57 protein-coding genes and 3 pseudogenes (1 of these 60 only partly in view) are annotated in these 54690 nt (G+C 69.6%); 31 read left to right on the forward strand and 29 right to left on the reverse strand.

Annotated elements, in window-relative coordinates; all coding sequences use genetic code 11:
• Window positions 1-827: 827 nt before the first annotated feature.
• The 4 genes and pseudogenes from ACTWQA_RS47005 to ACTWQA_RS47020 all read right to left on the reverse strand — a co-directional run.
• The gene (locus ACTWQA_RS47005) at window positions 828-953 is read right to left on the reverse strand and encodes a hypothetical protein (RefSeq protein WP_443165351.1); all 126 of its coding nucleotides are present in this window, start codon (window positions 951-953) and stop codon (window positions 828-830) included.
• A 338-nt stretch (window positions 954-1291) separates the two neighbouring features.
• The gene (locus ACTWQA_RS47010; protein ID WP_443165352.1) at window positions 1292-2725 is read right to left on the reverse strand and encodes an MATE family efflux transporter; all 1434 of its coding nucleotides are present in this window, start codon (window positions 2723-2725) and stop codon (window positions 1292-1294) included.
• 83 nt (window positions 2726-2808) lie between these two features.
• Window positions 2809-3042, reverse strand: coding sequence for a tyrosine-type recombinase/integrase (locus ACTWQA_RS47015; protein WP_443165353.1), 234 nt, complete (start codon window positions 3040-3042; stop codon window positions 2809-2811).
• Window positions 3043-3082: 40 nt separating this feature from the next.
• Window positions 3083-3433, reverse strand: a pseudogene (locus ACTWQA_RS47020) (DUF4158 domain-containing protein); the annotation flags it as partial.
• A 326-nt stretch (window positions 3434-3759) separates the two neighbouring features.
• On the opposite strand from ACTWQA_RS47020, the gene ACTWQA_RS47025 reads away from it, so the two are divergent.
• Both ACTWQA_RS47025 and ACTWQA_RS47030 read left to right on the forward strand, forming a co-directional pair.
• Complete coding sequence (locus ACTWQA_RS47025) at window positions 3760-3888, forward strand: hypothetical protein (protein ID WP_443165354.1); 129 nt, start codon at window positions 3760-3762, stop codon at window positions 3886-3888.
• Window positions 3889-4052: 164 nt separating this feature from the next.
• On the forward strand, window positions 4053-4307 hold the full coding sequence (locus tag ACTWQA_RS47030) for a hypothetical protein (RefSeq protein ID WP_443165355.1): 255 nt from the start codon (window positions 4053-4055) through the stop codon (window positions 4305-4307).
• Between the two features lie 104 nt (window positions 4308-4411).
• Here the strand turns inward: ACTWQA_RS47030 and ACTWQA_RS47035 are convergent, their stop codons facing one another.
• Entirely contained in the window at window positions 4412-4576 is a 165-nt protein-coding gene (locus ACTWQA_RS47035; protein ID WP_443165356.1) for a LysR family transcriptional regulator, read from the reverse strand.
• Between the two features lie 169 nt (window positions 4577-4745).
• The gene (locus tag ACTWQA_RS47040; RefSeq protein WP_443165357.1) at window positions 4746-5828 is read right to left on the reverse strand and encodes a hypothetical protein; all 1083 of its coding nucleotides are present in this window, start codon (window positions 5826-5828) and stop codon (window positions 4746-4748) included.
• 130 nt (window positions 5829-5958) lie between these two features.
• Here ACTWQA_RS47040 and ACTWQA_RS47045 point away from each other — a divergent pair, with 130 nt between their 5' ends.
• The 6 genes and pseudogenes from ACTWQA_RS47045 (at window position 5959) to ACTWQA_RS47070 (ending at window position 9761) form a co-directional block, all read left to right on the forward strand.
• Entirely contained in the window at window positions 5959-7056 is a 1098-nt protein-coding gene (locus ACTWQA_RS47045; RefSeq protein WP_443165407.1) for a sensor histidine kinase, read from the forward strand.
• The gene (locus tag ACTWQA_RS47050; protein ID WP_443165358.1) at window positions 6996-7625 is read left to right on the forward strand and encodes a response regulator; all 630 of its coding nucleotides are present in this window, start codon (window positions 6996-6998) and stop codon (window positions 7623-7625) included. The genes ACTWQA_RS47045 and ACTWQA_RS47050 overlap by 61 nt, the downstream gene beginning before the upstream one ends.
• 312 nt (window positions 7626-7937) lie before the next feature.
• Window positions 7938-8147 (forward strand): annotated as a pseudogene (locus ACTWQA_RS47055) (helix-turn-helix transcriptional regulator); the annotation flags it as partial.
• Window positions 8148-8325: 178 nt separating this feature from the next.
• Window positions 8326-8508 carry a hypothetical protein gene (locus tag ACTWQA_RS47060; protein WP_443165359.1) on the forward strand — a complete coding sequence of 61 codons (183 nt, stop codon included), beginning with the start codon at window positions 8326-8328 and terminating at the stop codon, window positions 8506-8508.
• A 573-nt stretch (window positions 8509-9081) separates the two neighbouring features.
• Complete coding sequence (locus tag ACTWQA_RS47065) at window positions 9082-9366, forward strand: hypothetical protein (protein ID WP_443165360.1); 285 nt, start codon at window positions 9082-9084, stop codon at window positions 9364-9366.
• The gene (locus ACTWQA_RS47070; protein ID WP_443165361.1) at window positions 9348-9761 is read left to right on the forward strand and encodes a DNA-binding protein; all 414 of its coding nucleotides are present in this window, start codon (window positions 9348-9350) and stop codon (window positions 9759-9761) included. The genes ACTWQA_RS47065 and ACTWQA_RS47070 overlap by 19 nt, the downstream gene beginning before the upstream one ends.
• A gap of 175 nt (window positions 9762-9936) precedes the next feature.
• On the opposite strand, the gene ACTWQA_RS47075 is transcribed toward ACTWQA_RS47070, so the two are convergent.
• From ACTWQA_RS47075 to ACTWQA_RS47095, 5 genes and pseudogenes are all read right to left on the reverse strand, one after another.
• Window positions 9937-10647: a pentapeptide repeat-containing protein gene (locus ACTWQA_RS47075; RefSeq protein ID WP_443165362.1), complete on the reverse strand. Its 711-nt coding sequence runs from the start codon at window positions 10645-10647 to the stop codon at window positions 9937-9939.
• 457 nt (window positions 10648-11104) lie between these two features.
• Window positions 11105-11329: pseudogene (locus ACTWQA_RS47080) on the reverse strand (IS5/IS1182 family transposase); the annotation flags it as partial.
• A 62-nt stretch (window positions 11330-11391) separates the two neighbouring features.
• Window positions 11392-11889 carry a hypothetical protein gene (locus tag ACTWQA_RS47085; RefSeq protein ID WP_443165363.1) on the reverse strand — a complete coding sequence of 166 codons (498 nt, stop codon included), beginning with the start codon at window positions 11887-11889 and terminating at the stop codon, window positions 11392-11394.
• 96 nt (window positions 11890-11985) lie between these two features.
• Complete coding sequence (locus ACTWQA_RS47090) at window positions 11986-12387, reverse strand: DUF6640 family protein (protein WP_443165364.1); 402 nt, start codon at window positions 12385-12387, stop codon at window positions 11986-11988.
• Between the two features lie 20 nt (window positions 12388-12407).
• Window positions 12408-13331 (reverse strand): NADP-dependent oxidoreductase, encoded by a 924-nt coding sequence (locus tag ACTWQA_RS47095; protein WP_443165365.1) that lies wholly within the window; start codon window positions 13329-13331, stop codon window positions 12408-12410.
• Between the two features lie 238 nt (window positions 13332-13569).
• Here ACTWQA_RS47095 and ACTWQA_RS47100 point away from each other — a divergent pair, with 238 nt between their 5' ends.
• Window positions 13570-13791, forward strand: a complete 222-nt coding sequence (locus tag ACTWQA_RS47100; protein WP_443165366.1) for a response regulator transcription factor — start codon at window positions 13570-13572, stop codon at window positions 13789-13791.
• 94 nt (window positions 13792-13885) lie between these two features.
• Here ACTWQA_RS47100 and ACTWQA_RS47105 read toward each other — a convergent pair whose 3' ends face one another.
• Entirely contained in the window at window positions 13886-16456 is a 2571-nt protein-coding gene (locus ACTWQA_RS47105; protein WP_443165367.1) for a DUF7737 domain-containing protein, read from the reverse strand.
• 5 nt (window positions 16457-16461) lie between these two features.
• Window positions 16462-16884 carry a hypothetical protein gene (locus tag ACTWQA_RS47110; RefSeq protein ID WP_443165368.1) on the reverse strand — a complete coding sequence of 141 codons (423 nt, stop codon included), beginning with the start codon at window positions 16882-16884 and terminating at the stop codon, window positions 16462-16464.
• Between the two features lie 500 nt (window positions 16885-17384).
• Here ACTWQA_RS47110 and ACTWQA_RS47115 point away from each other — a divergent pair, with 500 nt between their 5' ends.
• Together ACTWQA_RS47115 and ACTWQA_RS47120 are read left to right on the forward strand one after the other, a co-directional pair.
• Entirely contained in the window at window positions 17385-17978 is a 594-nt protein-coding gene (locus tag ACTWQA_RS47115) for a TetR/AcrR family transcriptional regulator (RefSeq protein ID WP_443165369.1), read from the forward strand.
• 36 nt (window positions 17979-18014) lie between these two features.
• Window positions 18015-19229 (forward strand): MFS transporter, encoded by a 1215-nt coding sequence (locus tag ACTWQA_RS47120; protein WP_443165370.1) that lies wholly within the window; start codon window positions 18015-18017, stop codon window positions 19227-19229.
• Between the two features lie 197 nt (window positions 19230-19426).
• On the opposite strand, the gene ACTWQA_RS47125 is transcribed toward ACTWQA_RS47120, so the two are convergent.
• The 4 genes from ACTWQA_RS47125 to ACTWQA_RS47140 all read right to left on the reverse strand — a co-directional run bounded on the left by ACTWQA_RS47125 (window position 19427) and on the right by ACTWQA_RS47140 (window position 22770).
• Window positions 19427-19810 (reverse strand): VOC family protein, encoded by a 384-nt coding sequence (locus tag ACTWQA_RS47125; RefSeq protein ID WP_349454802.1) that lies wholly within the window; start codon window positions 19808-19810, stop codon window positions 19427-19429.
• A complete protein-coding gene (locus ACTWQA_RS47130) occupies window positions 19807-20169 on the reverse strand; it encodes an ArsR/SmtB family transcription factor (protein WP_443165371.1) in 363 nt (120 codons plus the stop codon). The genes ACTWQA_RS47125 and ACTWQA_RS47130 overlap by 4 nt, the downstream gene beginning before the upstream one ends.
• Complete coding sequence (locus tag ACTWQA_RS47135; protein WP_443165372.1) at window positions 20156-20569, reverse strand: SRPBCC domain-containing protein; 414 nt, start codon at window positions 20567-20569, stop codon at window positions 20156-20158. Before ACTWQA_RS47135 ends, ACTWQA_RS47130 begins: the two co-directional genes overlap by 14 nt.
• Window positions 20570-21384: 815 nt before the next feature.
• Window positions 21385-22770, reverse strand: a complete 1386-nt coding sequence (locus ACTWQA_RS47140) for a trypsin-like serine protease (RefSeq protein WP_443165373.1) — start codon at window positions 22768-22770, stop codon at window positions 21385-21387.
• A 159-nt stretch (window positions 22771-22929) separates the two neighbouring features.
• Between ACTWQA_RS47140 and ACTWQA_RS47145 the strand changes: the two genes are divergently transcribed.
• Window positions 22930-23226 (forward strand): hypothetical protein, encoded by a 297-nt coding sequence (locus ACTWQA_RS47145; protein WP_443165374.1) that lies wholly within the window; start codon window positions 22930-22932, stop codon window positions 23224-23226.
• 37 nt (window positions 23227-23263) lie between these two features.
• On the opposite strand, the gene ACTWQA_RS47150 is transcribed toward ACTWQA_RS47145, so the two are convergent.
• Window positions 23264-23449 carry a hypothetical protein gene (locus tag ACTWQA_RS47150; RefSeq protein WP_443165375.1) on the reverse strand — a complete coding sequence of 62 codons (186 nt, stop codon included), beginning with the start codon at window positions 23447-23449 and terminating at the stop codon, window positions 23264-23266.
• A gap of 66 nt (window positions 23450-23515) precedes the next feature.
• Window positions 23516-24043, reverse strand: coding sequence for a DinB family protein (locus ACTWQA_RS47155; RefSeq protein WP_443165376.1), 528 nt, complete (start codon window positions 24041-24043; stop codon window positions 23516-23518).
• A 672-nt stretch (window positions 24044-24715) separates the two neighbouring features.
• Here ACTWQA_RS47155 and ACTWQA_RS47160 point away from each other — a divergent pair.
• Complete coding sequence (locus ACTWQA_RS47160; RefSeq protein ID WP_443165377.1) at window positions 24716-25234, forward strand: hypothetical protein; 519 nt, start codon at window positions 24716-24718, stop codon at window positions 25232-25234.
• A 322-nt stretch (window positions 25235-25556) separates the two neighbouring features.
• On the opposite strand, the gene ACTWQA_RS47165 is transcribed toward ACTWQA_RS47160, so the two are convergent.
• Window positions 25557-25979 carry a MarR family winged helix-turn-helix transcriptional regulator gene (locus ACTWQA_RS47165; RefSeq protein WP_327586410.1) on the reverse strand — a complete coding sequence of 141 codons (423 nt, stop codon included), beginning with the start codon at window positions 25977-25979 and terminating at the stop codon, window positions 25557-25559.
• 87 nt (window positions 25980-26066) lie between these two features.
• On the opposite strand from ACTWQA_RS47165, the gene ACTWQA_RS47170 reads away from it, so the two are divergent.
• From ACTWQA_RS47170 to ACTWQA_RS47190, 5 genes are all read left to right on the forward strand, one after another.
• A complete protein-coding gene (locus ACTWQA_RS47170; protein WP_443165378.1) occupies window positions 26067-27065 on the forward strand; it encodes a quinone oxidoreductase family protein in 999 nt (332 codons plus the stop codon).
• 136 nt (window positions 27066-27201) lie between these two features.
• On the forward strand, window positions 27202-27708 hold the full coding sequence (locus tag ACTWQA_RS47175; protein WP_443165379.1) for a transposase: 507 nt from the start codon (window positions 27202-27204) through the stop codon (window positions 27706-27708).
• Window positions 27709-27928: 220 nt separating this feature from the next.
• Window positions 27929-28486, forward strand: coding sequence for a dihydrofolate reductase family protein (locus ACTWQA_RS47180; protein WP_443165380.1), 558 nt, complete (start codon window positions 27929-27931; stop codon window positions 28484-28486).
• Between the two features lie 641 nt (window positions 28487-29127).
• Window positions 29128-29502, forward strand: coding sequence for a VOC family protein (locus ACTWQA_RS47185; RefSeq protein ID WP_443165381.1), 375 nt, complete (start codon window positions 29128-29130; stop codon window positions 29500-29502).
• 173 nt (window positions 29503-29675) lie between these two features.
• The gene (locus ACTWQA_RS47190; RefSeq protein ID WP_443165382.1) at window positions 29676-30203 is read left to right on the forward strand and encodes a DUF1062 domain-containing protein; all 528 of its coding nucleotides are present in this window, start codon (window positions 29676-29678) and stop codon (window positions 30201-30203) included.
• A 451-nt stretch (window positions 30204-30654) separates the two neighbouring features.
• On the opposite strand, the gene ACTWQA_RS47195 is transcribed toward ACTWQA_RS47190, so the two are convergent.
• Both ACTWQA_RS47195 and ACTWQA_RS47200 read right to left on the reverse strand, forming a co-directional pair.
• Window positions 30655-30969 (reverse strand): DMT family transporter, encoded by a 315-nt coding sequence (locus ACTWQA_RS47195; RefSeq protein WP_443165383.1) that lies wholly within the window; start codon window positions 30967-30969, stop codon window positions 30655-30657.
• Complete coding sequence (locus ACTWQA_RS47200) at window positions 30966-31592, reverse strand: FMN-dependent NADH-azoreductase (protein WP_443165384.1); 627 nt, start codon at window positions 31590-31592, stop codon at window positions 30966-30968. The genes ACTWQA_RS47195 and ACTWQA_RS47200 overlap by 4 nt, the downstream gene beginning before the upstream one ends.
• 73 nt (window positions 31593-31665) lie before the next feature.
• On the opposite strand from ACTWQA_RS47200, the gene ACTWQA_RS47205 reads away from it, so the two are divergent.
• Together ACTWQA_RS47205 and ACTWQA_RS47210 are read left to right on the forward strand one after the other, a co-directional pair.
• Entirely contained in the window at window positions 31666-32223 is a 558-nt protein-coding gene (locus tag ACTWQA_RS47205) for a TetR/AcrR family transcriptional regulator (RefSeq protein WP_443165385.1), read from the forward strand.
• Between the two features lie 244 nt (window positions 32224-32467).
• A complete protein-coding gene (locus tag ACTWQA_RS47210; protein ID WP_443165386.1) occupies window positions 32468-32611 on the forward strand; it encodes a LuxR C-terminal-related transcriptional regulator in 144 nt (47 codons plus the stop codon).
• Between the two features lie 47 nt (window positions 32612-32658).
• On the opposite strand, the gene ACTWQA_RS47215 is transcribed toward ACTWQA_RS47210, so the two are convergent.
• The 4 genes from ACTWQA_RS47215 to ACTWQA_RS47230 all read right to left on the reverse strand — a co-directional run bounded on the left by ACTWQA_RS47215 (window position 32659) and on the right by ACTWQA_RS47230 (window position 36011).
• Entirely contained in the window at window positions 32659-33474 is an 816-nt protein-coding gene (locus ACTWQA_RS47215) for an amidohydrolase family protein (RefSeq protein WP_443165387.1), read from the reverse strand.
• A 15-nt stretch (window positions 33475-33489) separates the two neighbouring features.
• A complete protein-coding gene (locus ACTWQA_RS47220) occupies window positions 33490-34272 on the reverse strand; it encodes an enoyl-CoA hydratase/isomerase family protein (RefSeq protein WP_443165388.1) in 783 nt (260 codons plus the stop codon).
• 133 nt (window positions 34273-34405) lie between these two features.
• Window positions 34406-34567: a hypothetical protein gene (locus ACTWQA_RS47225; protein WP_443165389.1), complete on the reverse strand. Its 162-nt coding sequence runs from the start codon at window positions 34565-34567 to the stop codon at window positions 34406-34408.
• Window positions 34568-34790: 223 nt separating this feature from the next.
• Window positions 34791-36011 (reverse strand): riboflavin synthase, encoded by a 1221-nt coding sequence (locus tag ACTWQA_RS47230; protein WP_443165390.1) that lies wholly within the window; start codon window positions 36009-36011, stop codon window positions 34791-34793.
• A 343-nt stretch (window positions 36012-36354) separates the two neighbouring features.
• Between ACTWQA_RS47230 and ACTWQA_RS47235 the strand changes: the two genes are divergently transcribed.
• Window positions 36355-38601, forward strand: coding sequence for a WD40 repeat domain-containing serine/threonine protein kinase (locus tag ACTWQA_RS47235; protein WP_443165391.1), 2247 nt, complete (start codon window positions 36355-36357; stop codon window positions 38599-38601).
• A gap of 69 nt (window positions 38602-38670) precedes the next feature.
• Here the strand turns inward: ACTWQA_RS47235 and ACTWQA_RS47240 are convergent, their stop codons facing one another.
• A complete protein-coding gene (locus ACTWQA_RS47240) occupies window positions 38671-41040 on the reverse strand; it encodes a hypothetical protein (RefSeq protein ID WP_443165392.1) in 2370 nt (789 codons plus the stop codon).
• Between the two features lie 373 nt (window positions 41041-41413).
• Here ACTWQA_RS47240 and ACTWQA_RS47245 point away from each other — a divergent pair, with 373 nt between their 5' ends.
• The 8 genes from ACTWQA_RS47245 (at window position 41414) to ACTWQA_RS47280 (ending at window position 51815) form a co-directional block, all read left to right on the forward strand.
• The gene (locus ACTWQA_RS47245; protein WP_443165393.1) at window positions 41414-42313 is read left to right on the forward strand and encodes a glycoside hydrolase family 16 protein; all 900 of its coding nucleotides are present in this window, start codon (window positions 41414-41416) and stop codon (window positions 42311-42313) included.
• 159 nt (window positions 42314-42472) lie between these two features.
• Window positions 42473-42937: a hypothetical protein gene (locus tag ACTWQA_RS47250; RefSeq protein ID WP_443165394.1), complete on the forward strand. Its 465-nt coding sequence runs from the start codon at window positions 42473-42475 to the stop codon at window positions 42935-42937.
• A gap of 4 nt (window positions 42938-42941) precedes the next feature.
• Window positions 42942-44069 carry a glycosyltransferase gene (locus tag ACTWQA_RS47255; RefSeq protein WP_443165395.1) on the forward strand — a complete coding sequence of 376 codons (1128 nt, stop codon included), beginning with the start codon at window positions 42942-42944 and terminating at the stop codon, window positions 44067-44069.
• Window positions 44066-45220 (forward strand): glycosyltransferase, encoded by a 1155-nt coding sequence (locus tag ACTWQA_RS47260; RefSeq protein WP_443165396.1) that lies wholly within the window; start codon window positions 44066-44068, stop codon window positions 45218-45220. Before ACTWQA_RS47255 ends, ACTWQA_RS47260 begins: the two co-directional genes overlap by 4 nt.
• Window positions 45210-46262, forward strand: a complete 1053-nt coding sequence (locus ACTWQA_RS47265) for a glycosyltransferase family 2 protein (RefSeq protein WP_443165397.1) — start codon at window positions 45210-45212, stop codon at window positions 46260-46262. Before ACTWQA_RS47260 ends, ACTWQA_RS47265 begins: the two co-directional genes overlap by 11 nt.
• The gene (locus ACTWQA_RS47270; RefSeq protein WP_443165398.1) at window positions 46259-48535 is read left to right on the forward strand and encodes a hypothetical protein; all 2277 of its coding nucleotides are present in this window, start codon (window positions 46259-46261) and stop codon (window positions 48533-48535) included. The genes ACTWQA_RS47265 and ACTWQA_RS47270 overlap by 4 nt, the downstream gene beginning before the upstream one ends.
• Window positions 48532-49425, forward strand: a complete 894-nt coding sequence (locus ACTWQA_RS47275; protein WP_443165399.1) for a glycosyltransferase family 2 protein — start codon at window positions 48532-48534, stop codon at window positions 49423-49425. The genes ACTWQA_RS47270 and ACTWQA_RS47275 overlap by 4 nt, the downstream gene beginning before the upstream one ends.
• Entirely contained in the window at window positions 49422-51815 is a 2394-nt protein-coding gene (locus ACTWQA_RS47280; protein WP_443165400.1) for a glycosyltransferase, read from the forward strand. The genes ACTWQA_RS47275 and ACTWQA_RS47280 overlap by 4 nt, the downstream gene beginning before the upstream one ends.
• On the opposite strand, the gene ACTWQA_RS47285 is transcribed toward ACTWQA_RS47280, so the two are convergent.
• Both ACTWQA_RS47285 and ACTWQA_RS47290 read right to left on the reverse strand, forming a co-directional pair.
• A complete protein-coding gene (locus ACTWQA_RS47285) occupies window positions 51796-52671 on the reverse strand; it encodes a glycoside hydrolase family 16 protein (RefSeq protein WP_443165401.1) in 876 nt (291 codons plus the stop codon). The genes ACTWQA_RS47280 and ACTWQA_RS47285 overlap by 20 nt on opposite strands.
• A 291-nt stretch (window positions 52672-52962) precedes the next feature.
• Window positions 52963-53487, reverse strand: a complete 525-nt coding sequence (locus ACTWQA_RS47290) for a MarR family winged helix-turn-helix transcriptional regulator (RefSeq protein ID WP_443165402.1) — start codon at window positions 53485-53487, stop codon at window positions 52963-52965.
• A 40-nt stretch (window positions 53488-53527) separates the two neighbouring features.
• Here ACTWQA_RS47290 and ACTWQA_RS47295 point away from each other — a divergent pair, with 40 nt between their 5' ends.
• A complete protein-coding gene (locus ACTWQA_RS47295) occupies window positions 53528-54460 on the forward strand; it encodes an EamA family transporter (protein ID WP_443165403.1) in 933 nt (310 codons plus the stop codon).
• Between the two features lie 171 nt (window positions 54461-54631).
• Window positions 54632-54690, forward strand: the beginning of a protein-coding gene (locus ACTWQA_RS47300; RefSeq protein WP_443165404.1) for a GNAT family N-acetyltransferase. 448 nt of this gene lie beyond the right edge of the window; the window shows 59 of its 507 coding nt (coding positions 1-59); the start codon lies at window positions 54632-54634; the stop codon falls past the right edge of the window.

The raw sequence follows: 54690 nt of genomic DNA on the forward strand, positions 1-54690 counted from the left end.
GGGGACTGCTTGGGGTCCTGCTGTGGTCCTGCCACCTGCTCCAACCTCTTCCAACGGGTGATCAAACTACCCGCGGCTGATAGGTGTTTCGGACCGGGACTGGTTCATTAGCTCTGACGCGGATGGCGCCCGCAGCGCTTGTCGGAACTGGCCAGCAACACCACCGCATCCCTGCGCAGCCCCCCGCAGGGCCGGACGCTCCTGGGGCCCTCCACGTGCCCGGCAGTACCCGGAGCGACGTGGGCCGCGCATCGATGAGGCGCACCACTACGACCTGGAGGTGGACAACGGACAGGTGAGCGTCATCGCCAGGATCGGGCCGCTGCGCCACCGGGTGGCGGCTCACGCGGTGCCTGGCCGGGCCGCTCACGCTGACGATCGACGTACCTGCCGGATGCGAGGTGCCTCCGCTGCTGACCGACGCGGAGCAGCTCGCCGGCGAGCCGCTCGGCGTGCCCGCCGCGGGACCGGACACCGTCGCCTTCCTCGTGCAGGCGGGGGACGCGCCGCCCGTGCCGTCGGCATCCGTAACTTCTTCTTCCCCGCGTTCACCTCGTGGAAGGGATAGGCGAACGACCTTGGGGCGAACCCCAGCGCCTCCAGCCCCGCCCGGTCGCCGCACACCTCCCTGCGCTGCTCGTCGGGGTGTAACTCGGGCAGGCGGGTGGCATCCAACTGCGTCACCGTCGCCACCAGTGTGGCCAGCCGTCGGCTGTCGCGGTGCCGCTTGAGCTGGGCCACATCGGCGCCCATCCCGTACCGGACCGACTCTGCCAGCCGCCGAGGCGTCACCGTGACATCCCGCTGCACCCGTGCTGGTGGCTGGGCTACTCGAAGACGCGGTCGACGACGGCGGCTTGCTCGGCGGTGCCTGCTCGGAAGGACCAGGCTGACGTGTCGAGGGAGGCGTGGCCGAGGAGGGCCTGACTGGGCGACGTCGGCGCCGCCTTCACGACCTCGGGCTCCCGAAACCCCGGCCTCGTGCGAAGTAGCGGTGCGTAGCCAGCCTCCGCCGCTCCGCTTGACATAAGAGCAGGAGTCGAGCCCCCCGACCTGTGGAACTCCAAAGCGCGGCAGAGCGTGTCAGACTTATCCCGCCGTGTTCGAGCCGGAGAGGCACTCCGGCATACGTCTTTGTGACGCGGTGTGACCTGCGCAACGTCGCTACTTCGCACTCGGCCGGGGCTTCGGGGCCCGAGGTCTAGTCGGAGAGAGTTGCCTGGTTGTCGACGGGGCGCTGCTGCGACGGAACACCGCCCCGTGCCCGTCGTCGTCCGGCTCCCGTTGTGCTTCAGCCGGTCGCGACGGCTGCCTGAGCGGCGCTGCCCCTGGCCGACAGTTTTCGTATGTGTCGTACGGCGATGAGCGGCACCGTCACGCCGATCAGGTTGCAGTACGCCACCGCGGCGTAGAAGCCGTCCGCGCTGCCGACGGCGTGTGCCGCCGCCGCGCCAACCGCGACGATCAGGCCGAAGTAGATTGCGTTGAGCACGATGGCCCGGAAGCCGCCGCCGGTCTCCTCCATGACGGTCAGCGAGGCGAGCACGGGTCCCTGGACGGCGTAGGTGAGCGCCACGGCACCCAGGTAACTGCCCGTAGCTGCGGCCACCCCGGCGTCGCCGCCTATCAGCCGCGCCAGCGGGTCATGCAGTGACCACACCAGCGCCGCGATCAGCACGTAGGTCACGACGGTGACCTCAATGCCACCGCGCATCGATTCACGTATCCGCCGCCATTCGCCCGCACCGCGTTGCTGGTTAATGGTGATCGCTGTGGCTGTACCCAGGACCATGCCCGGCAGCAGCACGACGCTCTGCAGGGTGGAAGCGACCGTGAACCCCGCCACCGCGTTCTCCCCGTAGTTCCCGAGGACGCCGATGACCGCGAGGTTGTACGCCGAGAGCACGAGAAAGGACATGGCGATGGGCACACCGATGCGGCGCAGGTCGGTGAACACCTCGCGCCGCCAGATCCGGGCGGTCGGCGGATGCCACAGCTCGGTGCGGCGCAGCAGCACCAGGCCCATGCTCAGGCCGGTCAGACCCGCTACCGCCTCGGCGATGGGCACCGCCGCGATCCCGATGTCGGCACCGAGCCCGAGGCCGGCCACGAGGCCAATCCTCACGCTCGCCGTCCAGATGACCAGGACGGTGGCCTGTCGCACATACCCATAGCCGCGCAGGCTGGACGCGCACAGCTCCGCCCCGACGGCCAGCAGACTGGCGGCGCTGGTCCAGCGCAGGAAGGAGGCAAACGTGTCCCGCAGCCCGGCGTCCACATCAAGGAGACCAGGCAGAAAGGGAGCCGCGACCGCGAGGACCAGGAACAGGGCCGCGCCGAGCCCGAGCCATACCCTGGCCAGGCTGGCGGCGTTCGACATGACGTCCTGAGGGCGCCCGGCCCCCTTGCTGATCGCGGCGGCGACCTGGTTGCAGACCGCGAAGCCCACACTCAGGGCAAGGACGATGAGGCTGACAGGCTGATACAGGGAACGCACATAAATGGCCTCTCCCCCCATACGCCCCAGAATGGCGATAATTCCGAGCTGAGCAGCAAAATTGAGAGACCCCGCCACAAAAAGAGGAACAGCGAGGCCGGAGATGGTTCGCCACACCCCCCTTCTTCCATGAGCGGCTAAGGGAAACATGCGGACCTCCGGGGACGCAACGGCTCGGGGCGCGAATTGACCTGCGGACGATAGCGACATTCCTCGACGAATGTCCATGCGGGCCTGGCTGGTTCAGGCCAGGTCCGGGAGCATCCCGTCGCGCACCCGGAGACCAGGAGAAGCCGTGGGAACGTGAAGTGCTACTCGAAGACGCGCTCGATGACTTCGGCTTGTTCCCTCTGGCCGGCGCGGAAGTAGCGGGCGGCGGATTCGATGGAGGCCAGGCCGAGGAGGGTTTGGACGTGGGCCGGGTCGGCTCCGACCTGGCGTAGACGGGTGGCGTAATTGTGACGGCAGCGGTGTGGCCGTAGGCCTGGCAGACCGGCGGCTTCGCCGACAGCCAGGACGACCTGGACGACGCCCGAGATCGTCATCGGGCCCCGCGCTGGGCGTGACCGCAAGCGGGTCCTCGATCAGGAAAACTCCGAGCATCCGCACCGTGCCCCACTGCACGGCACAGCCCAGCCGGGTGGCCGGGCGGCGCTTGTCGGCCAGCGCGTTCAGCGCCGCGCGGTCCAGCCGGAACAAGTGCTCCAGCTCGGCTGCCGACGGCTCCTCGCGGAATCGACCGTAGCGAGCGACCTTGTACCGCATGCGCAGGGCGGCCGTGCAGATCTCTGGGAGCGGCAAGATCGCATCTGATGCCTCCGTCTTGGTCTGACGATGATGCAGCTGCCTCCTGACCCGCTGGAGCTGCATCGACACGTCCAGTTCAGCGGCATCGAGATTGACCCGCTCCCAGGTGAGCCCGAGCACTTCCCCCATACGCAATCCCAAGAACAGGATCAGCACATACGTGGCATACAACGGATCATTGTCCGCGCGAGCCGACTCCAGGAACCGCCGAGCCTCCTCCACTGATCACGGCTTGATCTTTCGGACTCGACGCGCCGAGATCCGAACGGCTGCCGTTGGGTTCTTACCGATGAGATCTTCGCTGATGGCCGTATTGAGCGCACTCCGCAGAACACCTCGAGGTCCGTTCGGCGGCGTTCGAGGCCCTCGCCGCGACGCCGGGGGTCAAGAACGCGGGGCCGGTCGAGGGCGGGCAGGCACTGCTGATCCCGCTCTCCGGGAGCCTGGAGATCAGGATGGTCGTCGATCCCGAGGCCGCCCGGGTGGCGCGCGCCAACATCGTGCTGACCGCCGAAGGGGGCTCGGCGATGAGCAACTCGTACATCTCGGTGACCACCGGGTGGACGGACGAGCTCCCGCGGTGAAAACCCGTTGGACGGGCCGGCGCGGAGGGTTCTGGGTGGTCGTGGCCCAGGGGAGGATCCGCATCATCGTCGCCGCGCTCTGGCGGCCGCGCCCCCCTACCGCCACGTGCGCAACCCGATGTTCAGCGGCGTGCTGGCCCTGCTGCTGGCAAGGCCGTCACCCTGTGCTCACCGACGCTGCCGGCCTGGTTCGCCTTGTTCTGAGCCGTCTCGGCGATCGACATCCCGCGGACGGAGTTGCCGAAGCTGGCCGGTCCCCGGTCGTGTCCGGCCAGGACAAGGTGTTGGCCACCGTCTTGTATGGCGCGGTGACCGGTGAGTTGATCGATTTTCTGATGTTCAAGGCGAACCTGGCTGGGACGCTGCTGCACGACGACGAATCCGCCCTCGAGCTGCTCGTCCGAGCCGGTCGCCCGTGATGCCGCGGCCGGCGTCGATGGCCCGCTGGACCGCCACGTGCATGCCGGCGACCAGCGGGGCCAGATTCGTCGGCCAGTTGCCGGCCGATCGCCGTGGGCCGTTCCTAGCGGCTGGTGCGCTCGAACAGCGGCGCGCCGATCATGCGCTCCAGCTTCTTGATCGTCTGGCTAACGCTTCCGGTGCTGATCCGCAGCCGTTCGCCCGTGCGCCCGAAGTGGAGCTCCTCGGCCAGCGTCAGGAAGACCTCGATCTCGGGGCGCTCCAGCATGACACACCCATCGTTTAGCTCGGGCGAACGATCGTAGCGCGATCATGCGTTGATGCCGTCGGCCTCGGATTGGGATCGTTGCCGCACGCCACTTGCGTAATCGAGGTGGCGATACCCGTCGAACCAGCCAAGGAGCGATCACGCATGTCCACCGAACGCAAGATTGTCGTCAGATCCCGCCCGAGCGGTTGCCGGTGGTGCTCGCCGAGGTCCCCCAGCCCCTGGCACCGCCATCAGCTTCTGCTGCGGCCTCACGTCGGCGACGAGCACCGACATCTACCCCCTTTGCGTCGTCCTTGCGGCGCAGGTAGTAGGAGACGGTGGCGGTGGCCAGCGCGCCGCCCCAGATCGGCCAGAAGCACTCCGGCAGCCACGCACCCCATTCGGACAGGGTGAACCGGCCTGCGATCGTCCACCGGACGTAGGTCAGCCCCGCGACAGTAACGATGATCGAGACGAATGCGGCCGGGATGACCGCCAGCAGAGGTGGCACGCGCCTGCCGCGTAGGCCGGGAATCCAGCGTGGGAAGATCTCTCCCCACCGCTGAGTCAGCCCGAGGGTGAGCACACCGCCGAACGCGCCGAAGGTCGCCAGATAGGCGCCCGCCAGCCACAGGCCGTCCTCGCCTTCGGCTAGGAACTCCGGGCTCACACCGAGCGGGATGCCCAGCGCCCACGCCCACCGGGTGGCGCAGTACACCAAAGGCACCACGACAGCCACGTACACGGCTGTGCGCCCCCGCTGCGGGGTGAACCAGCGCGTGCGGGCCTGACTGCGGCCATACGCCAGTGCCGCGGCGGCCAGCAGTAGTCCGCCCAGCATGCAGACGAGCTGATTCAAAACGGGCCATGGCCAGGCATCGGCGAAGGTCGCGCCGCCCAGGCTCCAGCCGAAGACCGGCGCCACCAGCAGCAGCGGCGTGTAGGCGACGCCCATCATCAGCCGCGAGTCGGGAACCACCAGGACCAGGATCGCGGTGATCGGCCAGGCCAGGAGCAACGGGGCACGGCGATCGCTCCTGCGGGTGAGCGCTAGCGCCGTCGCCGCGGTGAGCAGGCTGAAGGCGGCGATCCACCAGCCGAAGCGTGGCGTCGTCCCGGCCAGGATGGACAGCGCCCCGTCCGGGTCGGGGTCGGAGGCGCCCCAGGGGAAGCCGGGCAGCCCGAGCGCCCACGCCGAGCCGAGCATGCCATAGGTCAGCGCCCACAGTGCCGACGCGTAGCCTCGCCAGGCAGAAGTGATGGTTTTCATGTGATCAGCGTCGCCGGGCGGCAGTCCGGCGGACCAGATGCCGTTCGGCACCTCCGGCCGCCGGCAAAGGTGCCGAACGGCACCTGTGACCGGATTTCAGGCTGGACGTATCGTCGGTCCGGTGAGCTTGATGTGGATTGCCGTGTCGATATCGTTGCTGGTACCCATCGCAGTGGCGGCGGCGGCACTGTCGCGGCCGGCGCTCCGGTCGCGTCTGCCCGCGCTGACGTGCGTGGCTGCGGCCGGCTCGCTGGCCGTCACGCTGGCTCACGTCATCGGCGCAGTGCGGCCCGAGCCGGGCGCCGCAGCACTGGGGATGATCGAGAGCCTGGCGCTCATGACGTTGGCCGGCCTGGTCATCCGGTACGCACAGGCACGGCGGGCGGCAGTGGCCACGCCGGCGGCGAGCCTGGCCGCGGCCACCTGGCTGCTGCGCTTCTTCGCTCCCGCCTCGCCGCTGGAAGGGCTGGGCGCGTGTGCGTTCTGGGGGTCGGGTGCGCTCCTGGCCGCCGCTGTGGGGGGTTACCTGCGTGTGCTCGATGTACGGCAGTCCCGCGCCGTCGCCGACACCCGCACCGCATTACGGCTTCAGCTTGCCAGAGACCTGCACGACTTCGTCGCCCACGACATCAGCGAAATGGTGGCGCACGCCCAGGCGGGCAGGGTCGCGGGCGATCCGCTGCAGGCGCTCGAACGCGTCGAAGCAGCAGGCCAGCGCGCCATGTCGATGCTGGACCGCACCCTGGACATGCTGCACCACGACCGGCCCCTTACCTCCACCGGTGACCTCAGCGGCATCCGCGAGGCAGCCGAACGTTTCTCCGCCGCCGGCCTCGCGCGGGTCCACCTGCGCATGGACCCGCAGGTCGCGGTCCCTGCGGAGACCGCGGCCTTGGCCTACCGGATCGTGATCGAAGGACTGACCAACGTCCGGCGGCACGCCCCTGAGGCCGGCCGCGTCGACCTGGACATCAGCGCCGGGTCCGGCCTGCTGGATATCACGATGACCAATGACGGCGTGACCCGAGCGCGAAGCGGCCGGCGCGGCGGGTCCGGCCTGCCCGGCCTGACCGCACTCGTGGAGGAACAGGGCGGCGAGCTCGTCACGCAGGCCGCACCGGATGGGTGGTCGCTGACCGCGTACCTGCCGCTGACACAATCGCCGGAGTGTCCACCCGCATCCTCATCGCCGACGACCAGGAAGGCATCCGAAGCGCCTTCCGCATGATCCTCGACGCCCAGCCCGATATGACCGTCGTGGCCGAGGCCGCCGACGGCCGCACCGCGATCGACACCGCCAAGACGATCAAACCCGACGTCGTGCTCGCTGACATCCGGATGCCCGGAGCCGACGGCATCGAGGTGGCCCGTGCCCTTGCCGGCACCGGCATCCACGTCGTGATCGTCACCACCTTCGGACTCGACGAGTACGTCCACGCGGCGCTGCGGCACGGCGCCGCGGGGTTCATCCTCAAACGCTCCGGCCCCACTCTGCTCATCGAGGCCATCAGGGCGGCGATGAACGGCGACATGCTCATCAGCCCGCAGCTCACCGTCCGGCTGCTGCGCCAGCACGGCCTGCCGCACGAGACGCCGAACGTCGTTCTCACCGAGCGGGAAGACGACATCGTGGCACTGCTCGCGCACGGCAGGACCAACGCCGAGATCGCCACGGAACTCTTCCTCTCCCCCGGCACGGTGAAGAACCACATCGCGGCTATTCAGCGCAAGACCGGTGCCAGGAACCGCGTCGCCATCGCCGCCTGGGCATGGGCGACCGGCAGAGCCGAGCCCTGACGTAAACCAGCCTTTGGCTGGAGAGGGCACAGCCCGGCCCCTCATGCCCTCCCACCAGCCTGACACCACCAGCGCCCGTCGCCACAGCCACCGCACGAGCCAGAACCGGTTCGCCCAATGCACTGGCCAGGGGTGGAGTAGGAGATCGCTTCCCTGGATCGGTGTGATCGTTTCCGTGATCTTCTCGGAGCGCGGTGGGTTCAACGCTTTCAAGCCAGCGTGACGCCATCAAGGGGGGACAGCATCACGCAATCCAGCCGGTCGTCGTGGGCGAGAACTTCGCTCACACGGCGCATCGCCCGATGGTCCTTTTCGCTGGTGGGAGGGCCGCCGCTGGCGTACCTGACGGGTGGCGCATGGTCCTGGCCGCGGACCTGCTGGTGGAGCGGGACGCCACGATCGCGGCGGTAGGCGCGCAGGGTGGGGTATTCCGACGCTTTCGGCTTCAGCGCCGCCTTCAAACGCGTCAAGGGCGTCAGCCCCAGCGCCTTCCGCCGCAAGGACGGCGCGCGGGCCGGCTGACCTCGGAGGGTGGGAACGCTTGACGACCTCACCACCGCTCAGCCCGGTGGGCGCGCTCGGGGCGCGTTGGTGTGGATGAGCAGGGACAGCCGCTCGGGGCAGGTCTCGGCGTCGCCTGGTCGGCGTCCTGGACTGGGACCAGACCCATCTGTTCGACCCCGCCATAGACGCCGCCCTGATGGCCTGGCACGGCTGGGACAACACCAGGAAGGCCGTGGACCCCGAGACCTACCGCCGCGCCCGGATCTACGACGCCCCGCTCGGCGTCGGGCATCTCGTCGGGATCCTCGACGGCCGACCGCTGACGAAGGTCGAGGGGTACGTGCGCAGCATCGTCGCCTGGTTTGAGCAAGACGTCTAAGGGCTGCAGTCGCCGCAGTACGACCCTGCTCAGGGATCACGAGCGAGGTAATACCCAAGCCCCATCCGGTGATCGGACGAGGCTTGGGGATCTTCGCTTACTCCGCTTGGAAAGATGCGGTCCATCGCTGTAGCACCACCTTGAAGCACCGGACGAATCTGCTTGCGGGTAGATGCCCGCCTCAGGCAACCTGTCGATCGGCGGGCAGCAGCTCTGGCTCGGCCCCGATCGGGCGGGGATGCCGATCACCTTGTGGATCAGCACCCAGCGGCTGCGTGTGTTCACCACCGGCGGTGGCCGGCTCAAGAGCGTGGCCTCCCCGGCTGAACGTCAAGGACCTGGCCGCGCTGGTCGCCTCAGGCCAGGCTCGCCCGGCCCGGACCGAACCCGTCCCCCAGACCCCGGTCCAGGTGGGCGCCGTCGAGGTCGACCGGCTGGTCAGCCCCGGTGGATTCCCTGGGCTCACGCGGAGCCTCGGGGCGCTGGTTCCCCGTGACCCCTGGCAGACCCCTGGGGGTGGGGCTGGGTCGTGCACGACTTCCTAGTTTCCTACTTGTTTGACACAATGGATGCATGTCCGAGACGACGTACAGCATCGGCGAGGGGCCGGCGACGCGGGTCAGCCTCTCCCTACCCGAGGGGACCGCGGAGGCCATCCGTACCAGGGTCGGCAAGCGGGAGTTCTCTGCGTTCATCGCCGCAGCTGTCGAGCGGGAGCTGCGGGGGCAGGTTCTGGACGAGTACCTGGCCGACTTCGAGAGCCGCAAGGGGCCGGTGTCCGAGCAGGTGCGGCAGCGGGCACGACAGGTGTTCGACGAGGTGTTCGCCGAGGAGGACCAGTGGCCCGCCGCAGGCTGAGCCACGAGGGGACGCTGGTCCTGGACAGCGAGGGGCTCTCCAAGCTGCTTGCTGATGACGAGACCGTGGTGGCGCTGGTCGCGGAGGCGCGGTCGCGCGGCATGGAGGTGGTGATCTGCGCGCTCACCATCATCGAGGCCGCGCATGCTCGTACGAACAGGGCCCGGCTGAGCTGGCTGCTGTCCGGACTGCGTGTGATCCCGGTGGGGGACGAGGAGGCGAAGGCGGCCTCGGCATTGTTGATGGGGGCCGGTCTGCACGGTCACAAGTACGCCATCGACGCGGCCGTGTCCGAGGCCGCGCTGCGGCAACAGCGGCCTGTGGTCATGCTGACCTCGGACGTCGACGACATGACCAAGCTGTGTGGCGAACGGGTGCGCCTCGTCTCCGTGTGAGCTGTCGGCGTGCTGTTACCGGCCGGCGGGCTTCCACCGACCAGGCCGACGCGGCCGGCGTTGATACGTGCGATGGCGACCCGCGTGCGATGAAAGGACCGGCTCGCCGACCGGAGATCCGAGTACCACGCCGCGTCGCTGACATGTCGATCAGGCCCTAGGTGCCCAGATGCGATCAGAATTTCGTGGTCTCATCAACCCGAGCCTCCTTCCGTATTTCGTCGACTCCCAGTACGCCCCTCAGGTCCGCGCCGCGCAGGTCCGCGCCAGCCAGGTGCGTGCCGCTCAGGTCCAAGCCGGCCAGGAAGGCGCCCCGCAGGTCCGCGTCGGCCAGTTCTGCGTCAACCAGTTTCGCGCTGCGCAGGTCCGCGCCAATGAGGGAGGCGCCTGTCAGGTCCGCGTTAGTCAGGTTCGCAACCTTCAGATTCGCACCATTCAGGTTCGCGCTGCGCAGGTCTGCGCTGGCAAGGTGCGTGTCATAAAGGTCCCCGTCAGCCAGGTTCAATTTGCGCAGGTCCGCCCTAGCAATACGGGACTGGACCAGGTTGGGCGCACGCGTATCTAGGGCGACGTTTCGACGGCCGATGACAGTCAATGCGGCTTGTATGTCAGTGGCGAGTGCCGGGGGCAGTTCCTTAAGGTTGACGCCGCGCTTGCCCTTGTGGTCGTGCTCGCGAACGAACGCGGCCAGCACGTCGTATATGGTCTGGTGGTCGCGCGGGGAGTCTTGTGCGAGTCGTTCCAAGGCGTAGATGCCGCCCAGGCGAACGTCCAGCTTGGTGGAGCCGAGTTGTTCCACGGCCTTGGTGTACCGGTCGGTGATCGCGACAGCGGCCCCGGCGATCCCCACCAGCAGGGGACGAGCCACAGTAATCGGCGCATCCACCGCCGCGCCCAGGGCTCTGGGCGTGGAGGCGTAGGCGGAGGAGCCGGTTCTGCGGCTTTGGCCATGCGACGTGCCCTGGTTGCGGTTGCCGCCGCAAGAACCTGCCGGGCTGGTAGTCGCGGAGGTCTGGCTCTCATGTCCCTATTGGATCTCTTCCTGAGTGCGGGCGGTGTCACGATTCCTCAACCGTTACCCCAGGTCGCGCTTGTTCGTTAACCGGCGGCGTCTTCGCTACGACGGCTCGCGCGCTCCCACCGCGCCCGACGCACCGCCCGCAACCGCGCCTCCTCCCCCGGATCCATCACCGGCTCAGGCTCCGGCTCCCACGCCTCAGCCTCCGCGCCAGCAACCACCGCAGCCGCCGCAGCCTCATCCAACCGGCGCCACCGCTCCCGGTCCGCCCGCGTCCCCACCTTCGGCGCGCTTGGCCAGCGGCTCCGCGGCGGCCGGCAACACCTTCGCCGCGCTTGTCGGTGCGCAGGGCCACCGCGCGGTGGCCCTTGAGCTTGTTGATGCACCGCTCCGCGGTGTTGCGCTCGGCGTCGAAGCCGGGCGGCCGCCCGCCCCTGCGACCTTGCTGGAGACGGTTGGCTTGCTGGTCCTTCTTGATCGGGATGACCGCCTGGATGCCGCGTCGGCGCAGGTAGGCGCGGTTTCCCCGCGAGGAGTAGGCCTTGTCGGCCAGAGCGCATCACCGAACGTCACACTCAAGACCGCTCTTCGAATCACGGCACCAAAGGTGCCCTAGTCGCGAGGCCGGGGGTTGCAGTGGATCCACGCGCCCGGGTCGACGTCATGACTGGTGCTTCCCGCCCAGAACACGCACGTCTCCAGGTGCGAGGCATTGCCGAGCCGCAGTGCCCCGGTCGCGCGGACGTAGACGGGGCCCGCGTAGTACTTGAAGGAGCCCCGCTGGATGCTGCCCAGGCCAGGCCCGGTGGCCGGCCTGCCGTCCACCGCCCGGTGGAGCGAGACGGTCACGGGGGTTGGCGTTCCGACGTCCTTCTTCTTCAGCGTGACCACGCAGTTGGTGTTCTTCTGTCTGTTCCACATGAGGTAGACGTCCGCGGTCCGGATGTCGACCCGCTTGACGAACGTGTATCCGCTTCCGCACACCGCGTGGGGCTTGTACGGGTTCGGACCCTGCCTGGACCGGCGCCGGCCTGAGCCGGCGTGGCGTGCGTCACAGCCGCGGGCCGCCGCCACGATCGCCCCCGTGACAACGCTCGTCTTCTTCTTCACTCCGTGTCCTCTCGCGCGCTGACATCGGACCGTCCTGCCCCCTTCGGCAGGGATAGTCCGTTGTCTCGATCGTTGTGGCTTTAGCATCGGCCTGGTTCACCGCAGACGGCGGCGTTCCAGGGCGTATCCCGCCGCGTTGAGGCCGAGGATCGGTAGCACGAACAGCACGATCTGGTTCGCGGGAAGCCTCGGCGCTTCCGGGTCGTAAAAGTCGGCGTCAGGGTAGAGCACCGCCGACGCCTGGGTGATCCAGTACAGCGAGGCCGCCGTCGTGGCGGCGAGCAGGCGGTCATGGGAGAGCTCCGTGCGCCGCAACCACAGCGAGGCCAGCGTGGACAGTCCCAGTGCCGCTCCCATGCTCATGGTCTGCCCGTTGTGGAATTTGGCGTGCGGCGGCCAGTTGGGGTTGTGGATGTGGGTCTCGTTCCAGTCCGCCCCGAACGGGCTGATCGCGGTGAACAGCGCGGTCGCGGTTAGGATGATCTTGCCTGCGCTCATCGTGCCTCTCCTTGGTGAAGTCAGAACGTGACCACGACCTTGCCGCGGGTGTAGACACCCGCGACCAGGTCGGCCACCGCCTGAGGGGATCGGGCGAACGGGTACGTCGCGGCGACGTCGACCGCCAGTCGCCCTTCGGCCACTCGCGCGGCCTGCCGTGCCAGGTCGCCGGATTCGGGGGTCATGTAGACGTACACCGGTGTGAGGTCGTCGATGGTCTCAGGTCCGTAGAGGGTCGAGACCAGCCGCCCGCCCCGCCGTACGGCACGTGCCGTGGCCCTCAAGGAGACACCCGCATTGACCAGGTCGATAACGGTGTCGAACCCCTCGGGGCGCAGCCGCAACGCCTCTTCGACGGTGTCGGAGCCGGTGTGGTCGATGGTCAGGTGCGCACCGAGGTCGCGGGCGTAGGCGGTGTCAGCGGGCGCGGCCGTGGCGAATACCCTGGCACCCTCCTGAGCGGCCAACTGGACGGCGAGCCCGCCGACTCCGCCGGTCGCGCCGACGACCAGCACGTCGTGGTCCGGTTCCACCTCCGCGGCGGCGATGACGCACTCGGCTGTCATGGCGACCGTGACCAACGCCGCCCCCCGCACCGCGTCCAGCCCGCGCGGCAGGTGCACCAGCCCTGGACCCACGGGGACGACCACGTACTCGGCGAGGGTGCCGCGCCCGTAGACGGCCACGTCGTCGCCCACGGCGAACCCGGAGACCGCGTCGCCGACCGCCGTCACGATCCCCACGGCGTCCATGCCGAGGACGAACGGGTGCTGGACGGGGAACATCTCCTTCAGTTCTCCAGTGGCCAGCTTGGCGTCGAGCGGGTTGAGCGCCGCTGCCACCACCTTCACCAAGACCTCACCGGGCCCGGGGGAAGATGCCGGGACCTCGGCGACCGAGAGCTGATCAACAGGAGCATACGAGGATGCGATGAGTGCCTTCATGTATCGCCTAGCGTGAGGCCATGGACGCCCGCTACCTGCTCACCTCGGTATTCACCGTGTTGTCGGCGCCGCCTGGCGAGATGCTCGCCCCACTGTCGCGGATACTGGCCGATGTGGTGCCGCACCGGGCGCTGGCGATGCTCACCGGCGACTGCGCCCGCCACCCGATGCGGACGCTCGACGCGGTCCCCAATGGGGCACCACGGATGACCGTCACGCTGCCCTCACTTCGCTGGAAGTGCCACGGCCAGGGCCTCTTGACGCGCTCAACCCGCGCGAGCGGGAGGTCCTGCAGCAGCTCGCGCTCGGACGGCGCAACCGGCAGATCGCCGAGCATCTGCACATCAGCGAGCACACGGTGAAATTCCACGTAGCCAACATCCTGGAAAAGCTCGAGGTCGGCTCGCGTACCGAGGCGGCCGCGGTCGCGCACACCATGGGCCTAACCCCCGTCGCCTGATCCGTTTCCGAGACGACGCGGTTCAGACGGGCACCTCATCCGCGCGGGTGCAGCCACTGATAGCGAGTAGGCGGATTTTTCCTGCTGGGCCACGTCAGGTAGCGGCCTTGCCGGTGAGGGAATCGAGCTGAGTCAGGATCGACGGGTCGCTGATCTTCTCGTCCTCGGCGAGCAGGAGCACCTTGCTCAGAATGATGCTCGTCATCTGGTCCTCGTCGGCGAACGGCAGGAACAGCCGCCGGTGCGCCGTGGCGCCGAACGAGGCGGGCACCACACAAAGGTAGCCGCCCGGGTCGACGTGGATGCTGCCGCTGGTCAGATGCACCCGGTAGGTCGCCCGGGTGCCGCGTACCACGGCCGAGTGCCCCTCGACGGTGACCCGGGCCAGCCTGAGGTCGGCGATGAGCGCCGCGAGCACCTGCGCCCGACTCGCCGCCTGCGCCGGCGACAGGTACGCCTCCGGCTCGGTGCCGGCGACCGACACCACCAAGTCCAGGTCTCGCATGACCTCGGAGAACACCACTGGCGGCACGTCGACCAGCGGCACTGGTGTGCCGCCGACGCTGCCCGAGCCGGTCGGGGCGCCGTAACGGCCCGGGTCACGGTGGCCGCCGGTCAGGAAGCGGATCTCGCCGACAAGGACGTTCCCCATCCCGAAGTAGCCGTGGAAGTCGCAGCGCAGCGCGGCGATGAGGTTGTCGCCGACGGCACGGGTCGCCTGGTGGTCGTCGTACTCGCCGTGGGTGAACCAGCCCCGACCGGATAGCAACTGGCCCGCCACCTTGCCGTTGACCGTCTGACCGGCGAACCGCCGCGACACGTCGCCCGCCTCGCGTTCCGCGGGAGTGAGCACATACAACTCCCGGAACGCCTGCTTGACCGGCTGCTGGAGGCGACGCCGCACGATCTCCGCCTGCCATTCGGCGAGCACCCCCCGCTCGTGCAGTTCGACGGGGTGGACGGCGGTGACCGGGCCGGTGGTGTCGACCTGGTCGAGCAGGTCGATCACGCCCGTTCGGTCCCGCCAGAGCAGCGCGGGCAGCATCGCCGCACCGGCAGGCAGCGAGAGCAGTCGGGCCAGCTCGTCCGGCGCCAGCGTCCCGGCGGTAGCGACCAGCCGGTCCACCAGCCCGGTCCGCATCCGGCGAGCCTGGTCCCGCAGTCGCTCCTGGTGCTCACGCAGCTCCTGGTAGCGGGGGTCGGCGCGGACGGCGGCCGGCACCGACTTCAGCGCCTTGCCTGCCCGGCTGACCGTCATCGTCGGGTCGGCGCCGTCGAACCGCAACGCGATCCGGTAGTCGCCGACCTTCGCCTCCGTGGGGGTCTCGGTGGCGATGCGCGCCTCGCAGTCCCATTCGAGACGGCTCGCCTCCGGAACGCCGGCCACCTGCGCCAGGTGGTCGAGGGCGACCGCGATCGCGGCAGCGTGACTGTGTCTGCGGTTAGGGCCGAGCTTGGCTCCCTTCTTCGCGGACTCGCGCAACGCCAGGTAGCGGTCGAGGACCGTCTCGTCCGAAGCGAGAGGCAGCATCCCGAATGCGGCGATACCCTGCAGCGCGTTGTGCTTGACGCGCTTCAGCACCTGGGCGCGGTTCCACCCCATGACCGCGGAGACTAGCTCGTTCGGTTCGAGTTCCAGCAGGCGCCGGGCGGCGTCCGCGCCGGCGTCCTCGATCGCGGCGAGGAGGACAGCCCGGTCCTGGCGGGTGGCTTCGCCCACTGGCATCGCCCGGATCAGGCGCAGCAACGGCGCGGCGCGTGCCAGGCCGAACAGCGGTAGCAACGCGTCGGCGTCACCCGCGCGCAGCCGCCATCCGAACGCCCGACCCTGCTCCTCCACCGGCCGATCCCGCAACAGGTCGAGCAGGGCGCCGCGGTCCTCGTCGGTGAGTTCCGCCACGCCGAGGTGGTCGGCCACCCGCTGGTCACCGTGCCAGGCCAGCGCCGCCCGAACGAACCTCAGGCCGCGCGGTACCAGCACCTTGGGCAGTTCGTCCCAGTCGGCAGGGACTGGTGCGGAGACGAGCCGCCAGGTCAGCGCGTCCACGTGTTTCCGTACGGCGTCCGCGCAGGCCAGCGGCGGGCTGGCCGCGTCGCCGGTCGGCGAGTGGCCGATGATGGCGTGGCCGAGGTAGCGGTCGTCGGTGAAGGCCCGTTCGACCACGGTGGCGTCCAGGGCGCCGGCCCGGTGCAGCGTGTCGAGAATCTGCGCCACGGTCTCCCGGCGCAGGGTGCCCAGCGGGGTGAAGATGAGCACCCGCAGCAGGTGGGTGTCGGTAGTGGCGATGGCCCGCTCCGCCACCTCGTCCAGCAGCAGCCGGTGCCGGACGTCGCGCCCGAGGAACGCAGCGAGCAGGGCTTTCCGGTGAGCCGTCGGCCACGGCGCGGCCAGCAGGCCGGTGATGTCGTCCGGCCGATCGACCGGGAAGCTGGCGTCGTAGAGCTCGTCAACCTCCGCGACGATATCGCCCACGTGCGGTGCCAGGTTGCCGATCGTCTGGTCGTCGCCCTGCTTGATCCCGAGCCGGATCTCCTCGGCGGTGTCCCGCAGGCCCGCCAGGTCGCCGGCCTTCGCCGCGACCCGCGCCTGGTCCACCAGCCGCCACAGCGCCTCGCGCTGTTCGTGGACGATGTCGATGTAGATCTCTGGTAACGATCGCTCCACCGCAATCAGCCTCCCGCCAGCGCGACTAGCCTCAGGAACACGACCGGCTCACCGAGCCGAAGCGCGACCTCCTCATCCAGGTCGACGACCTGCCGTCCGCCGACGAAGACCACGAACGTGCCCCGGGCGAAGGCCCGATGCGCCCGAGCCACTTCCGCAGTCACGTCCGGGACCGCCGGCGCCTGCGGCGGCATCCTGATCGCACCGGTGCCGGCCTGCGTCCGGAGATCATCGTCGGACAGATACTGACGGTCGAGGATCTGCTGGCAGCGCGCCGCGTCGACGCGCAGCTCCCGGATCTGCTCCTCGACCGTGCGCCGGATCAGCTCCCGCAATGTCGTGCCCTCATCGGCCAGCCGTACCAGCACCGCCGGCAGGCCATCGCCGGATCTGCCGGGGATCCGGCTGCGCACCTCGATGTCGACCATGGCCGCCACCATAGAACAGCCGGCGGACAGCCTGGCCATATCACGGCACCGCAGTGATATGGCCTTACCGGCCAGGTGCGCACGGCGAACAGCACTCGCGGTTCCAGGTCGAGCCGGATCGCGGGTGCTTGCTCGGGTGGGGGAGGTTGAGCACGAGGTCGCCCCTCGTTGAACTTGACCACGCGTTCCTGGTGGTCGGGGTCGTTGTGGCCGATGAGCTTGCCGCTGATCATCAGCCATTCGGAGTAACCGTGGAACGCATCGGCCTTGTTGGTGATCGCGGTGATCTGCTCCCGCAGCCCCGGTTTCGCGGATCTCCGCGAGCCGTAGGCCGGCGGGGGCGGAGCTGTCGCCGCCCGCTGCCACCACGAAGAGCGTGCCGTAGCATTCGCTGAGCGCCTGAACGGCCTGCTCCAGTGCGTCGAGCCCGGGATCGTCCGGCTTGCCCAGGCCGAGGCTCGTATTTGCACTGATCGGTGTAAAACAAGTAGCGTGCTCGTATGGCGAGGCCGAGATCATTCGATGAGGACCGGGTCCTGGACACTGCGATGCGCACGTTCTGGGCGAACGGCTACGAGTCGACCTCGACCAGGGACCTGTGCGAGGCGCTCGGCCTGGACCGCAGCAGCGTGTACAACGCCTTCACCAACAAGCGCGAGCTGTTCAAACGCGCGTTGACCCGCTACATGGACGCCACCACCGCCGACCAACTGCGGATCCTTGACAATCACGAGCTGCCGGCGATCGAGCGGATCCGCGCGCTGTTCGCCAAGATCCTCCAGACGGAGGCGGAGAACAGGCGCGACGGCTACGGCCTCGGCTGCCTGACCGTCAACACCACGATGGAGCTCGCCGGCCGCGACCCGGAGATCGCCCTGATGCTCGATCGCAACACCGAGTACCGACTCGTCAACCTGAGCACCGTCATCGAGAGCGGGCAGCGCGACGGCACCATCGGCTCCACCCGCGATCCCGTCGAGCTCGCCAGGTTCGTCAACGCCGTGATCGCCGGGATCCGGGTGACCGCTCAGGGCGGCGCCGACGACGCCACCATCGAGGCCATCGCGGCCACGGCCATGGACGCCCTGGCCTGACCTCTGCCTTTTCATGCCCGAGTTCTACACCGATTGATGCAAAAGGAATTCCCCTCGCCCAGAGCCGTCTACGTCCTGGCCATAGGCATCTTCGCCATGGTCACCAGCGAGTTCGCCGTCGGAGGCCTGATGCCCGAGATGGCAGGCGGGCTCGGCGTGACCATCTCCCAAATCGGCTATCTGATCACCGCCTTCGCGGTGGCCATGTCGGCGGGCGGGCCGCTGATGACCGTCGCGCTGGTACGGATACGCCCGAAACCCGCGCTCATGCTGCTGTTCGCAATCTTTCTGGTGGGCAATGTGCTCGCGGCGCTCGCGCCCTCCTACTCGATCATGATGGTCGCGCGCCTCATCACCGGAGTCGCCTCCCAGGCGTTCTTCGGAGTCGCCATCTCGGTGGCGGTCCAGCTGAGCCGCCCAGAGGTACGCGGCCGCGCCCTCGCCATCGTCCTGAACGGATTGATGCTCGGCACCCTGCTCGGGCTGCCGCTGTCCACGCTCATCGGCGGGCAGCTCGGCTGGCGCGCCGCTTTCTGGGCCGTCGGCGCCCTGACCGTCATCGCCGCGCTCGCCACGATGATGGGCGTTCCCAGGCTCGGGCGTGCTGACGGCGGCAACGGCAACTTCCGGCAGGAGGTGGCGGTCTTCAGGAACGGCCGGCTGTGGCTGGCGCTGTCGACCAGCACCCTCATCATCGGCGCGACTTTTGCCGCCTTCAGCTATCTCAGCCCGATCCTCACCCAGGTCACCGGGTTCTCCTCGGAGGCCGTTCCCCTGCTGCTCGTCGCGTACGGCGCAGCCACCGTGATCGGGAACTACTTCGTCGGCCGCCTGGCCGACAAGCACACCATCAGCGTGCTGCTGTCCGGGCTGATCCTCAACGCGATCTTCCTGGCCGGTTTCGCGCTGTTCGCCCACCTCAGCGTCCCCACGGTGATCACCATGCTGGGCGTCGGGCTGGTCGGAGTGACCATGAACCCCGCGATGGCCGTACGCATCCAGCGCATCGGCAACCCGGGGCCACTGGTCAACACCGTCCACGCCTCCTTCATCACCCTCGGGGTGATCGTCGGCTCCTCGGTCGGCGGGCTGGCCATCGACGGCTTCGGGCTGCGGGCTCCCCTCTGGCTGGGCGCCGGGCTGGCCGTACTCGGGATGGTGTCCCTCCTGCCCGAGCTCGGCCGTACCAGGGCGCAGTCACCGACGGGGAGTCTCGCTCAGGAGCGCGTCGAAGCCGCCACCACCCACTGACGCGCCGCACAAACCGAAACCACCACCCACCGACGCGATGCACGGGCCGACCGCACAACGGGCGGCCCGTCCGTACGAGAGCCCGCCCGCTCGCACGAGGGTCGCCCGCGCCCGCACCAGGGCGGGACTGTACGGTTTTCTGGACAGGCCCCGCGATATCGCCGAGGGTAGCTGCTCACCTCATCGGGACATCGGGATCAGCCGGACTCCGCGAGCAGATGTATGACACCGGCTGGGTTCTTGATCCAGTGGGTTCTGGAATCGAGGTTCTCCAGGGGCTCGACCTCGTCACACGGGTGGATGCCGATGTCGGCCAGTTTGCTCGCTGCCGCGTCCAGGTCATCGGTGTGGAGCTGCAGCCACAGGTCGGGCTGGCTGTAGTTGTCGACACAGTCGAGCCACAGCGTATTGGGTCCGAACCGCACCGAATGAGTTCTCGAGACGGTCGGAGCGTAGGAGACGTCGTCTTCTTTGACGTCGAAGCCCAGAGTGTCGCGGTAGAAGGCCACGGTGGCCTCGTACTGTGCCTTGGGGATCTTCATGGCGATGTTCAGGCCGGCCGTGAATTCAGGCTTGCTCATTGTTGCGTGACCCCTTGGTTCGTGTCAGTGGCGTCCAGTGCACCTTCCAGCGCGGCCAGCCGGTCATCCCACCTGTTGGCGAGCCTGGCCAGCCACACCTGGGCCGTGCGAATGGCGGCTGGTTCCAACCGGTAGGGATGGCGGCGGCCGGCAGGTTCGCCGGAGCTGATCAGGCCCGCTTCGGCGAGCTGGCCCAGGTGCTTGGCGATCGCCTGGCGACTGATCGGCAACCGTCGTGCCAGATCAGTGACGGTTGCGGGCCCGGCGCGGGCGAGTTCCTCCAGCAGCGCCCGCCGCGTTGGATCGGTGAGCGCCGCGAACACCGCAACGGCCTGCCCTTCCACATCAGGCGGTCGCATCGAGGTAGGTCTCCAGGTCGACGAGCTCCGTGTCCCATCCCTGACTGTTAGCCTTGTGGGCAGACTGGGCCACGTCGTCGGCGGCCTGGGCAAACCCGCTCTCCACCAGGCGCAGCCGAGTGCCGTTCGGCACCGGTTCCAGGGTGAAGTCCACAAGCGTCTGGGGTGCGTCATCCTCCGGCAGGCCCTCGATTGCCCACCTGAACGCGAAACGGTGTGGTGGGTCGACCACCGCGATGGTGGCGACGGATTCCTCGTCGAGGTCGTCCCAACGGAAGTACGCGCGCCCACCGGGCCGCAGATCTATCTCCGCCACCGAGCCGAACCACCGCGAGAGCCCTTCTGCGGTGGTCAGCGCGGCCCACACCCGCTCGATGGGGGTGCCGCAGCACCACCACACGTTCGATCGCGTCCGAAACCATGCTCACTCTCCTTCGCAACCTGTAGGTTGCCAATTAATGGCAACCTACAGGTTGCGATCGTCGCCGTGCAAGCCCCGGCACGGAGGGCGACTTACTACGCACCCGCAAATGCGGCATCCCTCACCACCTTGGACCGGCGACATGATCGGGGCATCCCTCTGCGCCAAGCTCAAGGCTCGCTGTCACGGGACAGCGACCTTAAAACGCAAGGCGGCTACCAGTTCGCGCCCCGGATCGCCGACATCGGCGATGCTCAGCAGTGGTGGATCCGCCGACGTCGGAGCGGCCGACAAGCGAACCACTCCTGAGCTCGGCGCTAGGGGTTCTTGTCGCTGGGCACCCGGATACACGCATCCACCTGGCCCTTGGCGACGTCCAGCCCGCATACCCGGTCCAGGTACAGCGGCTCATCCTCAACATCCCCCACGCGGCCTCACTCCTGATCGGGGGGAAGGGACACGCCGCTGGGGTACCGGGGCGAGCGGAAAATCTGGCCCGCGTGCACGTAGCGACAAGGAACAGCCCTAGAAAGATCGGTACCCGGCGTCAGACTCAAGGACGGGCTCTACCGCGCCAAGTTCACTCGACGTCGCAGGCGGCGCCCGACCATCGTGACGCAGGAATCCGGCACCACCACGACAATCGCCGAAACCGATCGAACCTCGAAACCGGACCCTTCAGGTACGGCGGGTCAGCACCGCATTTTCACGCCGGAACCGGCGTTACGCAGCGATACAAAGACTCAAGGGTTATTAGTTACACACCCCGATGACGGCCGCCGCCCTGCCCTCGATCAGTACTTCTTGACGATGCCAGGCATCGCCTTCTCGGCGAGCCGGATGTCGGTGAAGTAGTCCCGGCACGGGTCGAAGGTGCCGCCGTAGTTGTTGCTGCCGCCCCCGCCGCCCCCGCTGTTGATGCCCTTGGCCACGATCTTGCCGTCGCTCCTGACCGTGTAGATGGGGCCGCCGGAGTCGCCGGCGGCCGTGCACCTGCCGGTCTTGCTGCCCTTGACCATGTTGCGGGCCACGCCGCCGCTGCTGTACTTCACCGTGACGCCCGTCTGCGAGACCGTCCAGCCGCACAGCTCACCGGTGGTTGCGCCGCCCGTGCAGTACTTGTCGCCGCGCCGCGGTGCGCGGCTCCACGGCCCCGCGACCTCCCGCCTGGTGTTCGACGTCGCGTTCGCGGTGTAGACGTATGGCGCCGCGTTGTTGCCGCCGGCCAGCCTCACCAGGCCCAGGTCTCCGGCGTAGTACGACTGGCTGGGAAACTTGACGGTGCCGCGGATGGTGTCCCAGTTGTCCGAGGTGACCTTGCCGACGGCATAGTGGGGCACGGGCATGTAGTAGTTCTGGTGCAAGCTGACGCAGTGCCCGGCGGTGACGAGGTATGGCACGCCCTCGTGCTTCCAGGCGAAGCCCGTGGTGCAGCTGGAAGTGGTGGTCCTGGCTCCGCCGAAGAACGGGCTCGTGTCGTTGTGGCGGGCAGTCTGTGCGGGGGCGACCTCTTCCGCGTTCACCTCGATGGCGACCTTCTCGGCGCCGTAGCGATCGGTCAGCGCCTGTCTCAGCGCGTCGTCCACGCTCGCGACCGTGACCACGACCCGGTTGCGCGCGGCGTCGACGTAGGCCGTGTGCATCGTTGGCGCGCCTGGGACGTCGAGAGTGAGGATCTCCTCCTGGACTGCGGTGAGTTCGGCGTAGGTGTACTTCACCGTGGTGACGGTCGGATAGTAGTACGTGGCGACGCCGGTAGCCGTGGGCTGCGCCGACGACTCCTCCTCTTCTTGGGTGGCCGCCGTGGTCGTGGGCTCGGCGGGGATGCCGTCCTTGCCCTCGCCCGTGCCGCCGATGTTCGGGTCGTCGCCGCCCTCGTCGACGAGCGTGTCGGTGCTCACCGCGATGGCCGCGGCGGCATAGGGCACCCGGCCTGTTCCCGTCGTGTCCGCCGTGGTCGGCGCCACGATCCGTCCCTCGCTGACGTACGGCGGAGCCAGCTCCGTGGGCCGGGTCTCGGCCCTGGCCTCGGCCCGCTCCAACGCCACCGACAGGCCGGCGTCCAGCGGCTGGGCGGGGGTGAAGTCCTCGGTGAAGACTGGCACCAGCTCTTTGACCGTGGCCGTTGCTCCCGCCTGAGCCGGTGCCACTGCGATCGTGCTCAGGGCAAGAGCCCCCACAGCCAGAATGCTACGCATAAATGATCACAACTTCCGGATGATGGGCGTTCGCCCAAGAATGTGATCATTTTTAGTTCACGGTGCGGGAAGTTTCTAGATCGTCCGGTTGTCATCAACCTGCACGCGTCAGCTTGGTGACACGTCGTTTGGAGGACCACCATGAACCTTGCCGGTCTCGGACTGACCGACTACGAGGAGCATGTCTACCGCATGCTCCTGCGCGAGCCCGCGGTCCCCATCCCCGGCGACAGCGTCATGGCGGCCACGCTCGCCCGGCTGACCGGGCTCGGCCTGCTGAGAAGAACCCCGCCGGGAGACATCGTCGTCGTCGACCCCCAGTCCGCGGTCTCCAGACTGATCACGCGCAGGCTGAACGAGACCAACGCCGAGATGGCCCGCATCACCTCTGCCTGGGCCGCCCTTCCGTCACTGACGGGAGACGCCCGGCCGCGGTAGCGTCCTTCGGCCTCCGCTGCGGCGATCCCCTCGGCCGTCAGCTCGTTCTGCAGTCGCGCTGGAACTGCCCCACGGCGGTGATCACGTTGATGATCAGGGCGGTGGTCGCGTCGTTGGCGGCCAGGTCGTGGAAGTTGGACAGCGGCTTCTCCTGGCGATAGGGCCTGGGGCCTTCCTTCCGCCGGTTTCCCGGACGAGTTCTGGAGCTACGGCCAACCACCACTCAGCTGATCAGTGGGTACGTCGGTGAGGGGCCAGGACCTAGATACGGGTAATGCCGGAAGGGCCGCTACGCTCCCGTGGCCCCATCGATGCGCTCCCGGATCAGGTCGGCGTGCCCGGTGTGCTGCGCGTACTCCTCCAGGAGGTGGATGTAGACCCAGCGGAGGCTGACCTTGCCGGTCGGCGCCCTGGGGTCGTCGGCCAGCTCGTCGAGGTCGATGCCCGCAACCGCGGCGTCGCACGCAGCCGTCTCCGCGAGGAAGGCGGCGTAGTCCGCCTTGGCGTCGGCGTCGGCCACCAGGTCGAAGTCGCCGTCTTCGTACTCCTCGGTGATGTGCAGCTCGGGCAGGTCCTCGTGCAGGAACTTCTCCCGGAACCAGAAGCGCTCGACTTCCGTCATATGTCTCAGGAGGCCGAGCAGCGTCAGGTTGGACGGCTCCACGGAGGCGGTCTTCAGTTGCTCGGTGGTGAGGCCGGCGCATTTGCGCAGCAGGAACACCCGGCGGAGCTTCAACCAGTTATCCAACATCTCGCGTTCGCCACAGGCCATGTCCGACCGAGGTCCCCGCTCTACGTCGGGTGCTGTCCACGTCATGTCACCATCATGACGACCTGTGCAACCGATTTTGCGGGGTACGCGCATATCTTGCCCGCCGCCGACCAGGCGGCAGCACGATGGAACCAGGGCATGCACCATCGGCCTGCCCGTGGCTGCGACCAGCGCGGCCATCACCGCCCGCGCCTCGCTTTCGAGCACCGCCCACTCGGCATCGGTCAGATCCGACGGATATGACGGCTTCCGGGTCACGACATCGGCACCCCAGCGAGGCGCAACCACTGGCGCTCACGGACGCGGGCGGGTAAACAGACAACCACGGCTCCTGGTTGCCGAGTTGCGTAGACAACACCTCAGCTATCAGGAGCCCGCTCCTGTCCGCAGGCGTATCGGTCGAAGATGGCTCGACCAGGGCATCCCTGTCCCGGCCTCAGCGACCAAAGCCTTTGTCAGCAGGCTCTAACCTGGCTCATCGCGGGGCGGGCCGCTACCGGCTGCGGGTCCAGGCCAGAGGCCGAAGCCATGGCCGAGACACGACCAAAGAGCCTCTGGAGCATTTCCTCGTCACGGTGTGGCCGCTAGATGAGTCACCGGCTGCAACAGAGGAGACCGCCCGAAAAGCCAGTAGAAGCTGCCCAAGCCGCCCGCCCAGAAGGCGTGATCGGCCATCGTGCGCAAGGGCGCGACCAGTAGCCGGTTCCCCTGCCGAATGTGCTGATCGGGCGGATCAGGGTGCGTGAAGGACGCATCGTGATCTGCAACCCCTACCAGCAGCCGACCGGCTTGTCTGAAACTGAGGGTGCCGGATTGGTGGCCACGGCACCTGACGTGATTGTGGCCATCTCCGCTATCGCAGACGGCATCGCTCACATGAGGGTGAACTTCAGCTCCGAGGCACCTCGGGCGCCCGCTAAAACCTGGCAGGCTTCCCAAGAGGCCGAATTCATCACTACCACCGGCATCATGCAGCTGCCCGACTTCACCCCCATTGACGACGACATGGCCCCCCAGCTCAACCTCGCCTTCCAAGGCGCGGGCCGTTACGGCATTCGGGCGCACGGCCGCTCCCGCCGCCTGTCGCTGGCAACGGCCGCCAGGGAACGCGGCAAAAGCTACATGCTGGCCGTCTGGCCCATCGGCACGGCCGGGACCGGGAGCGGGAAGGGATCCGCGTTCCCTGATGTTCGTGCGGTCTCCTCGCTCGATCGACGGCTCGGCGAGGGCTCCTGACCTGCGGCACCCGCTTCAGTCTCTGATATCCCTGCGGGGATGCCCGTTCCGGGCTGAAAGTCGGGGTGGTTGTCCGCCGACGTCGTGTCTTCTTGGCCCGTTTGAGGTCGTTGGGCCGGTGGCCGAGTACCGGCCGACCGGCAAAGACATCCCACGGGCCTGAACGTCACCACGAGCCAAGACAGAAGCGCGCTCATGCTCATCGTCGCAGAACATGCCACCGTCGAGCTCCGCAGCGTGACGGCGAGCAACCAGAGACTGCTGTAGTCCGCACCCATGAAGCCGTTGGATCCACCTTGATTGGGTGGGCCGCGGGTGCGTGTCAGCCCAGTGCTTTTCGCAGCAGCGCCGTCAACTGGTCCTGTTCGTCGGGCGAGAGTCGTCCAACCGCCGTGCGGGCGAAAGTGAAGGCTGTTGCGAACCGGTGGTTGATCTCGTCTCCTCGGGGGGTTCGCGCGACGAGTCGTGCGCGGCGGTCCCGGGGATTCGGTTCGCGGGCCACGAGGCCGAGCGCTTCGAGACGCACGACGATCTGGGTGATGTTGGAGGCATCGCAGCCGAGCTCCTTGGCCAAGGCGCCCATGCCGCGTCGCTCGTCGAGTCGCCCGAGCACACATGCCTGCGCCGGGCTGAGCGACAGCTCGGCCGCGGCCGCCTCGTATGCGCGGTCGTATACGTCGACCAGGTCGAACAAGGCGGCCTCGGCCTCGGATGAGGTGGTTACGGGTCCGTTCGGCAGCGCCATGGCGCCCAGCCTAGTGGAGTTATTTGATTCTCTCAAATAGTTGTGGTCCAATGACCCTTGAGTCACTCAAGTAAAGAAGGATGGCCGATGGACAGCAGAGTCGAGCGCACAGCGGGCGGCGCGATCGTGGTGCCGCAGATGAACGCGGTCGTCCTTGACCGGTTCGGCGGAGTCGGCGAACTCTCGTCGCGCCGGATACCGCTCCCGGAGGTCGGCGACGACGACGTCCTCATCCGGGTGGAGTTCGCAGGGGTCGGGTCCTGGGACGCGGTCGAGCGGGAGGGGGACTACGACGGCGCTTTCGGCGTCGCGTCGACCTTCCCCTATGTCCTCGGCTGGGACGCAGCAGGCACGGTGGCCGCGGTCGGACGCAATGTCACCCGGTTCGACGTGGGCGAGCGTGTCTACGCTGCGACGATGCCGGTGCCGCGTGGCGGCTTCTACGCCGAGTACGCCGTCGTTGAGGCGGAGTTCGTGGCGCGCGTTCCCGACCGGATGCCGACCGAACAGGCCGGCGCGATGGCCTGGGATGCCCTGACCGCATTGAGCGGACTCGATCTGCTCGGCCTGCGGCCGGACGAGACGCTCATGGTCTTCGGGGCCAGCGGGGGTATCGGGCACCTGGCCGTGCAGCTGGCGCGGCACAGCGGCATCCGAGTATTGGCCGTGGCCTCTGGTGACGACGGTGTCGCCCTGGCCCGGCGGCTGGGCGCCGACAACGCCATCGACGGTCGCAAAGACGATGTGTTGGCTGCGTCATTCGAGTTCGCACCAGGCGGGCTCGATGCGGCTCTGGTCACCGTGGGAGGCGACACTGCCGAACGGTCTCTTCGCGCGATCAAGAACTCGGGACGGATCGCCTGGCCGAACGGTGTCCTGCCCGTGCCTGTAACGTCGCCGGGCGCGACGGTGTCCTACTACGACGGGGATCGAAGCCGCACCGCCACCGATCGGCTGAACGCGATCATCGAGGCGAGCTCCTTCGAGGTCCACGTCGCCCGGACCTTCCCGTTGGAGCGAGTCGAGGATGCGCATCGCGCCCTAAACGATCACTATGTCGGGAAGCTGGCCCTCAAGGTCGGATAGGACGCAACAAGCGGCCCGAGGCTCCGGCTGTCAACGGCATCAACGCCGCTCAGCCTTCCTGACACGCTGGTAGCGGTCGAGGGTCCGGCGTTTCAGTTCCAGGTCAGCGTGAAGATAGGCCTGGGTCGTCTGGGTGGTGGCGTGGCCGAGCCAGAGCGCGATGCTGCGGCGGGGCAAGGACCAGCACATCATGATCCCGGGATGGCCTTACTCGTTCGTGGTGGCATTGGAGGCCGGCCGCAGCTCGTGGACCGCGCCGCTGGACGCGCTCCGGCTGGCGCCCGGTGACGATCTGGTCACGGTGACCGCCACCCAGCTGCGTGAGGTGGTCGAACGGCTGATGGCCGCCGGGCAGTGTCGCTCCGGTGACCCGGACATTCTCATCTTGGCTGACGCCGGCTACGACGGGCCTCGCCGTGCAGGTACGCGAGATCCTCGGGGAGGTCCGGGCGAAGATGACGGGGAAGTCGGGATTGTCAGGCTTTCGCAGCAGCACCGTCCAGTACTCCTCGGCCGCGCGCTGGACATCGCCAAGGCCGTATTCGGCCGTTTCCTCCAAGAAGTTGTGCTCGACGCGGCCGAGAGCGGTGCCGCATCCACAGTTGGTCACGAGACGGGAACGATTCGTGACGAACCTGCTTGACACTCTCGTGGCGGAACGGGACGAGCCTGCGCGACCCCTCGCAGGCGGTTCGTGTTGACCGGGTCGGTGGAGTTGGACGGGCAGCCCGAGGTGCGCTTCGTCCGGGATCTGACGGTTGACGGAACCGGCCGGCCAGCCGATCGATGAGTTCCGGGTCGTGCGGAGGTCACAGCCTGGAGGACCGCTGGCAGACTGACGCGCTCGTACCCGAAGGAGACGCATGGCAAAGCTCATCTACTCGATGATCACCTCGCTCGACGGCTACGCCGAGGCGGCGGAGGGCGACCTCGGCACCGGGGCCGACGACCGGGAGGTGCATACCTTTATCAATGACCTCTTCCGCCCCGTCGGCACGTACCTCTACGGCCGACGGATGTACGAGACGATGGTCTACTGGGAGACCGCGCACACCAAGCCCGACCAGCCGCCGCACATCCTGCAGTACGCCCGCGACTGGCAGGCCGCGGAGAAGATCGTGTACTCCACGACGCTGGAGTCGGTGTCCAGCGCGAAGACCAGGATCGAGCGGACCTTCGACCCGGACGCGGTGCGCAAGCTCAAGGCCGAGGCTGATCACGACCTCACCGTCGACGGCCCGAACCTCGCGGCCCAGGCGATCGCGGCCGGCCTGGTGGACGAGTACCACCTGTTCATCACCACGAGCGTGGTCGGCGGCGGCAAGCGGTTCTTCCCCGACGGCGTGCGCCTCGATCTCGAGCTGGTCGAGGAGCGTGCCTTCGACAGCGGACTGATCTACGCGCGCTACCGGACCCGCTGAGCCGCACCGATTGGTGACGCTGCCGGCGGCGTACGGCTCGCGCTGTACCCGCTGGGCCTGCTGCGCGATGAGCACCCCCATGGGGGCACGGGCGGGGGCTCGGTGGGGTTCCAGATCGGAAGGAGGGCCACACTTCGTGGCCCCCTCTGGGGGGCGCAAGCGTTGCGTGCAGCCTCCAGGGACAGCTCGAACCGTCCAGGCGGTGCTCGGTTTGGATTCACCGACGAACCACGATCGGCCCGGATGATCAGCCTGCCGTTCACGGGCGGAGCTTGTCGGGGTTGCGTACGGCCCAGATGCGCTTGATCCGGTCGCCTGCGATGTCGAACGCCAGCACCGCCGTGGTGGGCCCGCCTAGCTGGAGAACCAGGCCGGGCTGCTGACCAGGCCTCCGCCGTCGGCGATTCCGGTGGCGTCGGGGTCGAGGAGGCCAGCTTGCGGCATGCCACCGGCGTACGACCGACAATCTCGGCCACCTCGGCGAACGGGTATCGGAAGACGTCGTGCATCAAGGTCCGGGGACGGCAAGGCAGCCCGGGCGCGGATCGGGCCGGACCGCCGCTCCCGGATGCCCGGTGCGTCGGGGGCCTGGGCCGTTTAAGGATTGGCTGCGTGTGGTTGATGCCCGTAGGGTGCCGAGCATGGCTTGTCGCATTTCCGAACTGATCATCCCTTGCCGAGATCCTCAACGGCTGGCGGCGTTCTGGTGCGAGGTGCTGGGCTTCATCGTGCTCGACACCGAGGACGAAGGCGCGGTGGAGATCGGACCACGGGAAGGGTTCGGCGGATTGCAGCCGACTCTGGTCTTCAGCCCCACTACCGAGCCCAAGGCGGGCAGGCTGCGGCTGCACTTCGACGTCAACGCCACCGACCGCGATCAGGACGCCGAACTCGAACGCCTCCTAAAGCTCGGGGCGCGCCTGGCCGACATCGGCCAGACCGGCGAGGAGCCCTGGCACGTCCTGGCCGACCCCGAAGGCAACGAGTTCTGCCTCCTGCGAGCCCGCCTGAGCTGAGCATCGGCCCGCACGGGCAAACGACCCCTATGTGAGGACTTCGCGCGCATGACGCCGCCTGCTCTTTAGACCTGACACTTCCCTGCGCATCGGTCGCCGACGACGCCGTCGGCTCTGTTTTCCATGCTCTTCGTCAGGTCTTCAGAGAGATCATGTCTTCACATCCTCATATCGTGCTGCCCTGGGCGGTGCGGCGAACCCGCCTGCCTCTGCTCGCCCTCCGGTGCGTGGACTGCGCTTCCGGCCGCGCCGCCATCGGCGACGGCAGGTTCCGCGTCAACGCCAACGGCAAACTTCTCGACGTCTGGCTCCTGGTCAACTGCGTTTCCTGCGGCAGGACCAGCAAGCTCACCGTCCACGATCGCGTCCCGGTCCGCTCACTGCCCGCTGACCTTCTGACCGGTTACTCGGCCAACTCGCCTTCCCTCGTCGTGGACACCCTCCTCGACCCGATGATCGCCCGGCGCAACCGGTTCGCGCTCGATTGGGACAGGTGCTGGGAACTCCACGCACCTCCCCTTCCCGAGGATCCGTGGCCCGTTCAGATCACGGTCACCTTCGACGATCCCGTGCCAGTCCGTCCCGAACGGCTCATCGCTCATGGATTAGGCATCAGCCGTCATGAGATCGCTCGCAGAGTCAAGATCGATATCCCGCTGAACCGCAGGACGAAACAGGATTTCTCATTCGTCCTGGTGTGATCGGTTCAGTAGGTCCAGCTGTCGGTGCGACGCTCTCCGCCGAGGCAGGACACGGCTGTGCCGTGTTCTGCCTCGGTCAGGTCGGCGCGGATCCAGACGACTGCCATAGCGCGAAGGCAGCCCTGATCAGCCTGCAGCCAGCTCGGTGAGCCGGGCCAGCCGGTCGAAGGCCGGGGCGCGGAACGCGTTGCGGATCCGCGTGATCGGCTCCCGCTCCCGGCTGTAGTACAACTTGTTGGTTTAGCAACGCCGCCCAGCGACCCCGCTCACGGTGCACCCACATCGCGGTCCCGGTGAAGCCGTAGTGCGCGAAGACGCCCTCACTCGGGTCGGTGCCGGGAGCTGGGTGCCAGAACAAGCCGCGGGCCAGCTCAAGGTCTCCGGTGTGGATCTGGAGAGACTTCTCCACCCATTTGCGCCCAAAACCTGCCTCTGCTGTGCTGTCACTGGTTCAGGTGGTGACCCGGGCCAGCACTATCCCGCCGACGATCAGGGCGAGCGCCGCCATCCTGCTTACCGAGACGGGGTCGTCGTTGAGGACGATGCCGAGCGTGATCGCGCCGACGGCACCGATACCGGTGAAGACGGCGTACGCGGTGCCGACCGGCAGCGTGTTCATGGCTTGCGACAGCAGCCAGACGGCGGCGGCCATCAGGGCCAGGCTGACCACGGTGGGGATCGGCCGGGTGAAGTTGTGCGTCGGTTTGATGCTTTGCGACCAGGCCACCTCGACGAGCCCGGCGAGCAGCAGGATCAGCCAGTTCATCGGGCCGCCTCCTGGAGCGCCGCGGCCAGCGACTCCTCGTGCCGGTCACGCAGATGAGCCAGCGCCGGGTCGAGACGGGCGTTGACCAACTCGGCGTGGATGAACGTCACGTCCTCCACACGGAAGTGACCCTTGAAGAAGTCGCGCAGGTAGCGCTCCTGGTGGTCGTACGGTTCACGTGGCGTGCCCGGGCCGTAAGCGCCGCCGCGCGCGCTGGTGATCACGAAAGATCGCCCGGCCAGCGACATCTTTGGGAAGGTGATCTGGTCGAGCCAGGCCTTGAGCGACGACGGGATCGAGTAGTTGTACATCGGCGTGCCGATCAGGATGATCTCGGCCGCCACCACCTCATCCAGCAGCGGTTTCACGATGGCCCACGCCTCACGCTGGGCGGGGGTGCGGGCTGCCTCCCGGTAACGCGAGATGTCGGTGATCTCCTGTTCCAGGATGTGGTCGCACAGTTCCGTCCACGCCTCGCCGATGTGCGGCACGGGTTGCGCGGCGAGGTCGCGGTAGACGTACCCGGCGTGCGGCTTGGCCGCTCGCCAGGTGTCGGCGTACACGCGGGACAACCGTCGCGAGAACGACGTCCGGCGGGCGCTGGCGTCCAGGTGCAGCAACATAATCTCTCCAGATATGTGGACATGATGTCCACTTAAATATAACCGGACACTCCGTCCAGATACAATGCCGGGTATGGAGAGAGCCGACGCAGCGCGCAACCGCGCCAGGATCCTGGAGGCGGCCGCCCTCCTCTTCGCCGAGAAGGCGCCGCAGGACGTGACCATGGACGACATCGCGAAGAAGGCCGGCGTGGGTCGCGGTACGCTCTACCGCCGCTACCCGGACCGGGCCTCAATCGCCGTCGCGCTGCTCGATGAGCACGAGCGGGAGTTGCAGGAGCGGCTGCTGCGCGGCGAGCCGCCGCTGGGCCCGGGCGCGCCGCCCGCCGAGCGGTTGGCCGCTTTCTACGCGGCCATGGTGCGCCTGCTGGAGGACCACCGGCACCTGGTGCTCGGCACGGAAGTGGGCCGCTCCCGCTTCGAAACCGGCGCGTACGGCTTCTGGCGTGCCCACGTGCGCGCGCTCTTGGTCGCCGCAGGGACGCCGGGCCCGCACGCGCTGGTCGAGGTCCTGCTTGCGTCATTGGCCCCCGAGGTGTACGGCTTCCAGCGCGCGGTGCTCGGCCTCACTCCGGACCAGATCATCGAGGCACTCACCAAGCTGACGAAGACCTTGGACCCAGAATCCTGACCGGCCCACGTACGGGACCCGGCCATGGGGGCGTTTCGAAAGCTGCGTCGGACGCGGGACGGGGTGACAGTCGGTGCGGAGCCGCTGGTCCAAGCGGCCTGTTGTCAGGTGATGTGACCCTCCGCTTGGATTTTCGTTGTGTCTTGGTGAACAAGGCCGTCTGCTGGGGTTGATCGTCGCTGGCCCTGCACGGCGAGGGCGAGCAGCCCTTCGACCAAGCACGCACCCGCCTGCTCTACGGCGAGTGGCTGCGCCGCCACAAGCGGCGCGCCGAGGCACGCACCTCTTCCTCAGCCCGCGCACGGTCGCCTCCCACCTGTACAAGGCCTTCCCCAAGCTAGGCGTCTCCTCCCGCGCCGAGCTGTCCAGACTCCCAGGACTGACCTGAGGGCCACAACATGGTCGTGGAGCAGCCCGGCGATCTCACCGAGCTGATCACCCGGTCTGGAACACGCGCCGAGCGTTCCCGTGGAGGAACATGGCACAGGTCTCCTCATCCAGCCCGAGTTGATCCAGCTCGTCCAGCGCCTTGAGCGGTGTGATCATCGGGTAGTTGGTGCCGAACAGCACCTTGCCCCGGCCGTGGCTCTTCAGGTACGCGACCAGCTCGGCGGGATAACGGCGAACCGTGTAGGCGGAGGTGTCGATGTAGACGTTGGGGTGCTTGGTTGCCACCGCGATCATCTCGGTGGTCCACGGATAGCCGATGTGCCCGGCCACGATCGTCAGCTCGGGAAAGTCCAGCGCCACCTGGTCGAGATACGGGATGGGCCGGCCGGGCTCGGAGGGACGCAATGGGCCGGTGTGGCCCGCCTGAGTGCAGAACGGGATGCCGAGCTCGACGCATTCGGCGTAGAGCGGATAGTAGCGGCGGTCGGTGGGCGGCAGCTCCCACAACCAAGGCACGATGCGCAACGCCTTGAAGCCGAGTTCGGTGACCGCCCGCCGGAGCTCGCGGATGGCCGCCATCGGCTTGCGCAGGTCGACGGAGGCGACCCCGGCCAGGCGACCGCCTGACTCGGCGACGAAGGCGGCCACCTCGTCGTTGGAGATCAGCGCGCCTTCCGGCCCGTACCAAGCGCTGATCAGGGCCAGGTCGACGGCGGCCGCGTCCATGGCTGCCACGGTGACGGAGAGCGGCGGCTGGTCGGGCGGCAGGGAGGTGCCGGACCAGTTGCGCAGCGAGTCGAACATGTCGTGTTGGATGAAGCGCCGCGTCGGATGTTGTGCCCAGACATCAATGATCGGCAAGGCGGTGTCTCCTCCTCAGGTGCCGTCGGCTGAGCGGCCTACTGTCCGGTCCATGAAGGCCCGGATCCGGCCGTCGGTTGCCGCCGTCGTCCACAGTTCCACGGTGGCCCGCTCCGTAACACGGTCGAGCCGCTCGGTCACCTCCTGCCGGAGTTGCGCCTTGGTGCAGCGGAAGGTGTCGGCCGGGATGTCGGTGGCCATCCGGCCGGCAACGGCCATCGCGTGGACCAGCAGGGCGTCCGGGTCGCTCAGCTCGTCGACCAGGCCCAGGGCCAGGGCCGCGTCCGGCTCGTAGTTGGCGCCGTCGAAGATCGCACGGCGGGCGCCGACCGGGCCCAGCGCGAATCGCATGATCTCCAGCGCCGAGTGCGGGAATGGCACCCCGACCCGTAGCTCGGGAACCCCGATCGTGCCGCTCCCGGAGGCCATGATCCGGTGGTCGCAGGCCGCGGCGAGCACGCAACCACCGGCGATGGCGTGACCGTTGACCGCGGCGACCACCGGTTTGCCCAGGTCGAAGACGGATCGGAAGGCACCGCTGAGCGCGGGCAGGAACTCCGCCACGTACGCGGCGCCGCCGTCCATGACGCGTTTGAGGTCGACGCCCGCCGAAAATACCCGTCCGACTCCGGTCACCACCACGGCCCGCACGGGTCCCCGCTGGTCGTCCAGATCGCGCATTGTCTGCTCGATCGTCCGGCACAGCTCCAGATCCAGGGCGTTGACCTTGCCATGGGCCAGTCGTACGACCCCGATGCTGTCCATCACGTCGACCGCGATCATCGCGTTCCCTCCCACGCCTCGGCTCCCTCCGACTACGGACGAGAGTGCGCCGGCCTCAGCTGTGCCGGCCTTTGCGCCGCACCGGCCTCCCGCACCAGCAAGATCAGAGCACTGTCACCACCATCATCACGCAGAGCTACCTTGGCGCTCAGGTCACGTTCGGCAGCAGACCGCCTGTCCGGCTGGTCGGCGTGGCCGGGTCAGTGGTTGTGACGAGGCGGTAGCCCAAGTCGAGGGTGCCGGCGGCCAGGAGGCGGCGGTGACGGTCATGCCAGCGTCCGGTGGCGACGTCGACTGCGAGGCGTCGCATCGCGTACTCGACAAGGTGCTGGTCGAGGTTTGCCAGCGCGGAGATGGCGGATGCGGGGTGGCCAGCGCCAGCATCCGCTGGGAGGAGTCCACCGCCACGGGAGGGAGCATGCGGCTCATGGCCGGGATCTCGATGGCGTCGTTGATCCCGGCACCCGAATCCCTGAGCCGACGGTAGCCCTCGAAGAAGCGGGGATCGTCATACAGGTCGCGGCCAGCCGTGATCACAGGTGCTTCCTCAGGTCGTCCACGTCGAGCAGCGGCAGACCCCAGCGCAGCGCGGCCACCTCCAGTTCGGCGGCCTTGGCCATGGTTCCGTCGGGGTTCATGACCTCACAGCACACCCCCACGGGCGGTAGCCCTGCCGCCACGCACAGGGCGATGGTGGCCTCGGTGTGACCGGCACGCTCGGCGAGCCCTCCAGGGCGTGCGGCCAGGGGGAAGACATGCCCCGGCCGGAGGAAGTCGGCCGGCCTGGACTCCGGGTGGGCCAGGCGGCGTACGGTCGCGGCGCGTTCGGCCGTCGACACCCCGGTACCGGTCCCTGCGGCCAGATCCACCGGGACATGCGGCCGGGTGCCATGCCGATCACCGGGCCCAGGGATGGGCCCGATCTCCAGACGGTCCAGGACATCGGGCGCGCACGGCACGGTCGGATGACCGCAGACCTGGGTGAGCAGGAAGGTGAACGCTTCCGGCCGCAACCCCGCCCCGGCGAATATCACATCGCCCTCGCCCTCCCGGTCGGGATCCCAGATCACCACGGCTCCCCCGGACGCCAGTTGCGCCAGCGCCTTCTGCACGCCTTGCCCGCCCGAAACCCGTCCCGCCCACGGCAGCGCCGCGACCACCTCGCCCACCGCCCGCCCCGGGTCCGACGGCCAGCGCCGCACCAGGCGGGCGAGCAGATCGGACTCCAGGTTCACGCGATCGCCGGCCGACAGCTCCGCCAGCGTGGTGGCCTCCAACGTCATGGGGATCAGCGCCACCGAGAAACGGTCACGCGACACTTCGGCGACGGTCAGGCTGACGCCGTCGACCGCGATCTGCCCCTTAGGGACGACCAGCGGGAGGAAACGCTCCGGCGGCTTGATCCACAGCCGCCGTGTGCCGCCCTCGTCGTCGACCCTCACGACCTTGCCCACGCCATCCACGGCGCCCTGGACCAGGTGACCACCCAGCGGGTCGCCCAGCGCCAACGGCGCCTCCACGTTGACCCGCGTGCCGGCCCGAATCTGGTCGAGGGTCGATCTGCGGCGGGTCTCGCCCGTCAACCTGGCTTCCAGCACGTCCGTCTCGTGCCCGGTCTGAGCGATCATCAGCCCGACGCCGTTCAGGCAGATCGAACCCAGCCCGCTCGCGCTGACCTTGGGCGCTCTGACCGCGATACGCGCATGGTCGACGGCCACCACCGTTCCGACTTCCTGAATGTGCCCGGTGAACATCCGGCACCACCTCTCGACAGCGGCAAGGACGATCCTCGCCACACGAAGGAGTCAGGGGCCGTGAGCAAGGCCCGAGAGGTGGCGGGGTGTCACCGCGTGGCCCGGAATCACACCGAGTCGTCCCACCGCTACCGGCGGAACCGGCGGGCTGTCACCGCCGCACCTTGGAATCGCACCAATCCACCTATATCACCACCACCCGTCAAGATCAACGATCCGGTGGCCGAGTTGCTGCGGAAGGCCGGATGTGCGCCATATGAGAGTAGGCTTTTAGCGCTGGATTTCGTGCGTAAGCGTCCCTGCGCCATCATTCTGCTGAGCATCCTTCTTGGGGAAGGTACGTGTGCCCAGTTTCAGTCCTCTGCGGCCGACCGACCCGCGCCAGGTGGGTCCTTACCGGCTGACGGGCTATCTGGGCGCGGGCGGCCAGGGCACCGTTTACGTCGGAGAGTCGCCCGAGGGCCAGGTCGTCGCGATCAAGGTGCTGCACGCCCGGCTGTCGGAGGAACCCCAGGCCCGCGAGCGGTTCCTCCAGGAGATCGCCGCGACCCGGCAGGTACGTCAGTTCTGCACGGCCCGGGTGCTGGACGCCGACACCAGCGGGGACCAGCCGTACGTGGTCAGCCAGTACGTCCAGGGCATCTCGCTGAGCCGGCTCATCGCCACGCAGGGGGTCCGCGACCCCGACGCGCTGGAGCGGCTGGCGGTCGCCACCGTCACCGCGCTGGTCGCCATCCACCAGGCCGGCATCGTGCACCGCGACTTCAAGCCCAGCAACGTCGTCTGCGGTCCCGACGGGCCCCGGGTGATCGACTTCGGGCTGGCGCGCGCTCTGGACTCCACGGTCGCCGAGAGCAGCGACATCCTCGGAACGCCGGCTTACATGGCGCCGGAGCAGTTCAGCGCCGGCGTGGTGACGGCGGCGTCGGACATGTTCAGCTGGGCCGCCACCATGGCCTACGCGGCGAGCGGGCGGCCGCCGTTCGGGAACGACAGCATCCCGGTCATCTTCCAGCGCATACTCAACGAGGAGCCGGACCTCACCGGGCTCACCGAGCCGATGCGGTCACTGGTGGTGGCGTGCCTGGACAAGAATCCCGCGGCCCGGCCGTCGGCAACCGACCTGCTGTTCAACCTGCTCGGCCACGGCGTGCCCAATCCCGCGCGGGAGGCGATGGGCCAGGAATCCCTCTTCTCGGTCGGGACGCGGCCGCAGGAGAGGGGTGGCGAGGGTGCCGCGTCCCAGACGGGCGCCCCGTCGCTCGCGGGGTCGTCCTCGCTGCCCGGCTCGTCCTCGCCGTCGGGTCTGTCCTCGCCGTCGGGTCTGTCCTCGCCGTCGGGTCCGTCGTCGCCGTCGGGTCCGTCGTCGCCGTCGGGTCCGTCGTCGCCGTCGGGTCCGTCGTCGCAGTGGGCTCCGCCATTCCCGCCGGGTTCATCGCCGCAGTCGGGTCCCGCCTCGCTTTCGGGTCCGCCCCTGGTCTCGGGCGGGGCGTCGTTCCCTGATGCTGGGATGGTCTCGGCGACGGAATCGCTGGTGGGTCCGCGCGTTCGCGCCGGTCTCAAGTCGCGGCGCACCGTGGTCGCCGCGTCCGTCGTGCTGGTGGCCGCCGGGGCCGTCGCCTCAGGCGCATACTTCGCCCTTGCCGGGCCGGCGACGCCCACGGTCGTGACGCGACCCACCGTCGTCCCGGGGCCCACGACGCCGGTGATCCAGCCGGAAGTGACCCGGACCCTCTCCCCCGAGCCCGCCTACGCTGTCGCGTACAGCCCGGACGGGAAGACGTTCGCGACCAGCGGCGCCAATGGGGCCGTGCGGCTGTGGGACGCCGCCACCCGCCGCGTCACCGCCTCGCTCGACGGCCACACCAAGGGCGTCCACGCGGTGGCGTTCAGCCCGGACGGCAAGACGCTCGCGACGGGGAGCGACGACGGGACCGTACGGCTGTGGAGCCTGCCCTCGGGGCGTGGCAGGGGCACGCTCACCGGCCACACCGGAGGGGTCGGGTCGGTGGCGTTCAGCCCGGACGGCAAGACCGTGGCCAGCGCCAGCCGCGACCGGACCGTGCGGTTGTGGAACGCCGCGACCGGCGACGGCACCGCGATCCTCGCCGGCCACACCGACTGGGTGGACTCGGTGGCGTTCAGCCCGGACGGCGCCACGATCGCCACGAGCGGCCACGACCGGACCGTACGGCTCTGGCATCCGGCGACCGGCGAGGCCGCCGCCGTGCTCTCCGGCCACCGCTACTGGGTCTTCTCGGTGGCCTTCAGCCCGGACGGGAAGACCCTGGCGAGCGCGAGCGCCGACCGCAGCGTCCGGCTGTGGGACGTCGCCGCCCGCAAGGAGCGCACCGTGCTCGCCGGTCACCGGGGCTGGGCCACCGCGGTCGCCTTCAGCCCGGACGGGAAAACGCTGGCCAGCGGCGGCTATGACCGCAAGGTACGGCTATGGGACGTGGCGAGCGGACGCGGCACCGGCGAGCTGGACGGGCCGGCCGACTGGGTCTACTCGGTGGCGTTCAGCCGGGACGGCACGACCGTCACCGGGGTTGCCGGTGACGCCACGCTGAGAGTGTGGGGCACGCGCTAGAAGGTGTCAGTCCAGCGCTGGGAGTGTGGGGCACGGGCTAGGGAGTGCCGGTTCCGTGCTGAGACCGCACTACGGAGTGCCGGCGGTCTCGTCCGAGGGCAGCGGGCGCCGCCACACGGTCGGCTCGTCGCCCCGGCCGGTGGCCGTGGAACCCACGCCGATGAGCTCGCCGTCCACCGTGGTGAACGCGGTCAGCCGCTGGTCGCCCGGGCCGGACATGCCGATGCCGCGCGGCTGCTCCGGCTTCCAGGAGCGGCCGTCCGCCGAGGTCCAGATGACCACGTCGCCGGGCCTGCCCATGGTGCCGGCCACGACGAAGCCTTGCGGGGTCGCGGCCACGGCGGTGACGCTGGACTGCTCACCGGCCACCACCGGCAGTGAGATCGGCTGCCAGCTCCGGCCGCCGTCGACCGACGCGTACCCGAACGCGGCCGTGCCCGTGCCGTTGCCGGTGACGGCCGTGCCGGCGGTCACCAGGACGTCGTCGTGGGAGGCGATGTGGGTCAGCCAGCCCTCGTTGACGCCGGCCGGAATCGGCAGGCGTACCAGCGACCACTTGCGACCGTCCGGCGAGATCCACACGGTGGGGCGGCGGATGAAGACGCCGCCGTAGGCATTGGGGTCGGTCACGCCGCCGGCGGCGACGAAGCCGAACATGCCGCTGGTCACGGAGTGCATCCACCGTCTGGTCGTCGGCGTGCCGACGAGGTTGTCCTCGCCCGCCGGGATCCCGCGTTCCCAGGTCTTGAGGTCCGGGGACCACCAGGTGCCCGCGCCGAAGCCGTCCTCACCCACGATCACGTAGCCGTCCGGGCCGGCGGCGGCGCCGCGAGCGATCAGCGCGTTCGTGCCGTCGGGCTGGAACGCCGCCACGTCGTCGGCCCGCCGCCAGCTCTCGCCGTCCGCCGAGGTCACGACCAGGGGACGGCCGGGTGTCCGGCCGCTTGACCCGACCGCCAGCCAGCCGGCGAAGCCGGGCGTGAGGCCGGTCAGCCGCTGCCGCCCCTGGCCGGTCAGGGCCTTCTCCTTGTCCTGGATGCGCCCCCAGGTGGCCCCGTCCGCGGAGGTCCAGACGGCGGCCTCCCCGTTGGCGCCACCGACCGCGACCACCCGGCCGTCGGCCGTGCCGAGCGCGTCCACGACCTTGCCGCTCCCGGTGGTGTTCGGGAGGCCGGCGGGGACGTCCTTCCCGGCCTTGTCGCGTACCGCGAGCAGGGCGCCCGTGCCCCCGTGGGCCGCGTCGGCGCCCACCACGACGGTGTTGTCCGCGGCCGCGGCGGCATCGCGCACCTCAGCGCCGTCGGCCGTCGTGCCGGCGGGTTGCCAGGAGCGGCCGTCCGTGCTGCGGACCAGCCGGATCCCGCTGTCGGTCTCGATCGCGGCGACCGCGGCCTGTGACGTGGCGGTCAGCCGTAACAGGCGCCGGAAGCCCGGCACGTCGATCTTCGCCGCCGTCGTCCAGCGCACGCCGTCGGGCGAGGTGTAGGTGGTGGCGCGGGAGCCGTCCTGGCGCACCGCGAGCATGGTCGTCGCGGTCGCCGCGAAGGTCAGCTCCGGCTTGCGCGACTTGCCCGGGACGGCGAATGCCTGCCAGGTGTTGCCGGCGTCGGTCGAGCGCCAGGTGATGTCATACGGCTTGATGGAGCTCTCACCGCGGACCACGATGGCGTTCTTGACGCTCGCCACGTCGGTGAGGGCAAGGGTGCCGCCGGTCGGCGGGTGGAGCCGCCAGCCGGCCCGGCGTTCCCAGCTCCGGCCGTCGCGGGACAGCCACACCACCGGGGAGGCGTCGGTGAAGTCGCCCTTGTCCGAGGTCCGTCCCACGGCGGTGAAGCCGTTTCCGGTCCACGCGACGTCGGCGACCTGGTCGCGCGGGCCGAAAGCGAGGCTGGCGGTGGCGTCGGGCTGGCGGGTCCAGGCCGCGCCGTCGGGGCTCGTCCAGACGACGGTGCCGCCGACGCGATCGCCGAGCGCGACCCAGCCGCCGGAGCTCGCGGAGCTCGCGGGGCCCGCGGCGAGGTGGCGGGGGACCTCGCCGGCGGCGGGCGGCTCGCCCTTCGCGGTCCGCACCTGGGCGCGGGCGAAGCTGCGGCCGGCGTCCTTGGACAGGAAGAACTCGGTCCGATAGCCGGAGTCGGCGTCCTCGCCGCCCGCGATCACCACCGTGGCGCCCATGGCGGCGACCCCATTGAGCTCCAGCTGCTGGCCGTCGCCACTGCCGGCCGGACCCGCCGCGAACAGGCTGCCGGCCAGCTCCGCGGCCGCCGGCTCGTCGCTATGGCGAGAGGCCACCAGCACACCGCCCGCCACGACGATCGCGAACGTGACGGAGGCGCCGCCGATCAGCAGCGAACGGAAGCGCTTCTGCCGGCCCGGAGGCATCGGGTCCGTCGCCGGGTAGCCGACATCGGGGTCGGTCAGCTCAGTGGTCGGTGGCACTGACGGTAGCGACGGCAACGACGGTTGAGAGAACGGCTGAGAGAACGGTGACGAGGGCTGCGAGAAGCGTTCGATCGGGGGTGACGAGGGCTGGGAGAGCCGTTCGACCGGCGGTAACGAGGGCTGGGAGAGCCGTTCGTCGTGTGGTGACGACGGCTGGGACATCCGTTCGTCCGGTGGCGGTGACGGCTGGGAGAGCCGCTCGTTCACCTGCTCGGGCGAACCGTCGGGATCGCCCGTCTCGCTCCTCCAACCACCTCCGGTCACCGCAGCCTCTCCCTTTGGTATTGTCCCGGCCAGGACGGAGCCCCTCGCCGGAAGTCATTATTTATGGGAAGCGCCACGAAACGAAGTCCGAGCGCGAGCCGGCCCGATGACGGCGGCTGACGGCCCGGCCCGTTTCCGCACCTGGATCCTCGCCGCAGCGATCTGCGCCACCGTGGTCGCGGCCAGCGCGGCAGGGGTGCGCACCATCGGTGAGACGCCTTCGGACACGGCTCGTAACGGGGGGACGACGCCGCCCCCGGCGCAGTCGATCGAGCCTCCGCCGCTGGCGCTGCCCGAGGCCTCCTGGAAACTGAGCTGGTCCGACGAGTTCAACGGGCGGGGCCGGCCCGCCAACTGGACCGCCCTGTCCGGCACGAGCTGGTCCAACCGGAAGGCGCTGCACTACTACAGCCCTGCGAACGCGGTGCAGGACGGCTCCGGCCGCCTGGTCATCTCCGGGCAACGGACGCAGGCCGCGGACCGGCCGGCCTGCTGGTACGGCCCGTGCGACTACAGCTCCGCCCGGCTGGAGACCAGGAAGACCTTCGACCAGGCGTACGGGCGGTTCACCGCGCGCATCAAGCTTCCGCTCGGCAAGGGGCTGTGGCCGGCGTTCTGGCTCAAGCGCAGCGACGCCGACCGCTCGGGCTCCACGACGTACGGCGAGATCGACATCATGGAGAACCGCGGCCACGAGACCCATCTCGTCAGGGCCTACACCCACTCCAAGGGCCGCAAGGGCGGTGGCCAGATCACCCTGCCGGAGCGGCTGGACGCCGGTTTCCACGTGTACGGCGTCGACTGGACGCCCCAGAGCATCACCTGGTGGGTGGACGGCACGCCGTACGCCCAATACCCGCGCTATCCCGGCTGGCCGTTCGACGAGCCCTTCTACTTGATCCTCAACCTGCAGGTGGGTGGTAGCTGGGTGGGAAACCCGACCACCGCGACGCGCTTCCCGGCGCGAATGGTCGTCGACTGGGTACGGGTGTACCGCCAGCGCTGAGCACACCCTTCGCAGTAGTGCCGAAATTTACCGAAATATCCGGTTGGAACGGTCCTTAATAACGTTTGTGCCGTTGCGCCCGCCATTTTGGGGCCCCAGCCTCTTCCGTGCCATTAGGATCAACCATCCCATTGGCATCATGGTGAAGTTACGCCGTAAATGACGCGATTATTTCCCCGTTTCACCTCTTTAACGACTGCTGCCCTGCTCGGCGCGGTCGTCGTGGCCGCGCTCGGCGCGCAGACCGAGCAGGGGCGCCACCTGCTCCTCACGGCCGGGCTGGCCGGCGCGCCCGCCGGGTACACCGAGCTGGCGTTCGCCGCCCCCCAGGCGCTGCCGGCCCGGGTGCCCGCCACGTCGTTCCTGGTCCCGCCCTCCTTCACCATCCGCAACGTCACCGGGCGGCAGCGCGAGTACGGCTGGTCGGTACGCCTGACCGAGTCCGGCAGGACCCGCACCGTCGCCAGCGGGCGGGTGACCCTGGCCGATGGTCAGCCGGTGACGATCACGCCGCCCACGAAGGCGCTGTGCGAGCCCGGCCCGATCACTCTCGGAGTCCTGTTGGAAGGCGGCGAGGCCATCGCGTTCCGCGCCGCCTGCTCCGCGGACATCGACGAGGGGTAGGCGCGTGCCCAGACGGCCCGTGGTGGCACTCGTCACCGATGCCATCCACCCGTACAGCTTCGGTGGCAGGGAGATCCGCTACCACGAGTTGTACGAGCACTTCACGCCGCACGCCGACCTCCACGTATTCACCATGCGCTGGTGGCACGGTCCCCGGGTGCGCACCGAGGGCGGCGTCACCTTCCGCGCGATCTCCCCGCTGCTGCCGATGTACCGGCACGGTGTCCGCTCCACCTGGCAGGCGCTGGTCTTCGCGGTGGCCTGCCTCCGGCTGCTGCGGCATCGGTTCGACGTGCTCAACGTCGACCAGATCCCGTTCCTGCACCTGTTGCCGCTGCGCCTGGTCGCCACTCTGCGCCGCAAACCGCTGATCGCGACCTGGCACGAGGTGTGGGGCCCCGAATACTGGCGCTACAGCATGCGCGCGGGCTGGCGGCCGGCGTGGTGGATCGAGCGACTGGCGATGCGGGCGCCCGATCGCATCATCGCCGTCTCCCCGGAGACGGCGCGGCGGCTGCGGGCTGAGCTCGGCGAGCAGGCCCCGATCACGATCGCACCCAACGGGGTCGACCTCGACGGGGTGAACCAGGCAGCGCCGCACGAGCAGCGCACCGACCTGGTCGTGGTGAGCAGGCTGATGCGGCACAAGGGCCTGGACCTGCTGCTCGCCGCCATCGCCCGGTTGCGGGAGCGCGGCCGCGCGGTCACCTGCCGGATCATCGGCGACGGCCCGGAACGCGACACGCTGCGCGAGGAGGCCGAACGGCTCGGCATCGCGCACGCCGTGGAGTTCCGGCACGACGTCAGCGAGCAGAAAGACGTGTACTCGCTGGTCAAGGCGGGCCGGGTGTTCGCCTTCCCGTCCACCAGGGAGGGGTTCGGCATCGCCGTGCTGGAGGCGATCGCCTGCGGCGTGCCAGTGGTGACCACCTCGGCCAGGGACAACCTGGCCCAGCATCTAGTGCGGCGCAGCCGGCGGGGGATCGTCTGCGAGCACACGCTGGACGCGTTCGCCGCAGCCTTGGCCGACGCCCTCGACGGGCCCGCGGACGATGCGCCGGCGGAGCCGTGGGTCGGCGAGTACGCCCTGGATTCGATCGCCTCCCACGTGGTGAAGGCGATGCTGCCGTGAGGATCCTCTACGTCAGCCCTTACCCGCCGGCCCGCGACGGCATCGGGACCTACACCCACGTGCTCGCCCACGCCGTGCGCGAACGCGGCCACGAGGTCGCGGTGGTCGCCGCCCGTCCGCATCCCGATGCACCTGAGGAGGTCATCGGCGCGCTGGGCGGTGGGGTGGCGCCGCTGCGTGCGGCCGTGGCCCGGTTCCGGCCGGACGTGGTGCACGTGCAGTTCGCGGTGCCCGCGTTCGGGGCTCGTACCTTGGCCGTGGCGCGCTGGCTGGCCGGCCCCGGGGTCCCGGCGGTGGCCACACTGCACGAGGTCAACCGCGACACGGCGCTGCTGCGCGGGCCGGGGAGGGCGCTGTATCGGCACCTCGCGCGGGGCTGCGACCGGCTCATCGTGCACACGCGGGCGGCGCGGGACACGCTCGGCGCTCTCGGGCTGGACGGCAACGCCACGGTGGTCCCGCACTTCTCCGCGCCGCCGCCGCCCGCGACCGGCACCGCCGCCGGCCTGCGGGCCCGCTTCGGGCTGGGTGACGACCGCCTGCTCCTGGCCTTCGGCCACATCCACGTCAGCAAGGGGCTCGACGACCTGGTGCGGGCAATCGCGACGCTGCCGCCCGCGACGCTGGGCGCCGTGCGGGTCGTGGTCGCCGGCGCGGTACGGCGGCGGCACGGCCCGTTCCGGGTGTTCGAGGCACGCGACCACCTGCACCAGGCGATGGTGCGCCGCCTGGCGCGCCGGCACGGGCTGCGCGACCGGCTGGTGTCCACCGGTTATGTGCCCGACGGCGACATCGCGGCCTGGTTCGCCGCGGCGGAGGCCGTCGTGCTGCCGTACCGCGACGCTGAGCAGAGCGGGGTGGCCAACCTGGCCCGCGCCTTCGGCGTACCGGTGATCGCGACCACCGTGGGCGGGCTGGCCGAGCTGTTCGAGGGCTCCCCGTGGGCGGTCCCGCCTGGCGCCCCTGACCGGCTGGCCGCGGCGATCGCCGACCTTCTCGCGACCGGTCCGGAGGGAGGCGGCGTCGCGCGCCCGCCGGATACCGACCTGAGCACCGACTTGAGCACGGTCACAACGCGGACGATCGCCGTGTACGAGTCCGTTCGCAGCCCGCTCGCCCGCATCCCCGGGAACCGTCCCGATGCCCCCTAGCCTGTCCGTCGTCATCTGCTCCTACAACGGCGCGACCCGCCTCGGGCGGACCCTCGACGCGCTGGCGGCCCAGACCGCCCACGCCGACCTGGAGATCATCGTCGTCGACGACGCGTCCCTGGACGGGACAGGGGACGTCGCGCGCGGCCACGGGGTTACGGTCATCGGCCACGAGACGAACCGCGGTGCGGCGGCGGCCCGCGACACCGGATTGCGGGCCGCGAAGGGGCAGGTCGTGGCCTTCCTCGACGACGACTGCGAGCCCGGCCCCCGCTGGGCCGAGCTGCTGCTGGGCGGCTACGCCCAAGAGGGTGTCGCCGGGGTGGGCGGCCCCATCGTGCCCGTGACCGGGGACGGCTTCCTGCCGCGGTTCCTCGAACGCAACAACCGGCACGAGCCGCTGGAGCTGGAGCTCACCGTCAGCACGGCGCTGCCGTACCGGCTGTGGTTGTACCTGCGGCGGCAGTGGGCGACGACCGAGGCGGCCCGCGGGCGGCGGGACGTCTACGCCTTCAGCGGCGGCAACATGTCGTTCGAGCGGGAGCGGCTGCTGGCCGCGGGCGGGTTCGACACCAGGTTCCGGTACGCGGCTGAGGAAGAGGACCTGTCCCGCAGGCTCCGACGGGACCGGCCGGGGCGGCTGGTCTTCGTCCCCGACGCGCCGGTCGCGCACCGCTACACACCCACGGTGCGCGGAATGCTGCGCCGCAGCCTGGCGTACGGGCGGGGCGCCGCGATGCAGTACCTCAAGTGGCCCGCGGTCCGGCCGACGGTGTTCCCGTGGCCGGTGCTCGTCGCGGGCCTCGCCCTCGCGGCCGTCCGTTGGCCGGTGGTCGCGGTCGCGCCCATGCTGCTACCACTGCTGCTCTACCCGGTGGGGCTGCGGAACGCGGTGACGGGCAGGATCGAGGCGCTCGCCGACCCGTACCTCCGGCTCGCCCAGGAAGCGTGCGAGAATATCGGCTTCCTGCACGGTCTGTGGGCCTTCCGCCGCATGTTCGCCGAGGACAGGACCGGCCGGGGCGGAGGGCAGAGCACGTGACCGTCCGCGAGCAGGACAGGCGTTTGGTGCTGTACGGCGCGGCCCTCGTCCTGATCGTCGGGTTGACCCAGGTGCGCCAGCTGTGGGCGGCCCAGCTGTTGCTCGTGCCGCTGCTGCTGATCGTGCCCGGGTGCCTGCTGCTGCGGGCATTGCGGGTGCCGGGCCACCGGGTGGCGGCGTTCCCGTTGTACGTGCCGGCCGCGTCGCTGATCGTGCTCATGGTGTCCGGCCTCGCGGTCACCCTGCTCGTGCCGCTGGTCGACGGCGCCGTCCTCGATGCGGTGTTCGGCCCCGGCTCGGACCCCGGAGCGCCGCTCCGGGCCGGGCCGCTGCTCGCCGGGCTCATCCTGGTCTGCCTGGGGCTGTTCCTCGCCGGGGTGAAGGCGCCGCAGGACACGGCCGTCCCGTGGCGGGCTCTGCCCTCCGCCGGGTGGTTGTCGCTGCCGTTGCTGCTGCCGCTGCTCGCCGCGGCGGGGGCGCTGCGGCTCAACCACGGGTACGGCCCCGAAGTGGCGATCGCGGCCGTCGCCGGCTGCGTGCTTGTGCTGGCCTTCGGGATCGTCCGGGCCGGGCGGCTCGGGACCGGCCGGCCGGCCGTGCTGCTGTACGCCGTCTCGCTGGCCATGATGTGGTCGTACGCGCTCCGCGGTGAGCTGGTCTACGGGTTCGACATCGCCTCCGAGTACGCCGTGGCCCAGGAGACGGCGATCTCGGGGATCTGGGTGACCGGCCCGCACCCCGACGCGTACGGGGCGATGCTCAGCATCACCGTTCTGCCCGCCGAGCTGCACGCGCTGACCGGGCTGCCGGTGCTGCTGGTGCTCAAGGTCGTCTACCCGGCGATCTTCGCGATGTTCCCCGTCGGGATCTTCCACCTCGCCAGGCGCTTCCTGCCGGGCCAGTGGGCGTTCGCCGCCGCCGCGTTCGTGACGGCGCAGGGCGCGCTGTCCCAGCAGTTCCCGGCGCTGGCCCGGCAGGAGATCGCCATGCTGCTGTTCGCCGCGCTGTGCGGGGCCCTGCTCGACGCCCGGCTGCGGCATTTCCCCAAGAGCGCGTTGTTGTGCCTGTTCGGGGCGGGCATCGTGGTCTCGCACTACACGACCGCGTACTTCACGGCTGTGATGCTCGGCGGGGCGCTGGTCCTGCAGGCGGCGCTGTGGGCGCTGCGGCGGCCGCGGATCGCGCCGCGGGCGGTCGTGGCGGCGCTGCTGCCCGGGCTGCTCGCCGGGGTGCTCTGGTACGTTCCGATCACCCGGTCGACGGCCAACATCGGCGAGTTCCGCACCGCGCTGAGCTCTGAGGGGCTGCGGCTGCTGCCCGGCGCCGAGAGCGCCGGGACGCTGCTGTCCGCCTACCTGCGGGGCACCGACGTCACCCGCATCCCGACGTACCTCTACGCCAAGCGGGTGGTGCCCAAATACCGTCCGCCCAAGGCCACCGTGACGCCTGCCACCGACGCGGACGATGCCCGATGGGCGCTCGGGGACGCGGGGGTGCCGGTCCCCCCGAAGATCGCGCCGGCGGTGAGCGCGTCGGTCGACCTCGGCGTGCTGCTGGTCCAGCAGCTGGCGAACCTGCTCGGCCTGATCGGCGCCCTGGTCATGGCCCTGCGCCGCCGCTCGTCGTGGCTGGTCCGGCGGATCGGCGTGCTGGCCGTGCCGATGCTGGCCGCCCTGGTGCTGCTGCGCTTCTCCAGCACCCTCGCGGCCGCGTACAACCAGAGCCGCGCCCAGTTGCAGGCGCTGACGCTCGTCACCATCGCCATGTTCTGGCTGCTGCACCGCGTCTCGGCGGCCAAATTCCCCGCCCCTCTCCGCCGGACCGTGTATGGGCTGGCGGGAGCGGCCGTCGTCGTCACCTTCGTGACCGGCAGCGGCCTGGACAACGTGCTGCTCGGCGGGGACCGGGCGACCAACCTCTCGGCGCGCGGCGAGGACTGCGAGCGGTTCTGCACGTACGAGGCCGAGCTGGCGGGGGCGCGCTGGCTCGAAGAGGCGGCACGCGGCTCGCCCGACCGCCTCTACGCCGACCGGTACGCGCAGCTGCGGTTGTTCGCCGAGCTCGGGCCGGGGCGGCGGATCCAGACCGACATCACCCCCCTGACCCTGGACCGGCGGGCCTGGGTGTACGCGAGCTGGACCAACACCGCCGTCGGCCGCGCCAGGTCGCTGTTCGACAACCAGCTCGCCCTGTACGCGTTCCCGACCGGCTTCATCGAGGCGCACTACGATCTCGTCTACACGAGCGGAGTCACGAAGGTCTTCCACCGATGATCTCTATCGTCATCATCAGCAAGGACGAGCCCGCGCTGGACGGCACCCTCGACGGCGTCACCGGCGCGGCCGAGTCCGCCGGCCTGCCGTACGAGATCATCGTCGTGGACGCCTCAGAAAGCCGGCTCGACGCCATCGCCGCCGCCCACCCGCACGTGCGGTGGACCGCCTTCACCCCGCCGCCGGGCGTGCGCGTGACCATCCCGCACCAGCGCAACGCCGGCGTGCGCGCCGCCAAGGGCGAGATCGTCGTGTTCACCGACGCGGGCTGCCTCCCTCAGGGCGACTGGCTGCGCCGCCTCGTCACACCGATCCTCGACGAGGGCGAGAGCGTCGTGTCGGGGCTGGTCACCGGCCCCGAGGGGCACGGCAGCCTCTACGACGCCGACGCCCGGCGCCGCGCCGCCGCCCGTTACCTCCCGGAGTGCGGCACCGGCAACCTCGCGGTGCGCCGGGAGGTTTTCGACGAGGTCGCCGGCTTCGACGAGACGTTCGGGTACGGCTCCGACGTCGACTTCAGCTGGCGGGTCCAGGACACCGGGCACCGCATCCGCAGCGCTGAGGATGCGGTCGTCACCCACGAGTGGGGGGACCGCCGGCGGCAGCTCCGCCGCTCGTACGTCTATGGCAAGGCCCGCGCCCGGCTCTACCTCAAGCACCGGGGCCGCCGTGCGCACCTGCTGCGCCGGGAGCCGATGGTCGTGGCGTATCCCCTCTTCCTGCTCGGCCTGCCGCTGACCCTGTGGTTCCCGCTCTACCCGGCGCTGCTGCTGGTGCCGGCCTGGCGCAACCGGCACAACGGTCCGGTGCGGGTCCTCGCCGACCACCTGGCGTATGGCGCGGGCGTGCTCGCCGAACTCGCCGCTCCCCGGGGTCGCGCCGGCCGATGAAGGTGCTGGTCTTCCCCCGCGACAGCAACCCGTACCAGGACCTGCTGCACGGCGAGTTACGCCGGACCGGCGTCCGCGTCCACTACCTGGGTGAGCTGACCTGCTCCCACACGCTCAACCTCCTGCTGCTGCCCGCCGAGCTGGCCCTCTGGCGGCTGGCCGGGGCCCGGATCGTGCACCTGCACTGGGTGTGGAAGTTCGCGCTGCCGGGCGGGGCCTGGATGCGGCGACCGGCGCAGCTGTGGTTCGCCGGCGTCCTCGGCGTCGTGCGGCTGCTCGGCCTGCGGCTGGTGTGGACCGCGCACAACGTGCTGCCGCACCGGCCGGTCTTCGCCGACGACGCCGCCGCCCGGCGCACTCTCGTACGGCACTGCGACCTCGTGATCGCCCACCACTCGACGGCGCTGCACCGGCTGGCGGCCCTGGACGCGGCACCGTCCAGGGCCGCCGTGATCCCGCACGGCCCCTTCCCGGCGCCACCGCTGCCGCCGCCGGGCCGGTCGGGCGGGCCCCGCACGTTCCTGTTCTTCGGGCGGATCGAGCCGTACAAGGGGGTCGAGGACCTGCTTGCGGCCTTCACTGCGCTGCCCGGCGGGCTGGACGTGCGCCTCGTCATCGCCGGATCGTGCCCGGACGCGGCGCTCGCGGCCCGGCTGAAGGCGTCGGCCGCCGCGGACGATCGTGTTGACGTGCGGCTCGGGCGGGTGCGCGACGAGGACGTCGCCGGGCTGTTCGCCGAGGGCGACGTCGTCGTGCTGCCGTTCCGCGAGATCACCACCAGCGGCAGCGCGCTGCTCGCCCTCGCCCACGGCAGGCCACTGATCGTCCCCGCGCTGCCCGCCCTGGCGGGGCTGCCGACCGCAGCCCTGGCCGGTTACCGCAGCGGCGTCACCGGGCTAACCGCGGCCCTGCGGGCGGCGGCGGGCTGGGACGCGGCGACGCTGGCGGCGATGTCGGCAGCGGCGCTGGAGCACGTGAACGGCCTCGGCTGGACCGAGATCGCCCGCGCGACCCGCAACGGCTACGCCACCGTGTTGCGGGATCGGGGCGGGCAGACGGGGGAACGCGTGCGCCTCGATCGGATGGGGGAGCGCGTGGGCCTCGAGGCCGCAGGTGGGCAGATGCGGGAGCGTGTCCACTCGCTGTTCCGCAACGTCCTGGTCCGCGGGACCTTCCTGCTGCTGGCGAACACGGTGCTGCTCGCGGTCGGCGGCTTCGCGTTCTTCACGCTGGCGGCGCGCAACTACCCGGTCGAGGCCGTCGGCTGGCTGACCGCCGTGACCGCGAGCGTCAACCTGCTTTCCACCGTCGCCGCCCTCGGCCTGCCCACCACGCTGCTGCGCCATCTCGTCAAAGCCGACGACCCGCGCCGGCTGGCGGCGATCGCCGTGACCGCCGTCGGCGCGATCGGCGGTGTGCTCGCCCTGCTGTCGCTGCTGATCCTGGCGCCGCTGCTGCCCGGCGGTCCGGAGCTGATCCGGCAGCCGGGGACGATCACGCTGGTCACCGCCCTGGTGATGGTCACCGCCGTGGGCGGGACGCTGGACGCGGGGCTGGTGGCGGTCCGGGGCACCGCGGCGCTGCTGGCCAAGAACCTGGCGGGCACCATGCTGAAGGTCGGCGCGCTGCTGCCGTTGGTCCCGCTCGGGTTCACCGGCCTGGTCCTCGCCTACGGCGGCGGCGCACTGCTCGCCTGCCTGCTCGGCGGGGCGGCCCTGTGGCCGCGGCTGCGCCGCGCCGCAGACCGCGCACGGCCGATGGAGCTGCTGCGGCGGTACCTGCCGTTCTCCACCGCCGGCTACCTGGCGACCGCGCTCGGCATGCTGCCGAGCACCGTCGTGCCGCTGGAGGTGCTGGCCGTCCAGGGACCACAAGCGGCGGCGTACTTCGCGATCGCCTTCCAGGTGGCGGCGTTCCTCAACTTCATCCCTTCGACGAGCGCGCAGGTGCTGTTCGCCGAGGCGCAGCGGATCTCGCTGCGCCGGTACCTGCGCAAGGCCGTGGTGGGGATCTACGGCCTGCTCGTGCCCGCCGTCGCGGTGATCGTGGTCGGTGCGCCGTACATCCTGCGGGTGTTCGGGGACGCCTACGCGGCACAGGCGGCGGAGACGCTGCGGGTCCTGGCCCTGGCGGCGCTGGTCGGCGCGGGGAACTATCTGGTGGACACGATCCTGATCAGCAGGGACCGCACCGGCGCGTACGTCTTCATGAACGGCACCAACGCGGCCCTGGTGCTGGGGCTGGTGGCGGCGCTGCTCCCGTACGGGCTGACCGCCGCGGCCCTCGGCTGGACGCTCGCGCAAGGCCTGTCCCTGCTGCTGGGAGTGGGCGTGCTGATCGCCACCTTCGCCCCCGGGCGGCGTGCCGAGGTCAGCGCGGCGGATCGGTAGCGGCGGCGTACACGCGGACGTGGTCCACGATCAGCTGCTGCGGGAAGCGGGTCGTCGAGTCGGGCGGGCCAGGCCAGTCGCCGCCGACGGCCAGGTTGAGCAGGAGGTAGTAGGGCACGTCGAAGTCCCAGCCGCCGGGCGGGGCGTCCGCCTTGTGCTCGGTGGCGTAGACCTGCCCGTCCACCAGGAAGGAGATGCGGTCGGGATACCAGTCGGCGGCAAAGGTGTGGAAGTCGTCGGCGAACCTGCCCCCGTCGGGCAGCCGGTAGGAGTTGAGCGCGTCGTAGCCCTTTTCCCCGTGCAGGTTGCCGTGGACCGTGTCGGGCTCGCGTCCGAGGTGCTCCATGATGTCGATCTCCCCGCGCCCGCTGCCCTGGGGAGAGCGCCGCGCCCAGAAGGCCGGCCACATGCCCTGACCTGTGGGCAACTTGATGCGGGCCTCGATCCGCCCGTAGCGCTGGACGAACTTCCCCGCCGTGAACAACCGGGCGGAGGTGGCCGCGCACACGCGGGGGCTGCAGGCGTGGGCGCCCGCGTCGTCGGACCGGGCGGTGATGACCAGCCGGCCCTGGCCGTCCACGACCGCGTTGCGCGGCGTGTAGTACTCCAGCTCGTTGTTGTAGCCGAGATGGTCGTCGACCAGATTCCACTTCGCCGGATCCGGCGGCCCGGCAGGACCGTCGAACTCGTCCGCCCAGACCAGCCGCCACCCCGCCGGCGCCTCCGACGGAGCCTTCGCCGACGTCGGCGCGCTCTCACGCCCGGTCACCACGTAGAGCGTGGCCGCGACCGCGACCGTGAACGTGAGGGCCAACGCCCCGGCCACCCACCAGCCTGTCCGATCATGGCGGGACACCGCCCTGGCAGCGTGGGGCGAACCGCTCGCACCTGGCGCCCGCCGGTGGTGCGCACCTCCGCGGGGATCCCGGTGCCATGCGCGGTCATCGGACACGGACCCCTACCCTCCCGACGGCATGATGTGTCATCGTACGGTGCTTCTCCGGTGAGGCCGAGCATCCGCAAGCGCTTCCCCGCGCTCTGCCCCACCTACCAAACACGGGTGTACGGCTGCGCGGCAAGCCGGGCCGGGCACCAGGTGGCCCAGCGCTACGCGCACCTGGCGCCTGACACCCAGCTGAAGGGCGCATCACCCGCTGCTGGGAGAGTGCGGATGCTCCATGCGGGAGAGCCAGGTCGTGAGCAGTGTTTCGAGCGTCTCGGCCTCTGTGGGCGTCAGCAGATCCAGCAGGTCGCGTTCGTTGCGCATGTGCTCGGTGAAGGCTCGGTCGATCAGTTCGCGCCCAGGTCTGGTGAGGGCGACGATCCGGCCACGCTGGTCGCCCTGGGAACGACGGCGGGTGACGAGTCCGGCTCGCTCCAGGCGGTCGATCCTCTTCGTCATCGCGCCGGTGGTGACCATGGTGTGCGCGGCGAGCTCGCCGGGGGCCCGTTCGTAGGGCTCACCGGCGCGGCGCAGGGCGCACAGGACGTCGAATTCTCCCTCGCTGAGACCGTAACGGCCGTAGACGAGGCAGAGTCTCTCGGTGAGCTGGTCGGCCAGGCGGTGCAGTCGGCCGATCACTCCCTGCGGGGAGACGTCGACGTCGGGACGTTCGCGGCGCCAGTCGGCCTGGATGCGGGCCACGCGGTCCAGCGGTTGCCGATGTTCCATGGACACCAATATAGCTTCCGGGGAAGTTATATTGTCTTCCATGGAAGCTAATGTGCGCTGGGTGGCACTGACCGCGGTCGCGCCGGTGGCCTGGGGGGCCAACTACTTCGTCACCCACGAGTTCCTCCCCGCAGACCGCCCGCTGCAGGGAGCAGCTCTGCGGGCGCTGCCCGCCGGCCTCGTTCTGCTGGCCTTGTGCAGGCAGCGGCCACGCGGCGCGTGGTGGTGGCGATCCGCCGTGCTCGGGCTGCTCAACGTGAGCGTGTTCTTCGTCCTCGTCTACGCCGCCTCTCAGTTGCTTCCGACGAGCGTCGCCTCGACCGTCATGGCGGTGTCCCCGCTGACGATGATGCTCATTGCCTGGTCCCTGGTGTCCGAACGGCCCAGCATCGCGCACCTCGCCGGCGCCCTGATCGGGCTCGCCGGGGTGTGTCTCATGCTGCTCACGGGAGTAGGAGGCGTGAGCGTGCCAGGAGTCCTCGCCTCGGTCGCCGCCGTGCTGGTTTCGTCCTTCGGCCACATCCTGGCCAAGCGATGGAGCGCCGGTGCCGATGTCCTCGCCTCGACCGCCTGGCAGCTCACCGCCGGAGGTCTGTTCCTGCTCCCGGTCGCCGCAGTTGTGGAGGGCCCTCCGCCTGCGCTCTCCACACCCGCACTCCTCGCATTCGGCTACGTCGCCCTGGTCGCCACCGCGCTGGCCTTCGCCGCCTGGTTCGCCGGGCTCCGGCGCTTGCCTGCGGGGACAGTGGGTCTGATCGGACTGCTCAACCCCGTTACGGGCGTGCTGCTGGGCACCGCGGTCGCCGGAGAGGTGCTGACGGTCCAGCAACTGTGTGGGCTGTCGCTGGTCCTGGTCGGAGTAGTCCTCGGTCGACCTGCGCCCGCGGGCCGACGTGGCGGTAGCCAGGCACCGCCCCATCCTGTATCCGACGAGTCTCGCGCGCGCGAGCCCTCTCTTTGCAATCCCCGGTGACGATCAGAGGTGCGAGGTAAGCTTCTTCCTTCGCGTGAGAGACACGCAAACGCCGGATGTCAGGAGGCTGATGAATATGGCTGCCAGCAGCCCTGTTCAGCATGCCCTCGTCCGGCCCGCGCGAAGTTAGAGCGCGGTCCGGGTCGTCTCCCTACGACCAGGAGCTCTCTCATGTCTTCATTCATCTCATCGACCGATTCCGGCCTCACTACCGACCGCCTCATCCTGCG

This window comes from Nonomuraea sp. 10N515B (assembly GCF_052245915.1).
GTDB lineage: Bacteria > Actinomycetota > Actinomycetes > Streptosporangiales > Streptosporangiaceae > Nonomuraea.

Excerpts from the sequence above, each read along its gene's own strand:
- ACTWQA_RS47185 (WP_443165381.1), top strand. The coding sequence starts at position 29,128 with ATGGCTTGTCGCATTTCCGAACTGATCATCCCTTGCCGAGATCCTCAA.
- ACTWQA_RS47290 (WP_443165402.1), bottom strand. The coding sequence starts at position 53,487 with ATGGAACATCGGCAACCGCTGGACCGCGTGGCCCGCATCCAGGCCGAC.
- ACTWQA_RS47090 (WP_443165364.1), bottom strand. The coding sequence starts at position 12,387 with ATGAGCGCAGGCAAGATCATCCTAACCGCGACCGCGCTGTTCACCGCG.
- ACTWQA_RS47125 (WP_349454802.1), bottom strand. The coding sequence starts at position 19,810 with ATGAGCAAGCCTGAATTCACGGCCGGCCTGAACATCGCCATGAAGATC.
- ACTWQA_RS47095 (WP_443165365.1), bottom strand. The coding sequence starts at position 13,331 with ATGAAGGCACTCATCGCATCCTCGTATGCTCCTGTTGATCAGCTCTCG.
- ACTWQA_RS47295 (WP_443165403.1), top strand. The coding sequence starts at position 53,528 with ATGGAAGCTAATGTGCGCTGGGTGGCACTGACCGCGGTCGCGCCGGTG.
- ACTWQA_RS47280 (WP_443165400.1), top strand. The coding sequence starts at position 49,422 with ATGAAGGTGCTGGTCTTCCCCCGCGACAGCAACCCGTACCAGGACCTG.
- ACTWQA_RS47170 (WP_443165378.1), top strand. The coding sequence starts at position 26,067 with ATGGACAGCAGAGTCGAGCGCACAGCGGGCGGCGCGATCGTGGTGCCG.
- ACTWQA_RS47110 (WP_443165368.1), bottom strand. The coding sequence starts at position 16,884 with ATGGTCGACATCGAGGTGCGCAGCCGGATCCCCGGCAGATCCGGCGAT.
- ACTWQA_RS47225 (WP_443165389.1), bottom strand. The coding sequence starts at position 34,567 with ATGCGACGCCTCGCAGTCGACGTCGCCACCGGACGCTGGCATGACCGT.
- ACTWQA_RS47200 (WP_443165384.1), bottom strand. The coding sequence starts at position 31,592 with ATGTTGCTGCACCTGGACGCCAGCGCCCGCCGGACGTCGTTCTCGCGA.
- ACTWQA_RS47120 (WP_443165370.1), top strand. The coding sequence starts at position 18,015 with ATGCAAAAGGAATTCCCCTCGCCCAGAGCCGTCTACGTCCTGGCCATA.
- ACTWQA_RS47155 (WP_443165376.1), bottom strand. The coding sequence starts at position 24,043 with ATGACGTGGACAGCACCCGACGTAGAGCGGGGACCTCGGTCGGACATG.
- ACTWQA_RS47010 (WP_443165352.1), bottom strand. The coding sequence starts at position 2,725 with ATGGACATTCGTCGAGGAATGTCGCTATCGTCCGCAGGTCAATTCGCG.
- ACTWQA_RS47130 (WP_443165371.1), bottom strand. The coding sequence starts at position 20,169 with ATGCGACCGCCTGATGTGGAAGGGCAGGCCGTTGCGGTGTTCGCGGCG.
- ACTWQA_RS47165 (WP_327586410.1), bottom strand. The coding sequence starts at position 25,979 with ATGGCGCTGCCGAACGGACCCGTAACCACCTCATCCGAGGCCGAGGCC.
- ACTWQA_RS47015 (WP_443165353.1), bottom strand. The coding sequence starts at position 3,042 with ATGACGATCTCGGGCGTCGTCCAGGTCGTCCTGGCTGTCGGCGAAGCC.
- ACTWQA_RS47230 (WP_443165390.1), bottom strand. The coding sequence starts at position 36,011 with ATGTTCACCGGGCACATTCAGGAAGTCGGAACGGTGGTGGCCGTCGAC.
- ACTWQA_RS47180 (WP_443165380.1), top strand. The coding sequence starts at position 27,929 with ATGGCAAAGCTCATCTACTCGATGATCACCTCGCTCGACGGCTACGCC.
- ACTWQA_RS47060 (WP_443165359.1), top strand. The coding sequence starts at position 8,326 with ATGGCCTGGCACGGCTGGGACAACACCAGGAAGGCCGTGGACCCCGAG.
- ACTWQA_RS47025 (WP_443165354.1), top strand. The coding sequence starts at position 3,760 with ATGGTCGTCGATCCCGAGGCCGCCCGGGTGGCGCGCGCCAACATCGTG.
- ACTWQA_RS47205 (WP_443165385.1), top strand. The coding sequence starts at position 31,666 with ATGGAGAGAGCCGACGCAGCGCGCAACCGCGCCAGGATCCTGGAGGCG.
- ACTWQA_RS47045 (WP_443165407.1), top strand. The coding sequence starts at position 5,959 with ATGTGGATTGCCGTGTCGATATCGTTGCTGGTACCCATCGCAGTGGCG.
- ACTWQA_RS47275 (WP_443165399.1), top strand. The coding sequence starts at position 48,532 with ATGATCTCTATCGTCATCATCAGCAAGGACGAGCCCGCGCTGGACGGC.
- ACTWQA_RS47245 (WP_443165393.1), top strand. The coding sequence starts at position 41,414 with ATGACGGCGGCTGACGGCCCGGCCCGTTTCCGCACCTGGATCCTCGCC.
- ACTWQA_RS47265 (WP_443165397.1), top strand. The coding sequence starts at position 45,210 with ATGCCCCCTAGCCTGTCCGTCGTCATCTGCTCCTACAACGGCGCGACC.
- ACTWQA_RS47115 (WP_443165369.1), top strand. The coding sequence starts at position 17,385 with ATGGCGAGGCCGAGATCATTCGATGAGGACCGGGTCCTGGACACTGCG.
- ACTWQA_RS47145 (WP_443165374.1), top strand. The coding sequence starts at position 22,930 with ATGAACCTTGCCGGTCTCGGACTGACCGACTACGAGGAGCATGTCTAC.
- ACTWQA_RS47035 (WP_443165356.1), bottom strand. The coding sequence starts at position 4,576 with ATGCTGGAGCGCCCCGAGATCGAGGTCTTCCTGACGCTGGCCGAGGAG.
- ACTWQA_RS47195 (WP_443165383.1), bottom strand. The coding sequence starts at position 30,969 with ATGAACTGGCTGATCCTGCTGCTCGCCGGGCTCGTCGAGGTGGCCTGG.
- ACTWQA_RS47040 (WP_443165357.1), bottom strand. The coding sequence starts at position 5,828 with ATGAAAACCATCACTTCTGCCTGGCGAGGCTACGCGTCGGCACTGTGG.
- ACTWQA_RS47065 (WP_443165360.1), top strand. The coding sequence starts at position 9,082 with ATGTCCGAGACGACGTACAGCATCGGCGAGGGGCCGGCGACGCGGGTC.
- ACTWQA_RS47250 (WP_443165394.1), top strand. The coding sequence starts at position 42,473 with ATGACGCGATTATTTCCCCGTTTCACCTCTTTAACGACTGCTGCCCTG.